This window comes from Caulobacter sp. CCUG 60055, assembly GCF_022750545.1.
In the GTDB taxonomy this organism is placed as follows: Bacteria; Pseudomonadota; Alphaproteobacteria; order Caulobacterales; family Caulobacteraceae; genus PUIC01.
In genome coordinates this window covers 56,633-112,858 of the sequence record NZ_PUIC01000007.1, presented here as the reverse complement: position 1 = coordinate 112,858, position 56,226 = coordinate 56,633, and the positions used below count along the sequence as shown (strand labels likewise).

Annotated in this window: 50 protein-coding genes, 3 tRNA genes and 1 pseudogene (1 of these 54 running past the window's edge); 22 read left to right on the top strand and 32 right to left on the bottom strand. The window is 70.4% G+C overall.

Translation table 11 applies throughout. From position 1 onward, the window contains the following. Both C5708_RS11995 and C5708_RS11990 read left to right on the top strand, forming a co-directional pair. On the top strand, nt 1–79 hold the end of the coding sequence (locus C5708_RS11995) for an efflux transporter outer membrane subunit (RefSeq protein ID WP_242921400.1). The gene continues 1,343 nt to the left of window position 1, outside the view; the window shows 79 of its 1,422 coding nt (coding positions 1,344–1,422); the start codon falls outside the window, past its left edge; its stop codon occupies nt 77–79. 3 nt (nt 80–82) lie between these two features. After that, nucleotides 83–394 carry a DUF2239 family protein gene (locus C5708_RS11990; protein ID WP_242921398.1) on the top strand — a complete coding sequence of 104 codons (312 nt, stop codon included), beginning with the start codon at nt 83–85 and terminating at the stop codon, nt 392–394. Here C5708_RS11990 and C5708_RS11985 read toward each other — a convergent pair. Continuing rightward, complete coding sequence (locus C5708_RS11985; protein WP_242921396.1) at nt 378–1,151, bottom strand: SDR family oxidoreductase; 774 nt, start codon at nt 1,149–1,151, stop codon at nt 378–380. The genes C5708_RS11990 and C5708_RS11985 overlap by 17 nt on opposite strands. Before the next feature lie 150 nt (nt 1,152–1,301). Between C5708_RS11985 and C5708_RS11980 the strand changes: the two genes are divergently transcribed. Continuing rightward, nucleotides 1,302–2,471 carry a patatin-like phospholipase family protein gene (locus tag C5708_RS11980; protein ID WP_242921394.1) on the top strand — a complete coding sequence of 390 codons (1,170 nt, stop codon included), beginning with the start codon at nt 1,302–1,304 and terminating at the stop codon, nt 2,469–2,471. 25 nt (nt 2,472–2,496) lie between these two features. Here C5708_RS11980 and C5708_RS11975 read toward each other — a convergent pair whose 3' ends face one another. After that, on the bottom strand, nt 2,497–3,999 hold the full coding sequence (locus C5708_RS11975) for an NAD(P)/FAD-dependent oxidoreductase (protein ID WP_242921392.1): 1,503 nt from the start codon (nt 3,997–3,999) through the stop codon (nt 2,497–2,499). A 235-nt stretch (nt 4,000–4,234) separates the two neighbouring features. On the opposite strand from C5708_RS11975, the gene C5708_RS11970 reads away from it, so the two are divergent. Next, nucleotides 4,235–4,606: a hypothetical protein gene (locus tag C5708_RS11970; RefSeq protein WP_242921390.1), complete on the top strand. Its 372-nt coding sequence runs from the start codon at nt 4,235–4,237 to the stop codon at nt 4,604–4,606. A 28-nt stretch (nt 4,607–4,634) separates the two neighbouring features. On the opposite strand, the gene C5708_RS11965 is transcribed toward C5708_RS11970, so the two are convergent. Together C5708_RS11965 and C5708_RS11960 are read right to left on the bottom strand one after the other, a co-directional pair. Further along, a complete protein-coding gene (locus C5708_RS11965; RefSeq protein ID WP_242921388.1) occupies nt 4,635–5,081 on the bottom strand; it encodes a hypothetical protein in 447 nt (148 codons plus the stop codon). A 127-nt stretch (nt 5,082–5,208) separates the two neighbouring features. Continuing rightward, a tRNA-His gene (locus C5708_RS11960) sits at nt 5,209–5,285 on the bottom strand. 162 nt (nt 5,286–5,447) lie between these two features. On the opposite strand from C5708_RS11960, the gene C5708_RS11955 reads away from it, so the two are divergent. After that, nucleotides 5,448–6,329: an alpha/beta fold hydrolase gene (locus tag C5708_RS11955; protein ID WP_242921386.1), complete on the top strand. Its 882-nt coding sequence runs from the start codon at nt 5,448–5,450 to the stop codon at nt 6,327–6,329. Between the two features lie 85 nt (nt 6,330–6,414). Here the strand turns inward: C5708_RS11955 and C5708_RS11950 are convergent, their stop codons facing one another. The 9 genes from C5708_RS11950 to C5708_RS11910 all read right to left on the bottom strand — a co-directional run bounded on the left by C5708_RS11950 (nt 6,415) and on the right by C5708_RS11910 (nt 12,172). After that, a complete protein-coding gene (locus C5708_RS11950) occupies nt 6,415–7,140 on the bottom strand; it encodes an energy transducer TonB (protein WP_242921384.1) in 726 nt (241 codons plus the stop codon). Nucleotides 7,141–7,151: 11 nt separating this feature from the next. Next, nucleotides 7,152–7,586 (bottom strand): biopolymer transporter ExbD, encoded by a 435-nt coding sequence (locus tag C5708_RS11945; protein WP_242921382.1) that lies wholly within the window; start codon nt 7,584–7,586, stop codon nt 7,152–7,154. Nucleotides 7,587–7,592: 6 nt separating this feature from the next. Further along, nucleotides 7,593–8,492 carry a MotA/TolQ/ExbB proton channel family protein gene (locus C5708_RS11940; protein ID WP_242921380.1) on the bottom strand — a complete coding sequence of 300 codons (900 nt, stop codon included), beginning with the start codon at nt 8,490–8,492 and terminating at the stop codon, nt 7,593–7,595. Nucleotides 8,493–8,976: 484 nt separating this feature from the next. Then, a tRNA-Phe gene (locus C5708_RS11935) sits at nt 8,977–9,052 on the bottom strand. A 118-nt stretch (nt 9,053–9,170) separates the two neighbouring features. Continuing rightward, nucleotides 9,171–9,344, bottom strand: coding sequence for a DNA gyrase inhibitor YacG (gene yacG / locus C5708_RS11930; protein WP_242921378.1), 174 nt, complete (start codon nt 9,342–9,344; stop codon nt 9,171–9,173). After that, the gene (locus tag C5708_RS11925) at nt 9,341–10,390 is read right to left on the bottom strand and encodes a ribonuclease E/G (protein ID WP_242921376.1); all 1,050 of its coding nucleotides are present in this window, start codon (nt 10,388–10,390) and stop codon (nt 9,341–9,343) included. Before C5708_RS11925 ends, yacG begins: the two co-directional genes overlap by 4 nt. Then, complete coding sequence (locus tag C5708_RS11920; protein WP_242921373.1) at nt 10,387–11,010, bottom strand: Maf family nucleotide pyrophosphatase; 624 nt, start codon at nt 11,008–11,010, stop codon at nt 10,387–10,389. The genes C5708_RS11925 and C5708_RS11920 overlap by 4 nt, the downstream gene beginning before the upstream one ends. Nucleotides 11,011–11,074: 64 nt before the next feature. Then, on the bottom strand, nt 11,075–11,293 hold the full coding sequence (infA, locus tag C5708_RS11915) for a translation initiation factor IF-1 (protein WP_004617696.1): 219 nt from the start codon (nt 11,291–11,293) through the stop codon (nt 11,075–11,077). Between the two features lie 159 nt (nt 11,294–11,452). Next, nucleotides 11,453–12,172, bottom strand: coding sequence for an SDR family oxidoreductase (locus tag C5708_RS11910; RefSeq protein ID WP_242921371.1), 720 nt, complete (start codon nt 12,170–12,172; stop codon nt 11,453–11,455). Nucleotides 12,173–12,291: 119 nt separating this feature from the next. On the opposite strand from C5708_RS11910, the gene C5708_RS11905 reads away from it, so the two are divergent. Beyond that, the gene (locus tag C5708_RS11905) at nt 12,292–13,236 is read left to right on the top strand and encodes a LysR family transcriptional regulator (protein WP_242921369.1); all 945 of its coding nucleotides are present in this window, start codon (nt 12,292–12,294) and stop codon (nt 13,234–13,236) included. A gap of 1 nt (nt 13,237) precedes the next feature. Here C5708_RS11905 and C5708_RS11900 read toward each other — a convergent pair whose 3' ends face one another. Genes C5708_RS11900 through murA form a run of 6 tightly spaced genes read right to left on the bottom strand, consistent with a single transcriptional unit; the run spans nt 13,238 to nt 18,475 of the window. Beyond that, nucleotides 13,238–13,690: a low molecular weight phosphatase family protein gene (locus tag C5708_RS11900; RefSeq protein ID WP_242921367.1), complete on the bottom strand. Its 453-nt coding sequence runs from the start codon at nt 13,688–13,690 to the stop codon at nt 13,238–13,240. A gap of 2 nt (nt 13,691–13,692) precedes the next feature. Continuing rightward, nucleotides 13,693–14,169 carry a UPF0262 family protein gene (locus C5708_RS11895; protein ID WP_242921365.1) on the bottom strand — a complete coding sequence of 159 codons (477 nt, stop codon included), beginning with the start codon at nt 14,167–14,169 and terminating at the stop codon, nt 13,693–13,695. Continuing rightward, nucleotides 14,162–15,445 (bottom strand): histidinol dehydrogenase, encoded by a 1,284-nt coding sequence (gene hisD / locus C5708_RS11890; RefSeq protein WP_242921363.1) that lies wholly within the window; start codon nt 15,443–15,445, stop codon nt 14,162–14,164. The genes C5708_RS11895 and hisD overlap by 8 nt, the downstream gene beginning before the upstream one ends. A gap of 59 nt (nt 15,446–15,504) precedes the next feature. Beyond that, nucleotides 15,505–16,716 (bottom strand): chromate efflux transporter, encoded by a 1,212-nt coding sequence (gene chrA, locus C5708_RS11885; protein WP_242921361.1) that lies wholly within the window; start codon nt 16,714–16,716, stop codon nt 15,505–15,507. Between the two features lie 21 nt (nt 16,717–16,737). Next, nucleotides 16,738–17,178, bottom strand: coding sequence for a DUF2948 family protein (locus C5708_RS11880; protein ID WP_242921359.1), 441 nt, complete (start codon nt 17,176–17,178; stop codon nt 16,738–16,740). 7 nt (nt 17,179–17,185) lie between these two features. Next, nucleotides 17,186–18,475, bottom strand: a complete 1,290-nt coding sequence (gene murA / locus C5708_RS11875; protein WP_242921357.1) for a UDP-N-acetylglucosamine 1-carboxyvinyltransferase — start codon at nt 18,473–18,475, stop codon at nt 17,186–17,188. A 357-nt stretch (nt 18,476–18,832) separates the two neighbouring features. Here murA and C5708_RS11870 point away from each other — a divergent pair. After that, nucleotides 18,833–18,907: transfer RNA gene (locus tag C5708_RS11870), tRNA-Thr, on the top strand. Nucleotides 18,908–19,123: 216 nt separating this feature from the next. Here the strand turns inward: C5708_RS11870 and C5708_RS11865 are convergent. The 4 genes from C5708_RS11865 to C5708_RS11850 form a co-directional block, all read right to left on the bottom strand. Then, complete coding sequence (locus tag C5708_RS11865) at nt 19,124–19,570, bottom strand: hypothetical protein (RefSeq protein ID WP_242921355.1); 447 nt, start codon at nt 19,568–19,570, stop codon at nt 19,124–19,126. Between the two features lie 138 nt (nt 19,571–19,708). Next, nucleotides 19,709–21,811, bottom strand: a complete 2,103-nt coding sequence (locus tag C5708_RS11860; RefSeq protein WP_242921353.1) for a TonB-dependent siderophore receptor — start codon at nt 21,809–21,811, stop codon at nt 19,709–19,711. Nucleotides 21,812–21,951: 140 nt separating this feature from the next. Further along, nucleotides 21,952–23,256 (bottom strand): amidohydrolase, encoded by a 1,305-nt coding sequence (locus C5708_RS11855; protein ID WP_242921351.1) that lies wholly within the window; start codon nt 23,254–23,256, stop codon nt 21,952–21,954. Beyond that, nucleotides 23,253–25,310 carry a M13 family metallopeptidase gene (locus C5708_RS11850; protein ID WP_242921349.1) on the bottom strand — a complete coding sequence of 686 codons (2,058 nt, stop codon included), beginning with the start codon at nt 25,308–25,310 and terminating at the stop codon, nt 23,253–23,255. Before C5708_RS11850 ends, C5708_RS11855 begins: the two co-directional genes overlap by 4 nt. Nucleotides 25,311–25,741: 431 nt before the next feature. Between C5708_RS11850 and C5708_RS11845 the strand changes: the two genes are divergently transcribed. The 4 genes from C5708_RS11845 to C5708_RS11830 are packed head-to-tail and all read left to right on the top strand — an operon-like array spanning nt 25,742 to nt 32,663. Further along, the gene (locus C5708_RS11845) at nt 25,742–27,937 is read left to right on the top strand and encodes a TonB-dependent receptor (protein ID WP_242921347.1); all 2,196 of its coding nucleotides are present in this window, start codon (nt 25,742–25,744) and stop codon (nt 27,935–27,937) included. A gap of 14 nt (nt 27,938–27,951) precedes the next feature. Next, the gene (locus C5708_RS11840) at nt 27,952–29,496 is read left to right on the top strand and encodes a hypothetical protein (protein ID WP_242921345.1); all 1,545 of its coding nucleotides are present in this window, start codon (nt 27,952–27,954) and stop codon (nt 29,494–29,496) included. Then, on the top strand, nt 29,493–31,433 hold the full coding sequence (locus C5708_RS11835) for a serine hydrolase domain-containing protein (RefSeq protein ID WP_242921343.1): 1,941 nt from the start codon (nt 29,493–29,495) through the stop codon (nt 31,431–31,433). The genes C5708_RS11840 and C5708_RS11835 overlap by 4 nt, the downstream gene beginning before the upstream one ends. Nucleotides 31,434–31,481: 48 nt before the next feature. Next, the gene (locus C5708_RS11830; protein ID WP_242921341.1) at nt 31,482–32,663 is read left to right on the top strand and encodes a cystathionine gamma-synthase family protein; all 1,182 of its coding nucleotides are present in this window, start codon (nt 31,482–31,484) and stop codon (nt 32,661–32,663) included. On the opposite strand, the gene C5708_RS11825 is transcribed toward C5708_RS11830, so the two are convergent. Then, nucleotides 32,664–33,185: an Lrp/AsnC family transcriptional regulator gene (locus tag C5708_RS11825; RefSeq protein ID WP_242921339.1), complete on the bottom strand. Its 522-nt coding sequence runs from the start codon at nt 33,183–33,185 to the stop codon at nt 32,664–32,666. It abuts the gene before it with no gap. 334 nt (nt 33,186–33,519) lie between these two features. Here C5708_RS11825 and C5708_RS11820 point away from each other — a divergent pair, with 334 nt between their 5' ends. Then, nucleotides 33,520–33,984 (top strand): hypothetical protein, encoded by a 465-nt coding sequence (locus C5708_RS11820; protein WP_242921337.1) that lies wholly within the window; start codon nt 33,520–33,522, stop codon nt 33,982–33,984. Nucleotides 33,985–34,018: 34 nt separating this feature from the next. On the opposite strand, the gene C5708_RS11815 is transcribed toward C5708_RS11820, so the two are convergent. Next, nucleotides 34,019–35,218 carry a hypothetical protein gene (locus C5708_RS11815; protein ID WP_242921323.1) on the bottom strand — a complete coding sequence of 400 codons (1,200 nt, stop codon included), beginning with the start codon at nt 35,216–35,218 and terminating at the stop codon, nt 34,019–34,021. A gap of 218 nt (nt 35,219–35,436) precedes the next feature. Between C5708_RS11815 and C5708_RS11810 the strand changes: the two genes are divergently transcribed. Both C5708_RS11810 and C5708_RS11805 read left to right on the top strand, forming a co-directional pair. Then, a complete protein-coding gene (locus tag C5708_RS11810; RefSeq protein WP_242921316.1) occupies nt 35,437–36,447 on the top strand; it encodes a S1 family peptidase in 1,011 nt (336 codons plus the stop codon). Nucleotides 36,448–36,471: 24 nt separating this feature from the next. After that, nucleotides 36,472–36,690, top strand: coding sequence for a hypothetical protein (locus C5708_RS11805; protein WP_242921314.1), 219 nt, complete (start codon nt 36,472–36,474; stop codon nt 36,688–36,690). Nucleotides 36,691–36,845: 155 nt separating this feature from the next. On the opposite strand, the gene C5708_RS11800 is transcribed toward C5708_RS11805, so the two are convergent. Continuing rightward, nucleotides 36,846–37,094 carry a hypothetical protein gene (locus C5708_RS11800; protein ID WP_242921312.1) on the bottom strand — a complete coding sequence of 83 codons (249 nt, stop codon included), beginning with the start codon at nt 37,092–37,094 and terminating at the stop codon, nt 36,846–36,848. Between the two features lie 195 nt (nt 37,095–37,289). Here C5708_RS11800 and C5708_RS11795 point away from each other — a divergent pair, with 195 nt between their 5' ends. Then, on the top strand, nt 37,290–37,946 hold the full coding sequence (locus C5708_RS11795; RefSeq protein WP_242921310.1) for a phosphatase PAP2 family protein: 657 nt from the start codon (nt 37,290–37,292) through the stop codon (nt 37,944–37,946). 66 nt (nt 37,947–38,012) lie between these two features. Here the strand turns inward: C5708_RS11795 and C5708_RS11790 are convergent, their stop codons facing one another. Both C5708_RS11790 and C5708_RS11785 read right to left on the bottom strand, forming a co-directional pair. Continuing rightward, nucleotides 38,013–40,346, bottom strand: coding sequence for a TonB-dependent receptor (locus tag C5708_RS11790; RefSeq protein ID WP_242921308.1), 2,334 nt, complete (start codon nt 40,344–40,346; stop codon nt 38,013–38,015). 125 nt (nt 40,347–40,471) lie between these two features. After that, the gene (locus C5708_RS11785) at nt 40,472–43,042 is read right to left on the bottom strand and encodes a TonB-dependent receptor (protein ID WP_242921306.1); all 2,571 of its coding nucleotides are present in this window, start codon (nt 43,040–43,042) and stop codon (nt 40,472–40,474) included. A gap of 284 nt (nt 43,043–43,326) precedes the next feature. Here C5708_RS11785 and C5708_RS11780 point away from each other — a divergent pair, with 284 nt between their 5' ends. From C5708_RS11780 to C5708_RS11760, 5 genes and pseudogenes are all read left to right on the top strand, one after another. Then, a complete protein-coding gene (locus C5708_RS11780; protein WP_242921304.1) occupies nt 43,327–43,902 on the top strand; it encodes a sigma-70 family RNA polymerase sigma factor in 576 nt (191 codons plus the stop codon). Continuing rightward, nucleotides 43,856–44,896: a FecR domain-containing protein gene (locus C5708_RS11775; protein ID WP_242921302.1), complete on the top strand. Its 1,041-nt coding sequence runs from the start codon at nt 43,856–43,858 to the stop codon at nt 44,894–44,896. The genes C5708_RS11780 and C5708_RS11775 overlap by 47 nt, the downstream gene beginning before the upstream one ends. Before the next feature lie 108 nt (nt 44,897–45,004). After that, nucleotides 45,005–47,827, top strand: a complete 2,823-nt coding sequence (locus C5708_RS11770) for a M14 metallopeptidase family protein (protein WP_242921300.1) — start codon at nt 45,005–45,007, stop codon at nt 47,825–47,827. A 166-nt stretch (nt 47,828–47,993) separates the two neighbouring features. Next, entirely contained in the window at nt 47,994–49,487 is a 1,494-nt protein-coding gene (locus C5708_RS11765; protein WP_242921298.1) for an amidohydrolase, read from the top strand. A 95-nt stretch (nt 49,488–49,582) separates the two neighbouring features. Next, a pseudogene (locus tag C5708_RS11760) lies at nt 49,583–49,756 on the top strand (hypothetical protein); the annotation flags it as partial. 341 nt (nt 49,757–50,097) lie between these two features. Here the strand turns inward: C5708_RS11760 and C5708_RS11755 are convergent. The 3 genes from C5708_RS11755 to C5708_RS11745 all read right to left on the bottom strand — a co-directional run bounded on the left by C5708_RS11755 (nt 50,098) and on the right by C5708_RS11745 (nt 52,610). Next, the gene (locus tag C5708_RS11755; RefSeq protein ID WP_242921296.1) at nt 50,098–51,039 is read right to left on the bottom strand and encodes a phytanoyl-CoA dioxygenase family protein; all 942 of its coding nucleotides are present in this window, start codon (nt 51,037–51,039) and stop codon (nt 50,098–50,100) included. Beyond that, nucleotides 51,039–51,779, bottom strand: a complete 741-nt coding sequence (locus C5708_RS11750) for an acyl-homoserine-lactone synthase (RefSeq protein WP_242921288.1) — start codon at nt 51,777–51,779, stop codon at nt 51,039–51,041. The genes C5708_RS11755 and C5708_RS11750 overlap by 1 nt, the downstream gene beginning before the upstream one ends. A 78-nt stretch (nt 51,780–51,857) precedes the next feature. Further along, entirely contained in the window at nt 51,858–52,610 is a 753-nt protein-coding gene (locus tag C5708_RS11745; RefSeq protein ID WP_242921280.1) for a LuxR family transcriptional regulator, read from the bottom strand. Nucleotides 52,611–52,812: 202 nt separating this feature from the next. Here C5708_RS11745 and C5708_RS11740 point away from each other — a divergent pair, with 202 nt between their 5' ends. Both C5708_RS11740 and C5708_RS11735 read left to right on the top strand, forming a co-directional pair. Continuing rightward, a complete protein-coding gene (locus C5708_RS11740; RefSeq protein WP_242921273.1) occupies nt 52,813–54,387 on the top strand; it encodes a peptidase S10 in 1,575 nt (524 codons plus the stop codon). Between the two features lie 355 nt (nt 54,388–54,742). Continuing rightward, nucleotides 54,743–55,171 carry an NUDIX hydrolase gene (locus C5708_RS11735; RefSeq protein WP_242921271.1) on the top strand — a complete coding sequence of 143 codons (429 nt, stop codon included), beginning with the start codon at nt 54,743–54,745 and terminating at the stop codon, nt 55,169–55,171. A 13-nt stretch (nt 55,172–55,184) separates the two neighbouring features. Here the strand turns inward: C5708_RS11735 and C5708_RS11730 are convergent, their stop codons facing one another. Continuing rightward, nucleotides 55,185–56,192, bottom strand: a complete 1,008-nt coding sequence (locus C5708_RS11730; protein WP_242921413.1) for a nitronate monooxygenase family protein — start codon at nt 56,190–56,192, stop codon at nt 55,185–55,187. Nucleotides 56,193–56,226 lie beyond the last annotated feature (34 nt).

Here is a 56,226-nt window from a genome sequence, read left to right as displayed (position 1 = left end):
GGAGACCCGCCGCCTGCAGGCCAGCGTCGATCTCGTCCGCGCCCTCGGGGGCGGTTGGCGCGACGTCGAAGGCGCCTGAGCCATGTCCGGGCCGCCGACCGCGCCCACGCGTCCGGCCGAGCGGACGCTGAGCCTGTCGGCGGCGGACTGGGCGTGGCTGGACGCCCGGCCGCAGGGCGCGGAGGCGGCCTTGCGCGGCCTGGTCGCCGAGGCCCGCCTCGCGGACGAACGCGCGGACGAACAGGCCCGGATCGACGAGGCCGCGGCGGCCTATGTCGCGGCCATGGCCGAGGACAGGGCCGCGCCCGCGCCGCTTCCGCCGACGCCGGATTCACGAACGGCGGACCTCGCCCGCGCCTGGCCGGGCGCCGCCGGGCCTAGCGGGCGTAGGTGACGCCGCCGTCGACGATCAGGGTCGAGCCCACCACATAGTCGCCGGCGCGCGAGGCCAGATAGATCGCCGCGCCCGCCATGTCCTCGGGCCGGCCGATCCGCCGGGCCGGAACGCGCGCGGCCACCTCGGCCTCCTGGTCGCGGGCTGCGGTGTTCATCTCCGACGGGAACGCCCCCGGCGCGATGGCCGTCACCACGATGTTGTCCTCGATCAGGCGCAGGGCCATCCGCTTGGTCATGTGGATCAGGCCGCCCTTGCTGGCGGCGTAGGAATAGGTCTCCATCGGGTTGACCGAGACGCCGTCGATCGAGGCGATGTTGATCACCTTGGCCGGACGGTCGGCCGAGGCCGCCGCGCGCAGCGGCCCGGCCAGGGCCTGGGTCAGGAAGAACGGCGTCTTGAGGTTCAGGTCGACCACCTTGTCCCAGCCCTTTTCGGGGAAGGTGTCGAACGCCTCCAGCCAGGCCGCGCCGGCGTTGTTGACCAGGATGTCGAGCCGGCTCTCGCGGGCGGCGATCTCGTCGGCCAGCCGGCGCACGCCTTCCTGGGTCGAGATGTCGACCGGCAGGGCGATGCAGACGCCGCCGCCCGCCGACAGCTCCGCCGCCGCCGCTTCGCAGGCGGCCGCCTTGCGGGCGGTGATGTAGACCTTGGCCCCCTGGGCGAGGAAACCCTCGGCGATCATCCGGCCGATGCCGCGCGAGCCGCCGGTGACCAGGGCCACGCGCCCATGCAAGGAAAACAGATCGAGCGCCATCGTCGCCTCCGCGTAAAATCAAACGGATGTTTGACGGTCCCGACGCCGGGGTCAAGGCGATATGCGGTCGCCAGGAGCCGGCGGAGCGATTAGAGGTTGCGCGGACGGCCGCCGGCCGGAACCACGCCGCGTTTCAGGAGCTTCGGGTCTATGACGGACAGCGTCTCCGAAAGGCCGCAAAGGCTCCGCGTCAACGGCAAGCGGCTGCCGGCCCCGCCGGTGGGCGCGGCCGTCGAACTGGCCGGGTTCGCGGGCGTGCGCCTGACCGCCGGCCAGGCCGACGCCGCCCTGCGCGAGGCCGCCGACCGGCTGACGCCGCCGCGCCCGCTGCTCGCCCGCAACGACCTCAACATCCTGGCCCTGTCCGGCGGCGCCGCCGGCGGCGCGTTCGGCGCCGGGGCCCTGGTCGGCCTGAGCCGCAGCGGCCGGCGGCCCGATTTCGCCATCGTCACCGGCGTCAGCACCGGGGCCCTGATCGCGCCCCTGGCCTTCCTCGGCCCGGACTGGGACGACCAGTTGATCGAGGCCTATACCGGCGGCCGGGCCTCGACCCTGCTCAGCCTGCGCCGCTTCGCCGCCGGCCTGGGCGCGGGGGTTTTCCGGGGAGAATCGCTCGAGGAGCTGGTTTCGCCTTTCGTGAACCAGGCGCTGGTCGACGCCGTCGCCCGCGAGCACGCCAAGGGGCGGCGGCTGCTGGTGGCCACCACCAACCTCGACGCCCAGAGGACCTGCGTGTGGGACATGGGGGCCATCGCCAGCCACGGGGACGAGGCGGCGGTGCGGCTGTTCCGCGACGTGCTGATCGCCTCGGCCACCCTGCCGGGCCTGTTCCCGCCCAAGCTGTTCGAGGTCGAGAGCGACGGCGTGCCCTATCACGAGATGCATGTGGACGGCGGCGCCTCGGCCCCCCTGTTCGTCATGCCCGAGGCCCTGCTGCGCTGGCGCGACCTGGGCGCGCGGGTTCGCGGGGGGCAGGTCTACATCATCGTCAACACCGTGCTGGAGCCATCGCCCCGCGCCACGCCGTCGGGCCTGCCTTCGGTGCTGGCGCGCAGCTTCGACACCATGCTGCGGCTGTCCTACCGCCAGGCGCTGGACGTGGCGCGGGGGTTTTGCGCGCGCCACAACCTGCCCCTGGCCGTGGCCTCGATCCCGCACAGCCTCGACGGGGTCAACATGCTCAGCTTCGAGACCGCCAATATGCGGATGATCTTCGACGCCGGCGAATCGCTGGCTCGGGCCGGCGACCTCTGGCCCGACGGCAAGATGCGCCAGCCGCCCGCCCGCCGGCGGCTGTTCGCGCCGCTCCAGCGCGGCTGAGCCAGGCCGGGACGGCCGCGGCGCCCTAGGCGGCCGCGCGCTCGGGATCCGCTGCGGCGGCCAGACCGGCCTTGTTCGGGGCGTCGAACTGCATCACCCCGTCGTCGACGGAGCCGAACCGCAGCGCCACCAGATCGAGGGCGTAGTTCTGATGGAGCTTCCAGGGCTTGACCAGGCCCTGGCGGGGGAACTGGTCGATCGAGCGCTGGATGTAGCCCGACGAGAAATCCAGCCACGGCGCCTCGGCGACCGAGGCGTCCGGCTTGGGCGCGCATCGCGTCCAGCCGCGCTGGTCCATGTAGTTGAGCAGGCGGCAGATGTACTCGCAGGTCAGGTCGCACTTCAGCGTCCAGGAGGCGTTGGTGTAGCCGAAGGCCGAGGCCAGGTTCGGCACGCCGCTGTACATCATGCCCTTGTAGCTCATGGTCTTGGACAGATCGACGCGCTCGCCGTCGACGCTGACCTCCAGGCCGCTGAGCAGTTGCATCTTGAGCCCGGTGGCCGTGACGACGATGTCGGCCTCCAGCTCCTGGCCGGACTTCAGTTTCAGCCCCTTGGGCGTGAACGTCTCGATGTGGTCGGTGACCACCGAAGCCGAGCCCGCCTTGATGGCGTCGAACAGGTCCGCGTCCGGCACCAGGCAGAGCCGCTGGTCCCAGGGATTGTAGCGAGGGGTGAAGTGGGTGGCGACGTCGTAGTCCGGCCCCAGGTGCTCGCGCACCAGGCCCAGCAAGCGCTCCTTGGTCTTCTCCGGCCGCTTGCGGGCCATGTTGAAGAAGAACATGCCCAGCAGCACGTTGCGCCAGCGGATGATGTCGTAGGCCAGCTTGGCCGGCAGGCGGCGGCGCAGGCTGTTGGCCAGGGCGTCTTCGGCCGGCCGCGACACCACATAGGTCGGCGACCGCTGCAGCATGACCACGTGCGCGGCGGTCTTGGCCATTTCCGGCACCAACGTCACCGCCGTGGCGCCGCTGCCGATCACCACCACCCGCTTGCCGGCGTAGTCGTAGTTGTCGGGCCATTTCTGAGGGTGCAGGACGTCGCCCTCGAACTGGTCGATCCCGGCGAAGTCGGGCGTGTAGCCGCCGGCGTAGTCGTAATAGCCGCTGCACATGAACAGGAAGCCGCAGGTGAAGCGGACGATCTCCTTGTCCGGCCCCCGCTCGGCCTCGACGGTCCAGCGCGAGTCGGCCGACGACCAGGCGGCGCGCTTGACGTGATGGCGAAAGCGGATGTGACGGTCGACGCCGTGCTCGGCGGCCGTTTCGCGAACATATCTCAGGATCGACGGCCCGTCGGCGATGGCCTTGGCCTCGCGCCACGGCTTGAAGGCGTAGCCGAGGGTGTACATGTCCGAATCCGAGCGGATGCCGGGATAGCGGAACAGGTCCCAGGTGCCGCCGATGGCCTCGCGGCCTTCCAGGATGGCGTAGGTCTTGTTCGGGCAATTGGTCTGCAGGTGATAGCCCGCGCCGACGCCCGAAAGCCCCGCCCCGACAATCAGAACGTCAAAATGCTCGACCGTCACCGCCAGCTCCTCCGTCCCGGCCTTCTGTCGAGGCCGTCAAACAATCGTTCGCAGCATGGGGCAAGGATCGCCGCCCGCCAACAACTAAATGCAGATAAGTTACGCCGGTTCATCTCGGCAAGCCCTTGCCGACCCTACGTCCGCGCGGCGAAACGCCCCTGAGCGGCCGGCCTGGCGCATTGACCCGCCGGGCCGGCTGTAGTCGCATGGCGCCTGCAAACCCTGGGGGAAACGCATGGCTCGTCTCACCATCCTGACGCTCGCCCTGGCGGCGACGGCCCTGGCCGGCTGCGGCGAAAAACACAGCTATCGGCTGGCCACGCGCACGCCCGCGCCGGTCTATTGGGGCTGGAGCCAGAAGATGCCGGGCGCGGCCTGCGAACCGGGCGAGGCCATGGTGTCGTGCAGCCTCGCCGGCTATGGCGTGGCCGGCGCCGCCGGCGCGGTTCCCCTGCCCTTCGCCATCGCCGAGACGACGTCCGGCGGCCAGAAGACCCAGACCTGCAGCGTCAGCCCGCCCGCCGCGCCCTACGAGCCGCCCGTCAAGGCCACGGGGGTCCTCGCCCGCGTGGTTTGCTCCACGTTGGTCGAAGCGGCCGCGCCTTAGGACGAACCGCGCCCTTCGCCGGTCATCTTCAGGGAATCACCTGCACGCCCGGCGCGGTCACCGAGCCGACGGCCGGACAATTCCCCGGATTGAGCGGCCCGGTGAAGCTGGCCTGGTGGCTGGTGTTGTTCCAGGCCGCCGTCAGGTCGCCCGGACCGCATACGCCGAGGATGGAGCTTTGCAGGCGGACCCCGTGGAAGACGACGCTCGTCGTCGATACGGCCTGCATGGTCCAGGGCAGGTTCTGCGCGGCCACGGCCGAGCAGACGCCGGGCGCGAAGGCCACGCTGGTGATCGAGGCGGTCCCGGCGGCGGGGTTGAAGGTTCCGCCGAGGGTCAGGGGGCAGTTGTTGACGACGCCCGATCCCGTGAAGGTGGTCGCCCCCGCCGTCACCGGCTGGACCTGGGCGGCGTCGGCGGCCTGCGCGCCGCCGACGCACAGGGCCGCTCCCGCGCCGATCATCCACAATCTCATGACATGTCCTCCGCAAGACGGCGGGCGCTGGGCCCTCTCGCGGATAGACGCGGCCGGAAACGACGCGGGGGGACGCGGCGGCGCGCCGGCGTCTGCCCAATGTCGTTCTTCATGTGGGATTTCGAGATGGTACCGCCTTCCCGGATCGAACGGGAGACCTCCAGAGCCACAATCTGGCGCTCTAACCAACTGAGCTAAGGCGGCGCGCTGAAACAGCGAGCGGCTGTAATAGTCGGACCCAGCCCGCGGATCAAGCCGAAGCTGAAGCCGACCGCGTCGCCTCGCGCGGCGGGCGGGCCGGCGGGACGGGTTGTCCGGCGACGGCGCGGCGGCCATGCTGGACGGAAACCTCCGGGGAGCCGCCGCATGGACGCGATACGCCAGGGCCGAATCGTCGCGAACGGCCTGTCGTTCGCGACCGACGAGATGGGCGACGGCGAGGATGTCGCCCTTTTCCTGCATGGGTTTCCCGAGAGCCGCCGCTCATGGCGGCGTCAATTGCCGCTGCTGGCCGAACGAGGATGGCGGGCCGTGGCCCCGGACCTGCGCGGCTATGGCGACAGCGACCGGCCGCTCGGACGCTCGGCCTATCGAATCGAGACCCTGGTCGCCGACGTCGCCGGCATGTTCGAGGCGCTCGGCGCGCGCCGGCGCCTGCTGATCGCCCACGACTGGGGCGCGCTGATCGCCTGGGCCCTGGCCATCGAGAAGGCCGCCCCCCTGGACGGCCTGGTGATCATGAACGTGCCGCACCCGGCGGTCTATGTCCGGGCCATGCGGTCTGGCTTCGGCCAATGGCGGCGCAGCTGGTACGTGTTCTTCTTTCAGACGCCCTGGTTGCCGGAGGCGGCGCTCACCGCTCGCGGCGCGCGGGCGGTGGGCCGGGCCTTCCTGGACATGGCTGTCGACAAGAGCCGCTTTCCGCCCGAGGTCCTCGACCACTATCGCAGCAACGCCCTGCGCCCGGGAGCGATGACGGCGATGATCAACTACTATCGCGCCAACTTCACGCGCCTCGGCCGCTGGCGGCCGGGAGACACGCCGCCGATCAAAGGCACGCCGGTCCTGATGATCTGGGGCGAGGAGGACGCCGCGCTGGGCCTGGAGCTGACCGAGGGCTACGGCCCCTATGTCGAGGACTTCACCCTCGAACGCCTGCCCGGCGTGTCGCACTGGGTGCAGCAGGAAGCCCCGGAAGAGGTCAACCGCCGACTGGCCGCGTGGCTGGACCTCAAGGGCCTGACCTAGGCCGCTTCGGCCGACGACGGCCCGGAAATGCAAAACACCCCGGAGGTTTCCCTCCGGGGTGCAGAAACGTCTGAGGCGACGGATCTTATTGCGGGACGACGAACCGGAGCGGGATCCGCACCGTGCCGCCCTCGACGGGGGCGCCATCCTCCGTCTTCGGCTTCATCTTGAACAGACGCGACAGCTTGAGAGCCGCCTCGCCGAAGCCGAAATCGGCCGGTTCTTCCGAAACCACCGAGCAGGCGGTCACGGTGCCCTTGGCGGTGACCGTACACTGGATGGTCGCCGAACCGCCCTTCTCCATGCGCTGAGCGCGCTCGGGGTAGTAGCGGGCCATGTCGTCCCCGGTCGGCTTACGTTCCCAGGTCGGGTTCGTAATGATCGAGGCGCGCGGCGGAGCCGGCGGAGCCGGCGGAGCCGTGGCGACGACCGGCGGAGGAGCCGGACGCGGCGTCTCAACCGGCGGGACCGGCAGCGGCGGCGGCGCAGGCACGTCGAGCGGCACGGGGGCCGGAGGACGGGGCTGCAGCGCCGGCGGCGGCGGCGGCTGGTTGGCCGGCGGCGGAGGCGGCGGAGGCGGCGGCGGAGGCGGCGGCGGCGGAGCCACCAGTTCGACCTTCGTCGCTTCGTCCGAGTACTCCTTGTAGTGAACCTCGAACTTCACCTTCCACAGGTAGAAGAAGAGGCCCACGTGCGCCAGGATCGCAATGGCCACGCCAATGTACACGCCGGGGTTCTTACGGCGGCGCGGGCGATGGTCGGCGGTGAGCGGATCATAGTGATGCTCGTGGGTTTGCTGTGCTTCAGCCATGTCCGCGAGCCCTACTTGTTATGATCTTCGCCGATCAGCGCCACGCTATAGAAACCCGCGTCCTGGAGCGCGTTCATCACACCCATGAAGTCGCCGTAGAGCGTCTCCTTGTCTGCGCGGATGAAGATACGCTCTTTGGCTGGGTCGCGTTTGCCGATGTTCGTTTTCAGATCCGCACCCAACGTATCCACAGAGGTCGAGCTGTCGCCGATGAAGACTTCGCCCGACTTCTGGATCGAGATGTAGACCGGTTTGGGCGGGTTCGGTGAGGCTTTCGCCACCGCCGGCGGTAGATCGACTTTCACCGACACGGAGGCCAAAGGCGCGGCCACCATGAAGATGATCAGGAGAACCAGCATCACGTCCACGAAAGGCGTGACATTGATTTCGCTGTTTTGCTCGATTTGGTTACTACCGCCCCCAGACCCTGCGAGTTTGGCGGCCATTGTGTGTTAGGCCCCCTTGTCGAGCTGCCGCGAGATGGCGTTCATCAGTTCCGCAACGAAGCCTTCCGAGCGCACGCCGTAGGCGGAGATGCGGGTCTGGAAGAAGTTGTAGAAGATAACCGACGGGATAGCGGCGAACAGACCGATGCCGGTGGCCAGCAGCGCTTCGGCGATGCCGGGGGCGACGACGGCCAGGTTGGTCGTGTTGGTGTTCGCGATGCCGATGAACGAGTTCATGATCCCGTAGACGGTGCCGAACAGACCGATGAACGGACCCGACGAACCGACCGAGGCCAGGAAGGTCATGCCGTTCGACAGGCGCTTGGCCAGGGTCGATTGAACCGCCGAAACCGCGGTCGAGGCGCGCAGGATGGTCGAGTCGCGGTGAGCGCCGGCCACTTGCAGGCCCGCCTGGCGGGACAGTTCCACTTCCGAGGCGGCCGCGGCGGCCATGTCGGCCAGCGGGTTGCCTTCGAATTCCTCCGACGAAGCGATCTTGCCCATTTCGGAGATCGACTTGGCGCCGCGGAAGGCTTCGAGGAACTTGTTCGATTCACGGTTCAGGCCGCCGAACTCGAACAGCTTGGTGATGAGCAGGGTCCACGAGAAGACCGAGGCCAGCAGCAGGCCGATCATGACCACCTTCACCACCGGGGTGGCGTTGAGGAACATTTCGACCGGGGTCAGCTTGCCGGCGCCCTTGATCTTGCCCGGGGCCTCGTCGGCGGCCGGAGCGGGGGCGGCGTCAGCGGCCGGAGCGGGAGCGGCGGCCGGAGCGGCGGCGGGGGCCGCGGCGGCGGCGGCCGGTTTTTGGTCGGCGTTCTGAGCGAAGGCCGGCGCGCTCGTCATCAGCGCGACGGCGCCGAGCAGAGCGATGAAAGGGGTCGTTCGTTTGTTGTCGAGCATCTGTCGCCAGTTCCTGATTGGTCTAGCACGTTTGGACCGAGGGTCGTCGCGCGAGAGCGTCTCCACCCTACTGAAATAAGCCCGGGGCCGAGGACCGACGGATCGGACCCAAAAACCCCGGAACCGCTATCGCTTTGCGACCCGTACCGCCGCCCCGCCCCTTGCGGACCAAGGCTGCGCTTCGAAGGCGCATGACGACTCCGCGAGCCGACGGACGAACCGCAGCAAGCGAAGTCTTACCGCAATGTTAGACTTGCGACGATGGTCCTTTGGCAATCCATTTTCGCACCGTCAAGAGCCTCCAAACGCAATTCTTTACCTCCCGGAAGCGCGGAACGGCGATCGTTTTGCAGTGCACAATGAGAAGTTAAGGGACCATGCGCATGTTTTTCGCGCTCAGGCTGAGAGCTGCGCTGCATCGCAACATGACGCGTTATCCGTAACGCGCCCGGGCTTGGCGTGAAGGAAGGCGACGACGGGGAAATGGTGCCTGGGGGCGGAATCGAACCACCGACACGCGGATTTTCAATCCGCTGCTCTACCAACTGAGCTACCCAGGCCCGTAAAGGGGACGGCCCGTGAAGGGGGCGTCCAGCCCGCGTGGACCGCGGAGGCGCCGTCTATAGGTGAGCCGTCAGACGCTGTCCAGCGCCCCTTTGCAGGTTCCAGCGCTTTTCGTCAGACGTCGTCGGAAACCCGCCGCTCCTCGCCGTCGTCGTCCCCCTCGACCGCCGGGATGGCGTAGCCGCCGGTCAACCAGCGCTGCAGGTCGACGTCGGCGCAACGCTTGCTGCAGAACGGCCGGTAGGCCGGGTCGGCGGGTTTGTCGCAAATCGGGCAGGCCTTGCTCATGCCGTGCTCACTTCCATGTCCTCGCGCGCCCGGCCCGCCTCTCCGACCAGGGCGAAGCGCGGGCCGATGCGGGCGGTCAGGCTGTCTATATAGGGTCGCGCCGCGGCCTCGACCTCGGTCGAGCAGCGCGCGCTCAGCCGCCCGCCGGGATCGGCCCGCCCCTCGCGCTCCAGCGCCCGCAGCAGCCGCAGGGCCGCCGTCGCCGCCGACAGACGCCCGTCGGGATCGCACAGCCGCTCGGCCGTCGGCCGCCCTGTGCGCGGCGCGACCAGCTCCAGCGCGCCGAAGCGGCTGATCGGGCCGATGACGACGCCCGCGCCGTCGGCGGCGAACGCCGCCTTGGCCTGGGCCGACATCGCCGCGCCGTCGTGGCCCTTGCCGGCCAGGTCGATGACGACCAGTCCGCCGAGCCCCTTGAGCCGCAACAGGCGTGCGGTCTCGGCGATGGCGGCGAGGTTGGCGGCCCGCGCCGCACGGCGGGCGTCGCCGCCGCGTCCGGCCCGCGCGCCGAGATCGACGTCGACCGCCGTCAGCGCCCGGGTGGGCTCGACGGCCAGGGAGCCGCCGCCGGGCAAGGGGTGGACGACGGCCAGGACGGCGGCCTCGGCGGCGTCGGCGGCGTCGCGGGCGACCGCGCCCTGCTCGATCGCCGCCCCGGGGGCGAAGGTCCTCAGCCGGTCGTTTAGGGACGGCGCCGGCGCCGTCAGCCGTTGGGGCCCGTCGGCATGGCCGACGAGACGCGCCGTCGCGCCCTTGCCGTGGCGGGCCTCGCCGGCGATCTCGATCTCGATCCAGGCGCCCTCGGTCACGTCGGCGGCGTCGCCCGCCAGGGCCAGGACCGCGTCCGGCCCCTCCCCCAGGTCGAGGAAGGCGCTCGCCATGGCCCGTTCGACCCGCCGGACGCGGGCGACGATGCGGGCGCCCAGCCGCTGCATGGGCGAATCGTCGGCGCGTTCGATCAACAGCCGCTCGGGCCGCCCGTCCAGCAGGACCACGCCGCGGGCCTCGCCCGGGCCGTCGTCGAGGAGCAGCCGCCGCCCGCTCACGGGCGCCGCCAGCCCAGCCCTTCCAGCAGGGTCGCGGTCTCGTAGAGCGGCAGGCCGACGACGGCGCTGTAGGAGCCTTGCAGGCTGATGACGAAGGCGCCGGCCCGGCCTTGGACGCCGTAGCCTCCGGCCTTGCCGCGCCATTCGCCGCCGGCGACATAGGCCTCGACCTCGTCGCGGGTCAGCCGCTTGAAGTGCAGACGGGTCTCGCTGAGCCGCACGACGCAACGCCCCTCGGGCGAGGCCACGGCCACGCCGGTGAGCACGCGGTGGGCCCGTCCCGACAGCAGCGACAGGCAATCGCGCGCCTCGGCCTCGGTTTCGGCCTTGGGCAGGATGCGCCGGCCCACCGCGACCACGGTGTCGGAGCCGATGACGAAGGCGCCGGCGTTGCGCGCCGCCGCGGCCTGGGCCTTGGCCTCGGCCAGGCGGACGGCGAGGCGGCGCGGAAGTTCGCCCGGATGCGGGGTCTCGTCGATGTCGGCCGGGTCGACGCGGTCGGGCTCGACGCCGATCTGCCGCAGCAGATCGAGCCGGCGCGGGCTGGCGCTGGCGAGAACCAGGGGCGCTGAGGCGGAAGCGGACGCCTTCCCGGCGTCCCTGTCGGCGGCGGCGCTCACGGCCGGCCCGCCATCGGGCGCCCGAGGACGCCCGTCGAGGTCGCAGGTCCAGTCAAGCCGGACCTTACTTGAAGCGGTAGGTGATGCGGCCCTTGGTCAGGTCGTAAGGGGTCATCTCGACCAGGACCTTGTCGCCCGCCAGCACGCGGATGCGGTTCTTGCGCATCTTGCCGGCGGTGTGGGCGATGATTTCGTGATCGTTCTCAAGTTTCACGCGGAACGTGGCGTTCGGCAGCAGTTCGCTGACCGTGCCAGGGAATTCCAACAGTTCTTCTTTCGCCATACGGCCTCTCTCGGGACAGCGCGCCGCGACGGTCGCCACGCGCAAATGCAAAGACGGCCCGCGCCGAATCAGGCCGCGAGCCGTGCTCTGTGACGGTCAGTATACCTCAGTCAAGTCAGCCGCGTCGATGGCGCTCGTCCCGACCGGGCCATGCGGGCTCTAGACCAGAACGCCGCCGCCGTCGACCACGACGGTCTGTCCGGTGCTGTAGCCCCCTTCCATCAGATAGAGATAGGCCTTGGCCAGGTCGTCGGCCTCGCCGACCCGGCCGACCGGCAAGCCGGCGCCGACATGGGCGAACACCGCCTCGCGCTCCTGCGCCGGCATCGGGTCCCACAACGGGGTGCGCACCAGGCCGGGCGCGACGGCGTTCACCCGCAGCGGCGCCAGCTCCAGCGCCAGCCCCCGCGCCAGGGATTCGATCGCCCCGCACACCCCGGCCGCCACCGCCCAGCCCTTCATCGGCCGGCGGCCGGCGACGCCGGTCGTCAACGTGACCGACCCGCCGGGCCGGATGTGCGGCGCGGCGTGCTTGGCCGCGGCGAGCGCGCCCCACACCCGCACGTCGTAGGCCGCCCGCGCCGCCGCCAGATCGGTCTCGCCGACCGCGCCGACCTGCAGGGCGTCGCCGGCGGTGAACACCAGATGGTCGAACGGCTCGGCCCTGGCGAACAGCGCGGCGGTCTGGGCCTCGTCCGCCAGGTCGGCCACATGCCCGTCAGCCCCGTCGGGCAGCACGGCCAGGGCCGCATCCAGGCGCTCCGGCCGGCGGGCGACGATGGTCACCGCCCCGCCCTCCCGCGCCGCCGCCTGGGCCACCGCCAGCCCGATGCCGGAGCCGCCGCCCAACACCCAGATTCTCTTGTCCGCGAATCGCATGATCCACACTCCAACGCCGTCGGCAGCCCTCGCGGCTGCGGACACACCATCGCGGCGAAGCGACCTTGACGCGAACGCATCTTTGTCAGCTCTATGATGCGTTCAGATCATGGTGACGCATGCCCTTCGACGGTCGCCTGCTCAGCGGAATCAGCGTCCTGGCGGCGGTGGTCGAGGCCGGCAGCTTCGTGCGCGCCGGCGAGAGCCTGGGCCTCAGCCAGTCCGGCGTCAGCCGCGCCGTCGCCCGCCTGGAGCAGCGCGTCGGGGTCAGGCTGCTCGACCGCACCCCGCGCGCCGTCGTCCTGACCGACGAGGGCCGGCGCTTCTATGAAGAGGTCGCGCCCCTGCTGCGGGGCCTGGAGGACGCGGCCATCCAGGCCGGCGGCGCCGTGGCCGAACCCAGGGGACGGCTGCGGGTCAAGGTCGACCCCTATTTCTCGCGCCTGGTCCTGGCCCCGCGCATCGGCGAGTTCCTGGCCGCCTTCCCCGACCTGTCCTTGGAGTTGTCGGCGTCGATCCATCCCGGCGACCTCGTGGCCGAAGGCTTCGACATCGGCGTGCGCATGGGCGAGCCGGAACCGTCGTCGCTGATCGCGCGCCTGCTGCTGCGCACGCGCATCCTGACCGTCGCCTCGCCCGGCTACATCGCCCGGCGCGGCCGGCCGGCGACGCCGCAGGCCCTGGCCGACGACGGCCACACCTGCATCCTGTTCCGCGCCCCCGCCACCGGCCGCCCTTTCGAGTGGGAGTTCCATCGCGACGGCCAGGTGCTCAAGGTCGAGGTCGACGGCCCCCTCCTGCTCGACGACGCCGCCACCGCCATCGGCGCCTGCATCGCCGGCCAGGGCGTGGCCCAGTTCACGGCGCTGGGCATGGGCGACTGGCTGGCCGACGGCCGGCTGGTCGAGCTGTTCCCCGACTGGAGCGAGGAGCTGTTCCCGATCTACGCCTACCACCCGTCGCGGCGCATGCCGCCGGCCAAGGTGCGGCGCTTCCTCGACTTCGTCGTCGCCATCTCGACCTCGGCCGACAAGGCCCGCTGCGTGGCGCTGCCGCCGGCGTGACCTAGCCGCCGAAGGTGGCCGGCCGGCCGAAGCGGCCGAGGATGCGGTCCTGCAGGCCGTCGCGGACCTGCCGATAGGCGTCGAGCATCTGTTCGCGCGAACCGGACGCCAGGGTCGGGTCGAGGGTCGGCCAGTACTCGATCTCGGCGGCGCGGCCGCGCGACAGCTCGACGGCGCGGTGGTGCGCCTCGGGGGTCAGCGAGATGACCAGGTCGAACGAGCCGTCCTCCAGGTCGTCGAAGGTCTTCGAGCGGTGCCGGGCCAGGTCGACGCCCACCTCGTCCAGGGCGGCCAGGACGAAGGGGTCGGCCTCGCCGCCGTCGCGCTTCAGGCCGCAGCTGTCGACGAAGACGCGGTCGCCGAACCGCAGCTTCATCATCGCCTCGGCCATCGGCGAGCGCACGCGATTGAAGTTGCAGGCGAACAGGACGGCGCCGGGGAGCTCGACCGCCAAGCCTACCCCCGCCAGTGCAGCGCGCAGATCAGGGTGAACAGGCGGCGGGCGGTGTCGAGGTCGGTCTTGACCTTGCCGTCCAGCCGCGCCCGCAGCAGGGACGAGCCTTCGTTGTGCAGGCCGCGCCGCCCCATGTCCAAGGCTTCGATCTGGGCGGGCGAAGCGTTGCGGATGGCGTCGTAATAGCTCTCGCAGACCAGGAAATAGTCCTTGATGACGCCGCGCAGGGGCGACAGCGACAACAGGTGGCCGCGCTCATAGCCAGGGCCGCGGATATCCAGCGACAGCCGATTGTCCACCAGGCCGACGGTCAGGTCGTACGGCCCGCCGGCGGAGCCGTCGGGTTCGAAATAGTTCTCCTCGAGCAGGTCGAAGATGGCGACCTGCCGCTCATGCTCCTGGTCGCGCGACGCCGAGGCCAGCGAGGCCTCGTCGATGACGACCGACTGCAGGTGATGCCGCGCGCGATCCTCAACCATGGCCCAGCCTGACGGCGGCGGAGCGGGCGTGGGCGGGCAGGCCCTCGGCGTCGGCCAGGGCCACGGTCGGCGGGCCGAGCCTGGCGAAGGCGGCGGCGTCGCACTTCACGATCGAGGTTCGCTTGATGAAGTCGTAGATCGACAGGCCCGACGAGAACCGCGCGGCGCGGCTGGTGGGCAGCACATGGTTCGAGCCGGCCACATAGTCGCCGATGGCCTCCGGCGTCAGCCGGCCCAGGAAGATCGCCCCGGCGTGACGCACGCGGTCGGCCAGGCGCTCGGGCTCGTCCACCGCGAACTCGACGTGCTCGGGCGCGATCAGGTCGACCAGGCGGGGCGAGGCGTCCAGCGGCGCGATGATCACCGCGCCGTGGTCGCGCCAGGACGCGGCGGCGTCCTGGCCGGTGGCCAGCACCGTCAGCTGGCGCGCGACGGCGGCCTCGACGGCGGCGGCGAAGGCCTCGTCGTCGGTGATGAGGATGGATTGGGCGGCCGGGTCGTGCTCGGCCTGGGACAACAGGTCGGCGGCGATCCATTCCGGGTCGTTGGCGGCGTCGGCCACCACCACGATCTCGGAGGGGCCGGCCAGGGCGTCGATGCCGACCACGCCATAGAGGCGGCGCTTGGCGGCGGTGACGTAGGCGTTGCCGGGACCGACGATCTTGTCCACCGGCGCGATGGGCCCGGCGCCATAGGCCAGGGCCGCCGCCGCATGGGCGCCGCCGACACGCCAGACCTCGGTGACGCCGGCCGCCTTGGCCGCCGCCAGCACCGCCGGCTGCAGCCGGCCCGGCGGCGTGACCATGGCGATGCGGTCGACCCCGGCGACCGCGGCGGGCACCGCGTTCATCAGCACCGTCGAGGGATAGGCCGCCCGGCCGCCCGGCACATAGACGCCCACGGCCTCCAGCGGCGTCCAGCGCCAGCCCAGCTCGACCCCCGCCTCGTCGACGAAGCGCTGGTCGGCCGGCCGCTGGCGCTCGTGATAGGCGCGGATGCGCTGGGCGGCGAAGGCGATGGCCTCGCGCACCTCGGCCGGGCACTCGGCCGCCCCGGCGTCGATCTCCTCGGGCGTGACGCGGATGGTGGCTTCGGTCAGGCGGACCTTGTCGAAACGCTCGGCGAACCGCAGCACAGCCGCCAGCCCCTCGGTCCGCACGGCGTCGAGGATCTCCGCCACCGCCGCGTCGACATCGGCCGGCGAGCCGCGCCGCTCGTCCAGGAAGGCCTGGAACGCAGCGTCGAAGGCGGGGTCTTGGACGTTAAAGCGGCGCATGCCGTCTTCATCCCGGTTCTGCGCCGAAGCGCAAGACCAAATAAGCGCGCCGGCCTCGGCTAGCCCGCCGTGATCGCGCCGGCCGCCGCGCAGAACAGGGTCACGACCCAGGGCGGCGCCCGGAAGGCCAGCAGCAACCCCGCCGCGACCGCCAGGACGGCGGCGTCCTTCGGCGCCTGGATGGCGCCGGTCCACAGGGGATCGTACAGCGCCGCCAGCAGAAGGCCCGTCACCGCCGCGTTGGCGCCGCGCAGCGCGCCCTGCGCCGCGGCGAACCGGCGCACGCGCTCCCAGAACGGCCAGGCGCCGAACACCAGCAAGAACGACGGCAGGAACATCGCCGCCAGACAGAGCAGCCCGCCGGCCACGCCGTTCGGCGCCGGGCGCATGGCCGCCCCCAGATAGGCCGCGAAGGTGAACAGCGGCCCAGGCGCGGCCTGGACCGCCCCATAGCCGGCGAGGAAGGCGTCCTGGTCGATCCAGCCCGGCCGGACGACCTCGGCCCGCAACAGGGGCAGGACCACGTGGCCGCCGCCGAACACCAGCGCGCCGGTCCTGAAGAAACGCGCGAACAGGTCGAGGCCGTGATCGCCGGTCAGGCCGGCCAGCAAGGGCCCGGCGACAAGCAGCGCCGCGAACAGCGCCAGCCACGCCGCGCCGACCCGCCGTCGCCCGGCGACGGACGGCGACCCCGACGCCCCGCCCTCGCCGACCGCGCGCAGCCGCATGGCCCCGACCGCCGCGCCCGCCGCCAGACAGGCGAACTGGCTCAGAGGCGAAGCCCACGCCAGGCTCAGCACGGCGGCGGCGACCATCAGGGCCGCCCGCGGCCGGTCCGGGGCCAGGATCCGGCCCATCGCCAGCACCGCCTGGGCCACCACGGCCACAGCGGCGATCTTCAGCCCGTGGACCCAGCCGCCGCCGATCCACCGCGAGGCCTGCGGCGCGACATAGGCGAACAGGATCATCAGGACCGCCGAGGGCGCCGTGAACCCCAGCCAGGCGGCGAAGGCTCCGCCGTAGCCGGCCCGCAGCCGCCCCAGCGCCAGGGCCGTCTGGCTGCTGGCCGGCCCAGGCAGGAACTGGCAGAGGGCGACGATGTCCCCGTAGGCCGCCTCGCTCAGCCATCCGCGCCGGACGACGAACGCTTCTCGGAAATAGCCCAGATGGGCGATCGGCCCGCCGAACGCGGTGAGGCCCAGGCCCAGGAAGGCCAGGAACACCTCGCCCCAGGATCCCTTGGCGGCGGCCGGGGCGCCGGTCGAAGTCATGCCCCGCCCCCCCGGACGCGCCTAGCCGTGCGCCGGCGCGTGCCTGGTCGGCCAGGGCGCCGAGAGGTCGGCCAGGGCCGCCTCGATGCATTCGACCTCGACCCGCAGGTCGCCGCCGCCGGCGAAGGCCAGGCTGACCACCCCGCCGGGCGCCTCGCCGGGAACGAAGGTCAGGGCCAGGAGCTCGACCACGGCGTTCTTGGGCTCGCGGCGCAGGTTGCGGGCCTGCACGCCCAGCACGCAGCCGAACTGCAGCCCGCAGCGGACCCGCTCGCCGGCCGCGGCGTCGCCGGCGGCCCCCGCCTCCCAGCGGAACCGGTTGAAGGTCAGGGTCAGCCGCCGCGCGGCGGCCTCGTAGGAGATGTCGCCGATCTTGGCCACGGCGTCCTGCAGCGCGGCCGACAGCACGCCGAGGTCTTCCTCGTCCTGCGCGAGAAGCTGCAGCGGTCTGGCCGTCGACATCCTGTCCCTACTCCTCGTCGTCGCCGTCGCCCTTGATGCGGCGGATCTGCGCCCCGCAGGCGCTGAGCTTCTCTTCCAGCCGCTCGAAGCCGCGGTCGAGGTGATAGACCCGGTTGACCGTGGTCTCGCCCCGCGCCGCCAGCCCGGCGATCACCAGGCTGACCGAGGCGCGCAGGTCGGTGGCCATCACCGGCGCGCCCTCCAGCCGCTCGACCCCGCGCACCCGCGCCTCGCGGCCGGACACGGCGATGTCGGCGCCCAGCCGCGCCAGCTCGGGCACGTGCATGAAACGATTCTCGAACACCGTCTCGCGGATCACGCTCTCGCCGTCGGCCATGGTCATCAGGGCCATGAACTGGGCCTGGAGGTCGGTGGCGAAGCCCGGGAAGGGATCGGTCTCGACGTCCACCGCGCGCAGCCGCGCGCCGTTGCGCTTGATGATCACGCCGTCGTTGGTGTGGGCGACGTCGGCGCCCGCCTCCTCGATCTTGTCGAGCAGGGTCTGGATGAAGTCGCTGCGGGTGCGGGTCAGGCGCACCTCGCCGCCGGCCATCGCCGCCGCCACGGCGTAGGTGCCGGTCTCGATGCGGTCGGGGATCACCGAGTGGGTGACGCCTTTCAGCCGGGCGACGCCGGTGATGGTCAGGGTCGCGGTGTCGACGCCCTCGATGCGGGCGCCCATGGCGTTGAGGCAGTTGGCCAGGTCGCCGATCTCCGGCTCGCAGGCGGCGTTCTTCAGCACGGTCACGCCATGCGCCAGCACGGCGGCCAGCATGGCGTGCTCGGTCGCGCCCACCGAGACGAAGGGGAACTCGATCTCCGCCCCGGTCAGGCCGCGCGGCGCCTGGGCGTAGACATAGCCTTCGTGCAGATCGATGTGGGCGCCCAGCGCCCTCAGCGCGTCCAGGTGCAGGTCGACGGGCCGCGCGCCGATGGTGCAGCCGCCGGGCAGCGAGACCTTGGCGTGGCCGGTGCGGGCGATCAGCGGGCCGAGCACGTTGAACGAGGCGCGCATCTGGCGCACCAGATCGTAGGGAGCGAAGGCGCTGGTCACCTCCGGCGCGTGCAGCACCGTCTCGGGGCCGTCGGGGCCGTCGCGCTCGACCACCTCGACGCCGAGGCGGCGCAGCAGCATCCCCAGGAAGCGGGTGTCCGCCAGCCTGGGCATGTTGGTCAGGCGCACGGGCTCGTCGGTCAGCAGGCTGGCGGCCATCAACTTGATGGCGGAGTTCTTGGCGCCGCTGATCGGGATCTCCCCGTGCAGCCGCGCGCCGCCGGAGATGGCGATGCGGTCCATTAAATCAGCGTCCTCGAACAGCCCGGGCCGTCTGCCCCGGCCACGGCACATGTGAGGGCGGGGTTCTACAGAACGCAAGAGCGGGCGCAACTCTACTCGTCAGTCGGCGGAGTCACAGAATCGCGATCCGCCTCCGGAACATTGTCCGGAGCGGCCTTGCGGCGGCGCAGATTGGCGCGCAGCGCCTGGGCCAGGCGCGCCTCCCGTCCCTGGCCGGAGCCGGGCGGGGCCTTTGCGGGGGGATTTTCCGGGCGTCGGCTCATGCGTCCCGAGGTGAAACCGCCGATCTCTCCGGTCAAGTCGATTTTGGGCTTCACCTTCGCTGCGGCATTCGCTATAGCCCCCACCTCTTCAGTCGCCGCCGTAGCTCAGTGGTAGAGCGCATCCTTGGTAAGGCTGAGGTCGGCAGTTCAATCCTGCCCGGCGGCACCATCTCCCATAAGATTTTGATGAATTCCCCCTTTGGGGGTAGCGCGCATTATGCGCGCACTTGGCGCCGCCAAGCCATCGGGCTGGCCCCGTTCTTCGCAAGGTGTAACGCGGCCGGATCCGCCGGCGCCGCTCCGCGCTTCGGCGAGTGCGGGCGATCTCGTTCCTTGCGCGCGGCCTGCGCCGGACGGGCGGGCGCCCGCTCGGCTCGCCGTCGGATTACGGCAGCGTCTGCGGAGGGCCTGCGTTCAGCACGCCGTTGTACATGCAGCTGAGCGGCAAGAACGTGTTGTTGAAATGGAGGCGCCCGGGCGCGGTGTTGTCCCAGTAGAGATTCACGGTTCCGGGGCCGCAGTTGGGGACGATCACCGAGTTTATGGTCATTCCCGATATGGTCACCGACACCGGCGACGACGACGAGATGCTCCACGGAAGGTTCGACGCCGTGAACGCCGGACAATTGAAGGCTCCGCGACTGATCTTCACGTCCGTTATCTGGTCGCCCTTGACCTTCATGGTGAAGATGCAGCCAAGGACGCCGGCGCCGCCGAGATCACGGTTGAGCACCCCCGTCAGCACAAACGCTCCGCCCGGCGTGAACGCCTTGGCGGAATCGACAAAGCCAAAAGACGCAAGCAAAGCGACCAAGACAGCAAATCCGCGCATTTGACGCCTCCCGTCCGGATCGCGCCGCACCTCGCGACGCAATGAGGAAGACGCCCCTTGCGAGCATTTGGGGGGATTGCGCGCCTTGAGACACGCTGCGGGCGTGTTCGCCGGAACCGCCGCCCCGACAGGAGGCGGCTACCAATAGACCTTCACGCCAAGGGCGCCGTTGACGCCCTCGCCGACATTGGTCAGGTCCCAGTACTTCTCGTTGAACAGGTTGTTGACGTTGCCGGTGAAGGCCGTGCGCCGGCCGCCGACCAGCGTCTCGTAGCGGAAGCCGACATTGACCAGCGTCCTGCCCGGCAGGAACAGGCTGTTGTCGTCGGTGGTCGGCGTCGCACCGAAGTAGCGGACCGAGCCGTGCAGGCTGAGCCCCTCCACCGCCGGCACGGCGTATTCGGCGTTGGCCACGTACTGGCGGCGCGGCGCCCCCGACGGGACGTTCCCCTTCAGGGCCTCCTGCCCCGCCGACACGTCCTCGATGCTCGGCGAAAGGAACAGCGCGCCGAGGCCGACGCGCAGCGCCTGGCTCAAGCGGTAGGCGCCGCTGAACTCCAGGCCGTCATAACGCGTGAGACCGTCCTGGCGCAGGTAGAGCTTGTCTCCGACGGTCTGCTCGATGTTCGCGCCGCGCTCGATGCGGAAGCCGGCCCCGGCGAAGCTCAACCCGCCATGCTCGTACTTCAGGCCCAGTTCGTACTGCTTGCTCACCGTCGCCCCCAGCACCTCGCCGGCGTTGGCGTAGCGGCCGGCGACGCGCGTGCCGCCCTCCAGCGATTCGGCGTAGCTGCCGTAGATCGAGACATGCTCCGCCGGCTTGTAGATCAGCGCCACGGTCGGGGTGACGGCGGTGGTCCGATAGCCGGGAGCGGCGACCGGGCCGCTGTCCAGCTCGTAGCGGGTATGGCGCAGGCCCAGGATCGCCTGCCAGTTGGCCCCGAGACGCACCGTGTCGCTGATGAACGCCGCCGTCTGGCGCTCCTCCGACGGGCCGCCCTCGGTGCGGTAGTCGACGGCGCGGGAGGCGCGGAACGGCTGCCGCCGATAGATGTTCCCGTTGAAGTCGTTGCTCCAGTACGAGTTGTCGCCGAAGTCGGACGGGCTGTTCAGATTGGACACGCCCGCGACGATCGTATGCCGCAGCGGCCCGGTGCGGAACTCGCCCTCGACCATCGCCTGGACGAAGGTGTTCTGGTCGGTCTCGGCGAAATTGTAGACATAGCCCCGGTAGTCGCCCGCCGCGTTGAGGAGGTTGGCGAACATCTTGTTCGAGCGGTGCTTCTTGCGGGTGTAGCCGTAGGTGAGGTCGGCGCTCCAGCCCTGGGCGAAACGCCAGTTCAGCCCAGTCGAGAAGGCCAGGGTGTCGGACCTGTAGTTGGCGTTGTCGACCAGCAGGTTGTCGTAGTCGTAGGTGACCCGAGGCGGCCGGGCGCCGGCATAGGCGGACCAATAGAACTGCAGCGGCTCATGCTTGAGGTCGCTGGTCTCGGAGGTGAGGCTCGCCCGCCACTGCAGGTCGGGCGTGACCGCGTAGTCGAGCGCCAGCGCGCCGACCAGCCGGTCGATCCCCGCGCCGTTATAGGCGTCGCCGTTCTCGACGGCGAGGTTCGCCCGATAGCCGAGCCGCCCCTCCGGGCCGAGCCGGCCGCCGGCGTCGACGTGGCCGCGCAGCACCGAGTCGTTGCGGTAGCCGATCTCGGTGGAGAGCAAGCGCTCGGCGGTGGGCCGCTTGGTCTTGTAGGCGATGACGCCGCCGGGGGCGCCGAAGCCGTACATGAAGCCGGTCAGGCCCTTGAGCGCCTGGACGCTTTCGACGCCCTCCAGCGGGAAGTCGCCGCCCCAGTAGAGCAGCAGCGGCACGTTATCGATGTAGTAGTTGCGCACTCCCAGGCCGCGTATCTGCGTGCCCCACCAGTTCACCGTCCCCGAGGGCGCGGAGGAGAACACCGCCGGGTCGTTCATGAACACCTGGCCGATCGAGTTCGCCTGCCGCTTCTCGATGTCGTCGGCGTTGACCACCGTGATCGAATAGGGCGTGTCCAGCAGCGAGCGGGCGCCCAGCGCGCCGCTGTCGGTGACCTGGAGCTGCGGGCTCTTAGCGGCGCGCGCGGTGACCACCACGCCGGCGACCGTGTTGCGCCCGTCGGCCTCGTCGTCGAGCTCGGCCGCCGACGCCCTGTCCCAACAAGCCGACGCCGACGCGAACACGCCCGCCAGCAGCACCATCCTCAACGCCATGTCCGCCCCCGATAAGCCCGGCTTCAAGGGGTGCTTCTTGGCCGTATATGAGAATGATTGTCAAATTCATTATCATATACATTCGACAGTTCAGCGCGACGCAGCCCCGTCGCGAACAGCGAGCGCCCTGCGCCGGCGTCTCACCGGCGCAGGAGGTCGAGCGCCAGCCGCGTCATCGCCTCGACGCCGGTGCGGATGGTCGGCTCGGGCGTGGGGGCGAAAAGGGGCGAGTGGTTGCCGGGAACCGGCGCGCCGCCGGCCGCAGCCGCCGCGACCCGCGCCGGGTCCGCCCCGCCGATGGTGAAATAGAACGAGCGCACGCCCGCCTTGCCATACTCCGAGAAGTCCTCGCTGCCGGTGATCGGCGGGTTCACCGACACCCGGTCGCCGAAGGCCGCCGTCAGCACGCCGGCCAACCGCGTCGTCAGAGCGACGTCGTTGACCACCGGGCCCAGGCCGTCGCGGACCGTCACCTGCGGGGCCTGGGCGCCGGCCATATCGGCGCTGGCCCTGGCCGTGCGCTCGACGCCGCGGATCAGGACGTCGCGGACGGCCGGGCTGTAGCTGCGGACCGTTCCGACCAGGCTCACCGTGTCGGGAATGATGTTGCCGGCCGAGCCGCCATGGATCGCGCCGATGCTGATCACGCCGAACTCGCTGGGGTCCTTCTCGCGGCCGAGCACCGCCTGCAAGTCGACCACGAAGCGGGCGGCGACCATGATCGGGTCTATGGTCAGCTGCGGCGCCGCGCCATGGCCGCCCCGCCCGTGGAAGACGATCTCCAAGGTGTCGGACGCCGCCATGGCCGGCCCGGCCCGATATCCGATCGTCCCGTAGGCCGCCGGCGTCACGTGCAGGGCCAGGGCGTAGTCCGGCTTGGGAAAACGGGTGAACAGGCCGTCGGCCAGCATGGCGCGGGCGCCGCGGTCGCCCTCCTCGTCCGGCTGGGCCACGAACACCAGGACGCCGCTCCACTGGTCCTTGCGCGCCACAAGGGCCTGGGCCGCGCCGACCCAGGCGGCCATATGGATGTCGTGCCCGCAGGCGTGGGCGACCGGCGTCCTGACGCCGTCCACCGTCGCCACCGCCTTGCTGGCGTAGGCCAGGCCGGTCTTCTCGGCCATCGGCAGCCCGTCGAGCTCCGTCCGGACCATGACCGCCGGGCCCGGGCCGTTGCGATAGACCGCCACCACGCCGGTCCCGCCGAGGTGCTCGGTCACCTCGAAGCCCAGGGCGCGCATCTCCCGCGCCAGCCGGGCGGCGGTGCGGGTCTCCTGGAACCCGGTCTCGGGATTGCGGTGCATGTCCTCGTACAGCGCCTGGAGGCGCGGATAGTCGGCCGCCAGCACCGTCCCGGCCGCCGGCGCGGCGGCGTGGGCCGGGACGGCGAGCAGGGCCAGGACCAGCGAGGCGGCCGGCGGCAGGCGCCGCATGACCGCGCTCACCAGATCCTCACGCGCTGTTCCGGCGCAAGGTAGAGGGCGTCCCCCGGCTTGACGCCGAAGGCTTCGTAGAAGCCGGGGATGTTGCGCACCACCCCGTTGACGCGGAACCGCGCCGGGGCGTGCGGATCGGTGGCGGCCTCCTGGCGCTCGGCCTCCGGGCGGATCTTGGTCATGAACACCTGGGCCCAGCCCATGAAGAAGCGCTGGTCACCGGTCAGGCCGTCGATCACCGGCGCGGGCCGGCCGTCGAGCGAGGCGCGATAGGCCCGGTAGGCGATCCCCACCCCGCCGAGGTCGCCGATGTTCTCGCCCAGCGTGAAACCGCCGTTGACGTGCAGGCCGTCGGCGATGGTGAAGCCGTCGTACTGGCGGACCAGCGCCTGGGTCCGCTTCTCGAACTCGGCCCTGTCCTTGTCGGTCCACCATTCGGCCACGGCGCCGTCGCCGTCGAAATGGTTGCCCTCGTCGTCGAAGGCGTGGCCGATCTCGTGGCCGATCACCGCCCCGACGCCGCCGTAGATCGCCGCGTCGTCGGCCGCGCCGTCATAGAACGGGGGCTGCAGGATGCCCGCCGGGAACACGATGGCGTTGGTCAGCGGATCGTATTCGGCGTCGACGATCTGCGGAGGGACCTCCCAGGCGGTCTTGTCGACCGGGCGGCCCAGCTTGCCGACCAGGACGTCGTGATTGAACTGCGCCGCCCGCTTGAGGTTTCCGAACAGGTCGTCGGGACGGATCGTCAGGGCGGCGTAGGAGCGCCAGCGGTCGGGATAGCCGATCTTCACGGTCATCTTCGACAGTTTCTCCCGCGCCCGCAGGCGGGTCTGCGGCGTCATCCAGTCGAGGTCGTCGAAGCTCTGGTCGTAGGCCTTGAGCAGGCGGCGGACGATCTCCTGCATGCGCGCCTTGGCCTGCGGCGGAAACCGCCGCTCGACATAGAACCGGCCGGCCAGTTCGCCGGTCGAATCGCTGACCGCCGCCACCGCGCGCCGCCACAGCGGCGGCGGCTCCTGCGTTCCCTGCAGCACCGCGCCGTAGAAGGCGAACTTGCCCCGGTCCAGGTCCTCGGTCAGCCGGTCGGCCGTGCTGTTGAGCACGCACCACTTCAGATAGGCCTTCCAGTCGTCCAGGCTGACCTCGTTCAGCGCCTTGGCCAGGGCCGTCAGATAGCTGGGCTGGATCACCACCAGGTGCGCCTGGCGTCCGATCGCCGCGCCGCGCTCATAGGCCCGCCAGTCGAACCCGGGGGTCAGGGCGCTCAGCTCGGCGTCGTCGAGACGGTTGATGATCTTGCTGATGTCGCGGCTGTCCTCCTTGGACCACTGGCCCTCGGCCAGCCGGGTCTCGACCGCCAGCACCGCGTCGGCCGCGCGGGCCGGATCGGCCGCCCCCGCCTTGGCGAACATCTGCGCGACATAGTCGCGGTACTGCTTGCGGAGCCCCTGGGCCTCGGCGTCCTGCTGCAGGTAGTAGGCGCGGTCCGGCAACCCCAGTCCCGACTGCCACATGAAGATCGCGTACTGGCTGGGCGCGGCCGGGTCGGCGCGGACCTCCAGCCGGAACGGCGCGGCGTAGCCCGCCCGGATCGCATAGCCCAGGCGCCCGGCGATCGCCGACCGGTCGGCGATGGCGTCGATCCGCGCGAACTCCTCGCGCAGGGGCGTTAGTCCCCGGGCGGCCCGGCCCGGCAGGTCCAGATAGGACGAGTAGAGGTCGCCGATCTTCTGCTGATCGGAGTTCTGCGTGGTGCGGGCGGCGGCGGCGGCCTGCTCGAAGATCGCCTTCATGTCGTCCTGAACCCGGTCGGCCACGATCTCGGCCGCGCCGTACGAGGCCTTGTTGTCCGGAACCTTGGTCGCCTTGAGCCAGGTCCCGTTGACGTAGCCGAAGAGGTCGTTTCCGGGACGAACCGAGGGATCGATGTTGGCGCGCTCGATCCCCGACCGCAGAACCTGGCCGGCGCCCGTCTCGGCGCGGGCGCCCGTAGGCAAGCCCCCCGCCATCGCATTCGAGATCATCGCCGCGCCGACGAGCAGTCCGGAGAGTTTCTTCACGCTCTTTTCCCCCCAATGCGGCCCATGGCGGGCGCCTCGACTGGACGCGCCGGCCAGCGTCATGCGTCCGGCCCGACTTCTATGGCCGACGGTCAAGCTAGCCGGGCGGCGCCCGAATGGGTTTCCGAACAGGACCGGGCGCGCGGTGGTTGCTTCCGCCGGCGACCAGCCAGAGGGAGGAATCTTCGGCCCCGATCGCGCCGCATCCCGCCTCGGAACGGGCGGCGGCGCGCCCGGGCCGACGCCGGCCGGCCCGTCCGCCGGTCCGCGCCGCCGCCCGTTTCGGCGCTGCGACCGCCTGATCGAACATCTTTCCCCCGGAGCTGCGAAGAACGGAAGATCGTTCCCCCGCCGCCAGCCACTTCGCCGGAATCCTCCGGGCGTTCCCGTCATCCTCTTCCCACGAACAAAAAACCTCAGGGGGGATGACCATGGGACCGATCATGACGGGGCGCGTGCGCCGCGCCGCCAGGCTGGGCGTCTGCGCGGCGGCGCTGCTCGCCTGCAGCGCGCCGCTCTCGCCGGCCCTGGCCCAATCGGCGCCTTCGCCGGCGGGCGAGGCCGACGCGCAGGACAAGGCGCGGGCCGAGACCCACACGGTCGACGAGATCGTCGTCACCGCCACCCGCCGCGAGACCCTGCTGCAGGATACGCCGCTGTCCATCACCGCCCTCGGCGCGCGGCAGCTCGACGCCATGGGCGCTGACGGTTTCGCGGGCTTCTCCCGGACGGTTCCCGGCCTCGTTCTCAACCAGGGCGACCCCGGCCGGGGCTCGTTCTCGATCCGCGGCGTCAGCACCGGCCTGGGCATCGGCGACAACCAGGCGCCGGTGGCGCTCTATGTCGACGAGCTGCCCACCGACGATTCCCGGGGCGCCCGCTCGATCGCCGACCTCAGCCTGTTCGACGTCAAGCGGGTGGAGATCCTGCGCGGCCCGCAAGGCACCCTGTTCGGGTCGGGCGCCCTGGGCGGGGCCATCCGCGTGCTCACCAACGGGCCGGACCTGAACCGCCTCGAGGGCCGCGTCCTCGGCGACTACTGGCTGACCGAGGGCGGGGCGGCCAGCGGGACCGTCAAGGGCATGGTCAACGCGCCGCTGATCGCCGACCGGCTCGCCGTGCGCGCCGTGGGCTATTATCGAGACGTCGGCGGCTATGTGGACAACCTCGGAACCGGCCGCTCGAACGTCAATGGCGACACGTCCTACGGCGGCCGTATCTCCGCCAAGCTGGCGGTCACCGACCGGCTCACCGCCACCGCCACGGCCATCTTCCAGAAGGGCGACGCCGACGAGTCGGCGGCCCTGGACACCCAGGTCGACGGCCGGTGGGTGCGCGACAACCACCAGCCCAATTTCCTGAAGACCCAGCTGCAGACCTACAACCTCAAGGCCGACTACGACCTGGGCTGGGCCAGCCTGATGTCGTCCACCACCGTCTCGCGGAAATCGACCAATCTCCAGCAGGGCTCGGACATGGGCTTTTCCGGCCTGCCGGTGCAGATCGGCGGGCCGGATCACGGCGACGGCTTCGCCCAGGAGCTTCGCCTGAGCTCGCAGGGCGCGGGCCGGTTCAGCTGGGTGGTCGGCGCCTTCTATTTCGAACGCAAGCGCACCGCCTTCACACGGCTGAACGTGCCGGGGGCGGCGGACCTGCTGGGCCTCGACAGCGACCTGCTCCAGGCCACCGAGATTCATCTGCGCGACACCGAGGCGGCCCTTTACGGCGAGGGCTCATACCAGATCACGCCGCGGCTGCAGGCCACCGTCGGGCTGCGCTGGTTCCGGGACGCCTCGACCTATTCGGACGTCCAGTCGGGGCCGCTGGCCGGCGGCGACAACATCGCGACCGGCCCCCTGAAGAGCGACGAGAGCAAGGTCACGCCCAAGTTCGTGCTGTCCTACAAGCCCGGCCGGGACGTGATGCTCTACGTCTCTGCGGCCCAGGGCTACCGCATCGGCGGGACCAACATCCCCAACGCCATCGACCCGGCCGTCCCGCACAGCTATCGCCCCGATTCCCTGTGGAACTACGAGCTGGGCGCCAAGACCGCCTGGCTCGACGGCCGGCTCACCCTGAACGGCGCGCTCTACTACATCGACTGGTCGGACATCCAGATCGAGCGCACCGGCCTCAACAACATCGGCTATCAGGACAACGGCGGCGCGGCCCATTCGGTCGGCGCCGAGCTGGAGGCGGTCTTCCGGCCGACCCAGGGCCTGACGCTGTCCTCGGCGATCTCGCTGAGCCAGGCCCGGTCGGACGAGACCGTGCCCGGCACCAACATCCTCAAGGGCGACCACCTGCCGGGCGCGCGGGATTTCACCCTCTCCAACAGCATCGAATACCAGCGCCCGCTGCGCGACGGCCTGGCGCTGTTCGTCCGCGCCGACCATCAGTACCAGAGCCGCGCCTATGCCGACTTCAGCAACGCCGCCGCGACGGTCCTGCCGTCCTACGCCCTGGTCAATCTGCGGATCGGCGTCACGCGCGGGCCGTGGAAGGCGACGCTGTTCAGCGACAACCTGTTCAACGACCAGCGCGTCATGGTCACCTCGACGGACGGCTCGCAGAGATACCGCCTCAAGCCCCGCACCGTGGGCGTATCGCTCGAAGCGGCGTTCTAGGGCGGCGCGCGGCCATGCTGGGAACGCCGCCGCTTGATTGGGCCCTGACGGCGCTGCTGGCGGCGACCCTGGCCGTGGTCGCCCTGCGTCCGGGCCGCTGGCGCGCCTGGGCGGCGGGCGGGCTCGCCGCCGCCGGCCTGGCGCTCGCGGCCTCCGTCCTGACCCTGGGGCCGCGCTGGCAGATGACCCCGGCCTATCTGGCCTGGCTGGCGCTCGCCGCCCTGCTGGCCGGCTCCCGCCTTCGCGGCCCGCGCGACGTCCTTCGTCGGCGCGGGATCCTGCGCTGGGTCGGCGGGGCCGGCCTCGCCTCGCTGCTCGTCCTGTCGACCGCCGCTTCGTGCCTGTTTCCGATGTTCGACCTGCCCGCGCCGGACGGTCCGTTCGGCGTCGGCGGGACCCGCCTCAAGCTCGAAGACCTCAAGCGCCCCGAGGTCCACACCGCCAACCCGCTCGACCATCGCGAGCTGATGATCCAGGTCTGGTACCCGGCCGACGCGGGCGCGACGGGGCCCGTCCAGCCGGTGTTCCAGCACGTCGACCGCCTGCGCGACGAGATGAACCGCCACGGCTGGCCGCTGGGCTGGATGGTCACCCATCTGGGCCAGATCCACACCCACACCGTGGCCGCCGCCCCGCTGGCCCGCGGCCGGGAGGCCTTTCCGGTCATCGTCTTCTCGCACGGCCTGGGCAGCGCCGGAGTGCAGAACACCGTGCTGTGCGAGGCCCTGGCCAGCCATGGCTATGTCGTGGTCTCGATCGAGCACAGCTATGACGGGGCCGCGACGGTGTTCCCCGACGGCCGCGTCGCCGGCTTCATGGGCGAGGCCTACGACTATCCCGAGCGCCCCTATCCCAAGGACTTCGAGGCCCGGGCTGTCGCCGAGATGCAGAGCGAGGACCCCAAGGCGCTCGACGCCCTGGGCCGGGCCCTTGTGCGGCTCCAGCCCGAGGAGACGGCCTCGACCCGGTTCTGGAACGACCAGTGGTCGCAGGACCAGCGGTTCGTCATCGACGAGATCGAACGCATGCAGGCGGGCGCCCTGCCCAGCCCCTTCGCCGGCCGGCTCGACCTGTCGCGGCTGGGGGTGATGGGCATGTCCATGGGCGGCCAGACCGCCCAGGTCACCTGCGTCGGCGACCCGCGTTGCCGCGCCGGCGTCAATCTGGACGGCTACCGCGCGGTCCTGAGCGAGCTGCCCGGCCAGAAGGCGCCGTTCCTCTATTTCAACAACGGCCGCCTGAGCGTGCATCGCCAGTTCCTCGCCCGCGACCATCAGCGCAGCTACTGGGTCAAGGTCACGGACGCCGAGCACTACGACTTCACCGACCTGCCGAGGCTCTCGCCGTTGCTCAAGACCATCGGGCTGAGCGGCGCGGCGAGCCCGGCCCGGATGCAGGCGATCGTCGACGGCTACGTGCTGGCCTTCTTCGACCGCCACCTGCGCGGCCGCCCCGCGCCGCTGCTGGACCAGGCCCGGCCGCCCTGGCCGGACGTGAAGTTCGCCGTCGGCGGCATGGCCGAAAGCGCGCCGCCCTCAGACCTCGGGAAGACGCCATGACGCGTTTGAGATCGCTGATCGCCGGCCTGGGCTGCGCCGGCCTGGTCGCGCTGGCTCCGCCGCCCGGGGCCGCCGCCCCGACGCAGCCGCCTGCGGCCCCAGCCTCCGCGCCCGGCCCCGCCGCCTCCGCCTCCGCCGACGGCGAGATAGCGGCGTTCATCGACGGCCTGATGTCGGCCTACATGCGCGACAACGACCTGCAGAACGCGGTGGTGGCCGTGGTCCGCGACGGCCGCGTCGTGTTCGCCCGCGGCTATGGCGAGGCCGACCGGGCCGCGCACAGGCCCGTCGATCCGGCCGCCAGCCTGTTCCGCATCGGCTCGACCTCAAAGCTGTTCACCTGGACCGCGGTGATGCAGCTGGTCGAGCGCGGCCAGGTGGATCTCGACGCCGACGTGAACACCTATCTGAAGGGCGTCCGCATCCCGCAGGCCTTCGGGCGGCCGGTCACGCTGCGCGCCCTGATGACCCACACCGCCGGCTTCGAGGACGGCGCGGCGGGATACCTGTCCACATTCGATCCGCACCCGGACAGGTCGATCGCCCACGCCATGGCCGCCCACATGCCGCGGCGCGTCCGGCCGCCGGCCACGATCCCGGCCTATTCCAACTACGGCGCGGCGCTGGCCGGGCTGATCGTCGAGCAGGTCAGCGGGGCGCCGTTCGACGACTATGTCCGCCGCAACATCTTCGATCCGCTGGGCATGCGGAACACCACCTTCGAGGAGCCCCTGCCGCCCCGGCTGGCCGCCCTCCAGACCCTGCCCTACGTCCGCGAGGACGGCTTGCTGACGCCCAAGCCGATCGAGACCATCGCCGGCTTCCGGCCGGCCGGGTCGGTCGCCGCGTCCGGCCTGGACATGACCCGCTTCATGCTCGCCTGCCTGCAGGACGGCGAGCTCGACGGCGCCCGCATCCTCAAGCCCGAGACCGCGCGGCTGATGCGCAGAACCGCGTTTCAGACCGACCCGCGCCTGCCGGGCATGGCGCTCGGCTTCTACGAGAGCCGCATCAACGGCGTGCGCCTGGTCGGCCACGGCGGGGCGACGGACGCCTTCCTCACCAGCCTGATGCTGGCGCCCGACCAACGTCTGGGCGTGTTCATCTCCTATGCGGGAAGCGACTCGGCCATCCACCGCCGCTTCATCAAGAGCTTCTTCGACCGCTTCTATCCCGCCGCCCCGCCGCCGATTCCGCCCGCCCCGCGCGAGGCCGTCGCGCAGATGGACGCCTATCCCGGGGCCTATCGCTCCAGCCGGCGCAGCACGACCAAGATCGACAAGTTCCTCGACGTCTTCTCCCAGTACGAGGTGACGCGGACGGGCCCGGACCGGCTGCTGGTCAAGGGGCTGGGCCCGGTTCTCGAACTCTACGCCCCGCTGGGCGAGGGCCTGTTCCAGCAGGTCGACGGCGATCGCCAGATCGTCTTCAAGGGCGCGCGCGGCGGGAAGGCGACCTTCTTCGCCACCAGCGCCGCCCCCTACTGGGTCGCCGAGCGCACCCCATGGAACGAAAACGTCGGCCTTTGGTGGCTGGTGCTGGCCGCCTCGGCCCTGGTCCTGCTGAGCGCCCCGATCGACGCCTACGCCCATCGCGCGCGCCTGCGGGCGCTGGCCAAGGGCGAGCGGGCCGTCCTCGCCCTGTCGCGGGCGGTGTCGGGCCTCGGCCTCGCCGCCATACTCGCCGTCGGCGTCGCCCTGGCGGCGAGCGCCGACCATCTGGAGCAGACCATCCCGACGGTCCTCAAAGGCGCCCTGCTGCTGCCGCCGGCCCTGGCCGTGGTCACGGCGGCGGCGGCGATCGTCACCGCGACGGCCTGGCGGCGCGCCACGTTCGGCGCCGGCCGCCGGACCTATCTGATCCTGGTGCTGGCGGCCGGCGCCGGCGTCGCGCTGTTCTTCCAGCAATGGAACCTGATGGGCTGGCGCTTCGGCTGACCGCCGACCGCCCCCGCCCGCCCCCTCAAGACAATGAAGGCCAATCCCATGGAACTGAAGGATCGACGCCCAGAGACCATCGCCGTCTGGGCCGGCGAAGAACGGCCGGTGGCGGCGGGCGCGGCCCAGACGCCGATCGTGCACAGCGCCACGTTCAGCTATCCCGACGTCGACAGCTGGCTGGCCGCCGCCCTGGGCGAGGGCCCCGGCCACATCTACAGCCGCAACACCAACCCCACAGTCGCCGTGTTCGAGGAGAAGGTGCGCCTGCTGGAAGGCGCGCAGGCCGCGACCAGCTTCGCCACCGGCATGGCGGCGATCTCCAACACCCTGTTCGCGCTGCTGAACACCGGCGACCGCGTGGTGTCGATCACCGACAGCTATGGCGGGACCAGCAAGATCTTCCTCGAGATCCTGCCGCGCATGGGCGTCGAGGTCGAGCTGGTCAGGACGGACGACCTCGACGCGCTGGACGCGGCGATCGGCGAGGGATGCCGTCTGGTCTATCTGGAGACCCCGACCAATCCCACCTTGAAAGTCGTCGATCTGGCGCGGGCGGCGGCGGCGGCCAGGGCGGTCGGCGCGATCACCGTCGTCGACAACACCTTCGCCACCCCGATCAACCAGCAGCCGCTGGCGCTCGGCGCCGACCTGGTGGTCCACAGCGCCACCAAGTTCCTGGGCGGCCACGACGACGCCATGGGCGGGGTGCTGGCCGGCCGGGCCGACCTGATCCGCCAGGTGTTCCACTATCGCGAGATCACCGGGGCCAGCCTCGACGCCTTCTCAGCCTATCTGCTGCTGCGCGGCCTGAAGACCCTGGACCTGCGGGTGCGCCGCCAGAGCGAGACCGCCCTCGCCGTGGCCTCCTGGCTGAGCCGCCATCCCCGCGTCGAGACGGTCTGCTATCCCGGCCTGGCCCAGCACCCCAACCACGACGTGGCGGCCCGGCAGATGCGCGGGTTCGGCGGCGTGCTGAGCTTCGCCGTCAAGGGCGACTTCGACGCGGCCAAGCGCGTGCTCGGCCGCCTGAAGCTGGCGCACCGGGCGGCCAGCCTGGGCTCGGTCAACACCCTGGCCGGGCCGCCGGCCGCCACCAGCCACGTCGAATGCACGCCGGAACAGCGGGCGCGGCTGGGCATTCCCGAGGCCCTGATCCGCTATTCCTGCGGCGTCGAGGCGGCCGAAGACCTGATCCAGGACCTCGACCAGGCCCTGGCCGGCGCCTGATCACCGGTCGGGATCGTCTTGCCCGGCGGCGAGAAGGACGGCGATCGGCGAAGAGTTGGAAGCCTTCACGGTCTTGTAGATGGAGGAGGTGACGAACTCGAAGTCGACGCCGCATTGCAGCAGTATGCGGTCCATCACCGACTGGAAGGACTCGGTGTCCGGCGCGGCGACCATCAGGACGTAGTCGTAGTTGCCCAGGGTCGCGTGTCCCGACAGAACGGCGTCCTCGTTCCTGACGCAGCGTTCGAACATCTGCGCCTTGGCGGGGGCGGTGTTCGAGAGCCGGACATGGGCCTGGTAGAGCGACAGCTTGGCCAGCCGCCGCAGGTCGATGTCGGCGTGATAGCCGCGGATGACGCCGGTCCGCTCCAGGCGCTTGACCCGCTCCCAGCAACGGGTGGCCGACAGGCCCACCTGCTCGCTCATCCGGGTGTTGGTGATGCGGCCGTCCCGCTGCAGCGCCGCCAGGATCTTGTGGTCGATCCGGTCGGTCTTCGGGCGAGGATCTAACGCGTCGGTCATCGGCGGGCCTTACATCGGGTCACACGGACCGATGGCGAACTCTTCGCATCACGCCACGCCTGGCGGGGCTGTGGTTGAACGCCGGCTCGTCTGATCGACCCTTTCACGGCGAATACGCTAGCGGCCCGTAACCGCCGAAAAACCGCAATGAAGCGCCATCGATTGCGGAATTTGTGAATGAACCACGGCCCTTATGCGAAAATTCGGCGACAGCGCGCGCCATGGGGAACGGTCCGCCGGCCTTGCATCCCCCCGCCCGGGGCGCCCGGCCGTCTAACCGGGTGAGCATTGACACGCGGCGCATTCCCGCGACGCCGTTCCCGAAAGGACCGTCATGAACCTGTGCGCCTGCGCGGCCGCCGCCCTCGCGATGGTCGCGGCCCTGTCGTCCCCGGCCAAGGCCGACAGCTTCAGCCCGACGAACATCACCTGGACGATGAAGGGCAAGGTGGTCGTCAACCAGCTGGTGAACTTCCAGTGCAACTGGACGCTGTCGGGGATCGTCGACGCCGCCGGCGTCGGCCACGTGACGGGTTCGACCTTCACCTCCGGCACGCCGACCTGCGGCATGATCGTCTCAACCAACCTGCCGTGGACGTTCACGGCCGGACCGGGAGCGTCGTTGGGCGTGATCCGGGCCGTGACCATAACCACCCCCGTGGGAACGTGCGGCCCCGGCGACGTCCCGGTGTCGATCGGCCCGGCCGGCGCCGTGTCCATCAACGCCGTGATGCTGCCGCCGAACTGCAAGCTGTCGGCGACGCTGACCATCACGCCGGCCATCGTGATCGTCCCCTAGGGGCCACCCCGATCGCGGCGGCCCCCGGGCGTTTTCAACGCGGCCTGGCCGCATTGACGATCTCGGCCGCCTTGGACGCCTGAACGTAACCGCCATGCACCGGCGTGACGCCGGCCGCCAGCACGTCGCCCTGCCGCCCAGCGACCAGGACGTACGAGGCCACGACGCCGGCGGCGACGTAGAACGGCTCGCCGCCGAACACCGACAGGATGTTTTTCCTGACATAGTAGCCGCCGACGCTGGCGTCGGCCTTGACGAACAGCACGAGGTCCGTGCCGCCCAAGGCGTCGGCCAGCCGCTTCTCGGCCGCCACCCTGGCCGCCGGCAGAGCGCCGCCGGCGTCCGGCGTGGTCAGTCCGGTCAAGAGGGCGTCGTAGCCGCCGGCCACGGCCTGCCAGGCGGCGACGGCCTGGTCGCAGGCGCCGGCCGCCTCGATCAGCTTGGGGTCCTTGGCCTTGACGTCGGCCCGCACCGCCTTGGCCCGCTCCTGCAGGTAGGCGATGCGCGCCTGGGCGTGGGCGCCCTGTTCGGCCAACGGCTTGATCAGATCGAAGATGTCCGGGTCGGCCGTTCCCGTCGACCGGCCGGCCAGATAGACCGCCGTCGGCGCCGGACCGGCGGCGCGCAAGGCTCCGGCCACCGCCAGGGCCAGTTGCGCGTCGTCGTGCTCCACGGCCACGCCGCCGACCTCGTAGTCGGTCTGGAACAGTCCGAGGATTTTGGTGAGGGTGGCCGCGCCCAGGGCGACGGCGGCCAGGGGCGCGGCCTCGGCCTTGGCGTGCGGCGTCGCGCCCAGCTTGATCTCGGCCAAGGCGGCCTGGGCGCGGCGGTCCAGGTCGTCGGCCTTGGGAGCCAGGGCCGAAGCGAGCACGCGCTGGCGAAGGTCGAAGCCGGTCCAGCGGTCGGTCGTCGGCCGGTCGGCGCCGGCGTAGACGTGGACCGAGCGGCCGGCGGCCTTGTCCTTGACCGCCTCGACAATCTGGGCGGCGGCGATGTTGGTCGCCCGGCCGGCCAGCAGCGCGGCCTCGGCTTTGCCGCCGTCGGTCTTGACGTCGACCTTCCCCGAATTGCCGGAGTCCGGGAACGTTCCCAACTGGGCCTGCAGCGAGGCGTTCTGCGCGCCGATGGCGGCGGTCTTGGCCTCGGCGGCGGCCTTCTTGGCGTTTTCCCGGGCCGCGTCCTGCTCGGCCGCGAGGATGACGGGGTCGGTCGGCGTCGCGGCGTCCTGCGACATGGCGAGTTCTCCGTTGGCGATCGAGGTCAGGCCGACCGCGAGGACCGCGATCGCGAAATGACTGCGGGACGCACGACGAAAGCCCCCTCCCCGCGCGATGCGGCCTTCGTTCGGCGCGACGGCCGACGGCGCTGAACCATGCCGACGTTCCCCCCGGGACGCGCTGGACTATGCCGGAACCCTGGCTATCATCAACCACAGATAGCGGGAAGACGCACGTGGAAATTGAATCCGTCCGTGCACTGAAGCAACAGGCCCTGGAGACCCTGGTCGCCCCGGCTCTGGATGAAGCGGCCCGCGTGCGCGCCTTCTCGGCGCCCGCCGCCTCGATCCACCGCAACACCGGCGCGGTGGCCGGCGTCGCCCTCGGCGTCTCGGGCCACGGCGGTCCGTTCGACTACCGCCTGGCGGTGCGCGTGCAGGGCGGCCTGCTGCTCAACAGCGGCGAACTCTACGAGCGCCTGCACAAGCTGGCCGAGGGCGAGGCCGAGTTCCGCTACATCGGTCGGGCCGCCAAGCAACAGGCCCCGTGGCACGCCTCGCGCCAGCGCCCTCTGCTGATCGGCGCCAGCGTCGGGCATTTCGGCGTCACCGCCGGCTCGACCGGGGCCTTCCCGACCCACCGCAAGTCCGGCAAGCGCGTGCTGCTGTCCAACAACCACGTCCTGGCTAACGAGAACCAGGGACGGCCGGGCGACGCCGTCCTGCAGGCGGGCGTCCTCGACGGCGGCCGCCGGGCCGGCGACTCCATCGGAACCCTGCTGGACTTCACGCCGCTGAAGACCGCCGGCGCGAACCATTTCGACGCCGCCGTCGCCGCCCTCGACGACGGCGTCCCCTTCGACCCGCTCACGCTCACCGGCGCGCCGGCCCCGGCGCTCAAGGGCGCGCGCCAGACCACGTTCGAGATCGGCGAGCCGGTGTTCAAGCTCGGCCGCACCACCGGCCTGACGCGCGGGCGGGTGTCGGCGATCGAGGTCGACGACGTGGTGGTCGATTACGAGATGGGCAGCCTGACGTTCGACCGGCAGACCGAGATCGAGGGCGACGGCGACCAGCCGTTCAGCCAGGGCGGCGACAGCGGGGCCCTGGTCCTCGACGCCGGGGGCTTCGCGGTCGGGCTGCTGTTCGCCGGCACCGACCAGGGTGGAAGCAACGGACGCGGCCTAAGCTACGTCAGCGACCTGGGACCGATTCTGGCGGCCCTGGACTTGTCGCTGGATGTTTGAAGGGCGCGCGCCTATATTTTCACCATGGCTGACGCATCCCTAGAGGCGGCGCGGCGGGTGAAGACGCTGGCCCGCGAAATGGTCTCCCGCACCAGGACGGTGACGGGCGTGGGCTTGGCGCAGCTCAACGGCGCCTACGCGGTCAAGGTCAATCTGCTCGACGGCGAGGCGGCGGGCCTGCCCAGGCAGATCGAGGGCGTTCCCGTCATCTATGAAAGAACCGGGCGGGTCAGGGCCCGCTGAGGTCTCGACGGCCCCGCCTCGCCCTGATTCGGCGAGCCCCGCATAACCTCGGGCGGATAGGGCGAACCCCGGCGGCCCCACGCGCATGAAGCTGCGGGCGGCCGGGAGCGCGGACGACGGCCTGCGCCGCCCGCCCCCCTCGAGCCGTAGGCGTCCTACTTCGGCGCCGGGGCCGGGGCCGGAGCGGCCTCGGCCGGCTTGGCCGCGCCCTTCATTCCCTTGTGGCCCTTGTGGCCCTTGTGATGGTGGCCCTTGTGGTGGCCCTTGTGCCCCTTCTTATGGGCGTGGGAAGCCGCGTGGGGCTTTTCCGGCGGATTGGGAATGGGCTGCATCTGCGCCGCCGCCGTACCGGCGGTAAGGGCCAAGGCGGCGACGGCCGCCAGGGCGAACGAAACAGGTTTCATCCGTTGTCCTCCATCTGGGCCCCGACATGGAGGCCTCTCGACGCAGGGAGGTTAGCGCCAAATCCGAGGACAGGGAGAGAAAAATAGCGATCTACGCGCGCGAAGACTGTATTCGACGCCCTTCCCCCGCCCCGCTCGACAGGATTCGAGCCGCCGCACGCCTTGGGAGGTGATGGCCGAATGCTCTGGAGACGCTTGAAAGCCGTCGAAACCCGCGCCCTTCTGGCCTGGATGTCGGTCGCCGCCGCGGCCTGGGCGTTCGTCAAGCTGGCCGGAGAGGTCGGCGAGGGCGAAACCGCCGCGCTCGACCGCCGGCTGCTCCTGGCCCTGCGCACGCCGGGCCATCCCGCGGACCCGATCGGGCCGCGCTGGTTCGAGGAGGCGATGCGCGACCTCACCGCCCTGGGCGGCTTCACCGTCGTCACCCTGCTGGTGGCGGTGGGGGTGACGGCCCTGGTCCTGCACCGCAAGCGTCTGCAGGCGGCGGTGTTCGCCGCCGCCGTGCTCCTGGCCCAGGTCTCGACCGAGCTCCTGAAGTCGTTCTACGACCGGGCCCGTCCCGATCTCGTGCCGCACGGGTCGATCGTCTATTCGCAAAGCTTCCCCAGCGGTCATTCCACGGTCTCCGCCGCGGCCTACCTGACCCTGGCCATGGTGATCTCCAGCCTGGAGACCCGGGCGGCGACCAAGCTGCTCGCCTTCGCCGCGGCCGGGGCGGTGGTGCTGCTGGTCGGCGTCAGCCGGGTCTATCTCGGCGTCCACTGGCCCACCGACGTGCTGGCCGGCTGGACCCTGGGCGCGGCCTGGGCCCTGGCGGCGTGGATCGCCCTGGACAGCTTCGCCCGCCGTTGAACGCGAAAGCGCGCCCCGACGAATCGGGGCGCGCCGCCGAAAGGCCCGGAAGGCCGGTGGGAAGGCCTAGAAGCGCTTGCGCAGCGTCACGCCCACCGTGCGGGGGCTCAGGCTGGTGACCGAACGCTTGTTGTTCAGCGACGAGGTCACCGTCGCCAGCCCGACCTCGTTGAAGACGTTGTTGACGAACAGGAACGCGCCCCAGTCCTCGCCCTCGACGCCGCCGCGCAGGTTGACGTTCGAGAAGTCGCCTTGCGTTTCATAGTAGACGTAGGTGGGACGGAACTGCGAGGCCGACTTGCCGGCGTAGCTGTAGTCGATCCGCGCCAGGCCGTTCAGCGAGCCGGTGATCGGCCAGGTGTATTCGGCGCTGGCCGAGCCGCTGACCTTGGGCACGTTGGGGAACTCGTCGCCGGCCAGGCCGGTCGAGCCGGTGATCAGGATGTTCGAGTTGGTCTGGTCCTGGGTCAGCTCGGCGTTGACGAAGCCCCAGCCGGTGGACAGGGTCAGCCCCCGGATCGGCCGCAGCACGCCCTCGATCTCGATCCCGCGGATGCGGGCCTTGCCGGCGTTGGTCAGGAAGCTGAAGGCGCCGTTGGCGCTGGTGGCCGAGACCTGCAGGTTGTCCCAGTCGATCTGGTAGACCGAGGCGTTCAGGGTCAGGCGACGGTCGAGCCACTGGCTCTTCACGCCGGCCTCGTAGTTCCACAGGCTGTCGGGCTCATAGGCCAGCAGCGTCGTGGCCAGGCCCGGCACGTTGTTGGCGCCGCCGGGGCGGAAGCCCTTGGCCGCCAGGGCGTAGACCATGACGTCGGAATTGATCTGGTAGCTGGCGTTGAACTTGCTGACCCAGCCCTCGGCGCTGGCGTCGACCGTCTGGGGATCGCCCTTGTAGGACTGGGTGATGAAGTTGCTGATCAGCACCTGTCCGGAAACGGTCTTGTCGTAGTTGAACCGGCGCAGGCCGACGGTCAGCGTCAGCTTGTCGATCGGCTTGTAGGCGACCTCGCCGAAGAAGGCCGTCTGCTTGACGTCGGTGGCGACGTGGCGCCAGGCGGTGAGGTCCAGCGGCTGGATGACCTGGCCGGTCGCCGGGTCGGCGCGGGCCACCTGGCTTTCGATGAAGTCCGAGCGGTCCTCGTAATAGACGCCCAGGGTCCAGTCGACCTTCTCCGAGAACAGCGAGCCGTTGGCGCGCAGCTCATGGTTCCACGAGGTCACGCCCATCGGCTGGTACAGCGCGCCCGGCGTGCGGCTGTCGGCATAGGCCGTGTACTGCGCCATCTGGGCGGCGGTGCAGGCGGGGTTGGCGGGCGCGCCGATCGCCGGCGCGCCGCCAGCGAAGTAGTTCCGGCACGAGGTGGCGTTGGCGCGGTTGGCCGACAGGGTCGGCGAGTAGTCGGCGTTCCGCAGCAGGTTCCATTTGTAGTAAGAACTGGTCGCCGTCAGCGTCGCGAAGTCGAGCTTCCACTTGGCCGTGACGTTGTAGAGCGTCAGGGTGTCGCTGGTCGGCGCGATCACCCGGGCGTTGGTCTGGTACTTGCCCACCGCCGGATACCAGGTGCTCTGACCGTCCAGCTCGGTCTTCTGGTAGAGCGCCTCGCCGGTGATGGTCAGGTTGTCGGTCGGGGTGAAGCCGACCATCAGCCGTCCGCCATAGGCGTGCAGGCTGTTGATGTCCTTCTTGTTCAGCAGGACGTCGTCGACATAGCCGCCCTGCTCGGTCTTGTAGAGCACCGCCCGCGCGGCCAGCTTGTCCTCGACCAGCGGCAGGTTGACCATGCCCTTGACCGAGTAGCCGGGCTTGCCGCCGTCCAGCGCGGTGTACTGCCCCTCGGCCGAACCTTCGTAGCGGTGGCTGTTGGGCTTGTTGAAGATCACCCGCAGGGTGCCGCCCATCGAGCCCGAGCCGTACAGCGTGCCCTGCGGGCCGCGCAGCACCTCGACGCGCTCGACATCGTACAGGTTGATGTCGGGGCTGGTCGAGCTGGCGTCGGCGGTGGTGCCGGCCGGCCCGGTCAGCGGGGTTTCGTCATAGTAAAGGCCGACCGTGGCCTCGCCCGCGGCCTGGACGCCGCGCAGGGTGATCCGCCGCGAGGTCGGCGAGCTGCCGGTGACCTGCAGGTTGGGAACGGTGCGGAAATAGTCCTGGATGCTCGACGCCCCGAGATTGGTCAGCGACTTCTCGGTGACGGCGCTGATGCTGATCGGCGTGGTCTGGACGGTGGTCGAACGCTTCAGCGCGGTGACCACCACTTCCTCGACGGCGCCCGGATCGGGTCTGGCCGGCGCCTTGCCGGCCGACGGCGCGGCCTCCTGCGCCCAGGCCTGGCCGGCGGCCAGGATGGCGAGCGCCGAGGCGCCGAAGGCGAGCGCCTTCATGCGGTGGTGATATGGCAACTTGAGTCTCCCCTCTCATTGACCCTCGCTTTCACGCGGGGCCTGAACAGGGAGACGCAGGCGCGACCGCGCCCCTCATCCGGACGAACGAGCGGCGTCATCCAAACGCGCGTTCCAGTTCAAATTCAGAAATAGCGCCCAAGGGTTAGGCGAAGGGTGCGCGGATTTGGGCCAAACACCTCGATCGGCCCGTTGGCGTTGCGCTGCGCCTGGGCCCGCCCGGCCCGGTTGAACAGGTTGTCGACCGACAGGTCGGCCTGCCAGGCCCGCGAGCGCAGGCCCAGCGAGGCGTTGAACACCGCATAGTCCCCGATCTTGAGATAGTCGGAGACGCCGGCGTTGAACGAGGAGCGCGCCGGACCGGCGTAGGCGACGTCCAGCCGGGCCACGCCGCGCAGGTCCGCCGTCAGATAGCGCTGATGCTGGAGGTAGGCCGAGGCGGTGTAGCGCGGCACCACCGGCAGCCGGTCGCCCTTGCGCCCCTGCCCTACGGCCAGCTCCGTCAACTGGTCGGCGGTCAGGCGGGCGTCGGTGACGGTCGCGCTGAGGCCGCCCTCCCAGCCGGCGGCCGGGCGCGCCACCAGCTCGGCCTCGGCCCCGCGGATGCGCGTCGAGCCGATATTGGTCTGGAACGAGAAGGCCCGGTTGGCGGTCTGGGCGCTGTACTGCATGTCGGACCAGTCGATCTGGTAGACGGCGGCGTTGAGGGTCAGCCGCCGCTCCAGCCACTGGGATTTCAGGCCGGCCTCGTAGTTCCACAGGCTGTCGGCCCGATAGGAGGCCAGGGCCGCCGGCAGGCCGGGCACGATGTTGGCCCCGCCCGGCCGGAACCCCTGCGAGGCCTGGACATAGACCAGCACGTCGCGCCGCAGCTGCTGGCTGGCCAGCGCCTTCAGGCTCCAGCCCTCCTCCTCCTTCGAGACGTCGATGTCGTAGTCGGCCATGGTGCCCGAGATGACGTTGGGCACCTGCACCGAGCCGCGGTCGCGCTTGCGGTAGTTGAACTGGCGGGCGCCCAGCGTCAGGGTCGCGCCGGGGGCGGGATGATAGGACGCCTCGCCGAACACCGCGCTCTGGCTCAGGAAGTTGTTGATGTCGCGCCGGCCGATGAAGTCGGTGGCGGCCACCGGCCGCCCCGTGGCGGGGTCGGCGTGCACGACCTGGCTGTCGATGCGGTCGCGCCGCTCCTCGTTGTAGAGACCGACGGTCCAGTCGAAGCGGCCGCCGCCCTCGGAATTGGCCCGCACCTCGTTGATCCAGGACGACAGCGCGATGGGCTGGTTCAGCAGGGCCGGATAGACCGTGCCGACATAGGCGACATAGGCCGCCTTCTGGTCGGCGGTGCAGGCGACGCCGGTCAGGTTCATGTACCGCTCGCAGCCGGTCGGCCGCAGCATCTCGCCGCGCAGGATGCCGCTGTAGTCCGACCGCCGCGTCAGGTCCCAGCGGTAATAGGACGAGGTGGCGGTGACCGAGACCCGGTCCGAACGCCAGCGAAAGACGCCGCTGGCCATGTCGATCCGGCCGCTGAAGGCGGCGCGGGCGTCGTGCAGGGTCCGCCAGGGCCCGGCCTCGACATGCCAGGCCGAGATGTCGTCCAGGCGCGTCGACTGCGTGGCGCCGGAAAGGTTGAGGGACGCCCGGTCGGTGATGTTCCACAGCACGCCCGCCCGCAGGCCGCGGATGCGCGAGGCGTCGACGTCCTTGATCCCCAGCGAGACGTTGTCGATCGAGCCGGGTTCGCCGTAGTCGTAGACCACCGCCCGCACGGCGAGCCGGTCGCGGACGATCGGGGCGTTGACCACGCCGACGGCGCCCGTCGCCGAACCGCCCTGACCGGAGGCCGCGAACGCGCCGGTCGCCGAGGCCTGGAAACGGGAGGGGTCGGGCTTGTTGAACAGCACCCGCAACGCCCCGCCCATGGCGCCGGCGCCGTAGAGCGTTCCCTGCGGGCCGCGCAGCAGCTCCAGGCGGTCGACGTCGACGAACAGCAGTTCGGGGGTCATCACGCCGGGATCGGCGGTGGTGCCGACCGGCCCGGTCACCGGGGTCTCGTCGTAATAGAGGCCGGTGGTCGCCTCGCCGGCGCCATAGACGCCCCGCAGGGTCAGGCGGCGGCCGAAGGCGCTGCTCATCAGCTTGAGGCCCGACAGCAGGGGCGCGGCCTGCTCCAGGTCGACCACGCCGAGCTGGCGCAGGGTCTCGCCGCTGACCACGGTCAGGCTGATCGGGGTGTCCTGGGCCAGGGTCGGGCGCTTGAGGGCGGTCACCACCACCCCGTCGATGTCCGAGGGCTCCAGCGGCCTGGCGGCGGCGGCCGCTGTCGCCGGGCCGGCGGCGGCGATCTCCAGGCGGCCGCGGGGCTGGACGGCGGCCGGGGCCGGCTGGATGAAGAAGCTCTGGCCGTCGACCCGATAGGCCAGTTCGGCGTCGCGCAGCAGCCGCGTCAACGCCTCCTCGGGCGAATAGACGCCGTGCAGCCCGCCGCTGCGCCGGCCGGCGGTCAGGCTGGGCGAGAACAGGATCTGGCGGTTGCTCTGCACGGCGAGCTGGTTGAGCGCCGCGCCGAGCGGTTGGGCGGCGATGTCGAACCGCACCGCCGGGCCGGCGGCGAAGGCGCGCCCGGAGGCCAGGCCGAGCCCGAGAACCAGCGCCAGGCAGGCGGCCAGCCGGACCGGCGACGGCCGGCCGATCACGACGCCTTGACGCCGCGTCGACGCGTATCGGCGCTGCAAGGCCTGCACGACGACTAGATCCCCCTCGAAGCGCGCCTGCGCTCCATCACGCTGCGCCGACATAGTGACGACGCTTTCCCGAAGCGTTGACGCTTCTTGTGATTTTCGCCGCGCAAGATCGTCGGCGCCTGACGATTAGGCAAGTCACTATGGGTGGCGTTTCACCCCGGCGACACGCGACGCTCGTATTGACTTCGTGGAAACGGGGTTGTCATGGTCCAGATAAAATTAATGAGGGGAAGGCCATGGGGCGTTGGGGAAACGCATCCGCGCCCGCGGACGGCGACAGTCCGCTGAGCGAAATCGGTTCGAGCTACATGCCCGCCCTCCGCGCGTTCTTCTCGCGGCGCGCGCCGTCGTCGGACGTCGAGGACCTGGTCCAGGAGGTCCTGCTCCGCATCCAGAAGCGCCGCCCGGCCCCGGTGGTGCGCAATGTCGAGGGCTATCTGTTCGAGGTCGCCGCCAACGTGCTGGTCGATCGCGGACGCCGCGACAGGACCCGCCGCCGGTCCGATCACTGCGAGCTGACGGAAATTCATCACCCCGTTGATGAATTGTCTCCCGAGCGCGTCTTACAGGCACGAGAGCAGATGGCCATGGCCATCGCGGCGCTGAATGAATTGCCGGAACGGACCCGTCAGGTTTTCGTTCTCGTCCGGTTCGAGGAGATGAGCTACAAGCTCGTCGCGAGGCATTTCGGCATTTCGGTAAGCGCCGTAGAGAAGCATGTGATGAAGGCGCTTCGCTGCTTGGAGCAGCGTCTGCGGGAACAGGATGAAGCCGACTACGCCGAAGGACATCGAACGACTCGACGCCCCTGACGTCGCCGCCGCCGCGTGGTTCGCGCGGTTGCAGGCCGACGACGTCACGGCCGGCGAACGAGCCGCGTTCGACGCCTGGCTCCAGCGGTCGGAGGTCCACGCCGACGCCTGGGCGCGGGTCGGCGGAACCTGGTCCTCGCTCGACCGCATCGAGAACGACCCCAGCATCGAGGCCATGCGCCGGCAGGCCCTGGCCGCGGGCGCGGCGCGGCGCGGCGGCGTCGACCGGCGCGGCTTCGCCCTGGCGGCCGCCTCCAGCGCGGCGGCGGTCATCGGCGCCGGGCTGTTCGGCGGCGCCTATCTGTGGCGTTCCCGGCGCGGCGGCGAACGCGACGAGGCCGACACCGCCAGCCCCACCTTCACCACCGCCGTCGGCCAGCAGGCCTCGTTCCGCCTCGCCGACGGGTCGGTGGTCACGCTCAACACCGACTCGGCCGTCCATGTCGGCCGCTGGACCGGCGAGCGTCGCCTGACCCTGGTGCGCGGCCAGGCCTTCTTCAAGGTCGCCAAGGACCCCGAGCGCCCGTTCATCGTCACCGCCGACGACACCCAGGTCACCGCCGTGGGCACGGCCTTCGACGTCCGCCTCGACCCCTCGCGCCTGTCGGTGACCCTGGTCGAGGGCCGCATCCGCGTGGCCGGCCCCAACGCCCGCAGCGGCGCCAGCCAGACCGTGGAGATGGACGCCGGATCGCAACTCGTCGCCCATCGCGGCGCCGACTGGCGCATCGCCCAGATCGATGCGGCCAAGGAATCGAGCTGGCTGCAGGGCCAGCTGGTGTTCGACGGCGAACCGCTGGCGACGGTGGCCGCCGAGATGAACCGCTTCTCCACGCGCAAGCTGCGCCTGGCCGACCCCGCGCTCAACGCCACGCCGGTCAGCGGCGTGTTCAAGACCGGCCAGGTGGACGCCTTCGCCCGCGCGCTGCAGTCCTACGGCCTGGCCCGCATCAGCGCCTCCGACGACCAGTCGGTCGACCTCGTCCGCCCCTGATCCGCAGCCGCCGGGCGGCGGGCGCTGAGGATATCGCGCCACGCGCCGTCTAACGGTCGGGAGGGGGAGGCTTGGCTCTCCGCCCCAAAAAGGGAGGGAGGGCTTCACATGAAGAAAGCTCTATTCGCGGCCGCCGTCATCGCGGCCGCATGGCAGCCGTCGTTCGCCGGCGCGCAGGGCCGCATCACCACGCCGCGCGAGGCCCTGGGCCACGACATCGGCGAGGACTATTTCCTGGCCAACTACACCCAGCTCGAAACCTACTGGAAGAAGCTGGCGACCGAGACCGACCGGGCGAAGATGGTCGACATCGGCGAGACCTCCGAAGGCCGCCGCCAGTACATGATGATCGTCTCCTCGCCGGAGAACCTGGCCAAGCTCGACCGCTATCGCGACATCGCCAAGCGCCTGGCGAGCGCCGAGGGCCTCACCGACGACCAGGCCCGCGCCCTCGCCGCCGAAGGCAAGGCGGTGGTGTGGATCGACGGCGGCATGCACGCCAACGAGGTCGAGCACGCCCAGGCCCTGATCCAGGGCGTCTACGACATGATCGCCAGCGACGATCCCGAGGCCAAGCGCATCCGCGACAACGTCGTCATCCTGTTCGGCCAGGCCAACCCCGACGGCCAGGAGCTGCTGGCCGACTGGTACATGCGCAACCCCGATCCCAAGAAGCGCGACACCGGCGGCTTCGGCGGGGCCGGCGCGCCGCCCGTGCTGTTCCAGAAGTACGTCGGCCACGACAACAACCGCGACTCCTACATGTCGGCCATGAAGGAGACCACGAACCTCAACCGGATCTTCTTCCGCGAGTGGTTCCCGCAGATCATCTACAACCACCACCAGACCGGCCCGCTGGGCGCGGTGGTGTTCATTCCGCCGTTCCGCGACCCGTTCAACTACAACTACGATCCGCTGATCATGAGCCAGCTCAGCGAGGTCGGCGCGGCGATGCACAGCCGGCTGATCTCGGAGGGCAAGGGCGGATCGGCCATGCGCTCGGCCGCGTCCTATTCGACGTGGAACAACGGCATGGAGCGCACGGTCGCCTATTTCCACAACGCCGTCGGCATCCTGACCGAGATCATCGGCAACCCGACGCCGATGCCCCTGCCGCTGGTGCCGGACAACCAGTTGCCGCGCAACGACCTGCCCCTGCCGATCAAGCCGCAGACCTGGCACCTGAAGCAGTCGATCGACTATTCGATGTCGATGAACCGCGCGGTGCTGACCTACGCGGCCGACAACCGCGAGAAGGTGCTGTTCAACATCTACCGCATGGGCGCCAATTCGATCGCCCGCGGCGATACGGACAACTGGACCGTCACCGCCAGCCGCATCGACGCCCTCAAGGCCGCCGACAAGGCCGAGCCGGAAGCGGCCCGCAAGGCGGCGATGGAGAACACCGGCCTGCCGCCGTCCTGGGTCAAGGGCGTCGCCGATCCGGCCCTCTACGACACCGTGCTGCACGACCCGGCCAAGCGCGACGCGCGGGCCTATGTCATCCCCGCCGACCAGGCCGACTTCCCCACCGCGGTCAAGTTCCTGAACGCGCTGATGAAGGCGGGCGTCAAGGTCGAGCGCGCCACCCAGGGCTTCACCGCCGGCGGCAAGACCTATCCGGCCGGCTCCTATGTGGTGCAGGCCGCCCAGGCCTATCGTCCGCACCTGCGCGACATGTTCGAACCGCAGGACCACCCGAACGACTTCGCCTATCCGGGCGGCCCGCCCGTGCCGCCCTATGACGCCACCGGCTACACCCTGGCCATGCAGATGGGGGTCAAGTACGACCGCGTTCAGGACGCCCTGACCGGGCCGTTCCAGCCGGTGACCGAGGACCTGATCAAGCCGACGCCCGGCCATATCGTCGGCGACGGCAAGGCCGGCTTCCTGATCAGCCACGAGATCAACGACGCGGTCATACTGACCAACCGCCTGCTCAAGGCCGGCCAGCCGGTGTTCTGGCTCAAGGACAAGGCTTCGGCCGGCGGCAAGGACTTCGCGCCCGGGGCCATCTGGGTTCCGGCCTCGGCCCAGTCCCGCGCCATCCTCGACAAGGGCGCCGCCCAGCTCGGGATCGACGTCTACGCCGTCGGGGACAAGCCGGCCGGCGACACCATCAAGCTCAAGCCGATCCGCGTCGGCGTGGTCGACGTCTATGGCGGCCTGATGAGCGGCGGCTGGATCCAGTGGACGCTCGAACAGTTCGAGACGCCCTACAAGGTGGTCTATCCGCAGCGTCTTGACGCCGGGAACCTGAACAAGGACTTCGACGTCCTGCTGTTCCCGGATTCGGCGATCTCGGAAGGGGCGTTCAGCGACGGCATGTTCCGGGGCGCGGCCAACATGTCGGGCCGCCAGCCCAAGCCCGAGGACATCCCGGCCCAGTACCGTTCGTGGCTCGGCGAGATCAGCGGCGACAAGACCCTGCCGCAGGTCGACAAGTTCGTCCGCCAGGGCGGCTCGGTGGTCGCCATCGGCAGCTCGACCGGGCTGGCTTCGTTCATGAAGCTGCCGGTGACCCGTGGCCCGGCCGAGATGGTCGACGGCAAGGCCAAGCCGCTGCCCAAGACCAAGTACTACGTCCCCGGCTCGCTGCTGGAGGCCAAGGTCGACAACACCGCCCCGCTGGCGTTCGGCGTGCCGTCGTCGGTCGACATGTTCTTCGACCACAGCCCGGTGTTCAAACTGAACGAAGGGGCCAAGGACGTGAAGTCGGTGGCCTGGTTCTCCGGCCAGCACGTGCTGCGCAGCGGCTGGGCCTGGGGGCAGCAGTATCTGGATGGGACCACCGCCGTAGTCGACGCCACCGCCGGCAAGGGCAAGGTGTTCCTGATGGGCCCGGAGGTCGCCATGCGCGCCCAGCCGCACGGCACCTTCAAGTTCATGTTCAACGCCCTCTATTACGGCCCGGCGACCGCCGGAAAGTAACGATCGGCCACCCCGACCTGCCGTAACGGAACGGGCCGTCCCCAAAACGCATGGGGGCGGCCCGTTTTTCGTTTCTGACGAGTGAGGCTTCGCGCCCTGCTTGCGTCTTATGTTTCGGCCGTCGAGCGGCGGTCAGCCAAGACATAATCAAGGGGGCGAGACCGTAATGAGGATTTCTACTTTCAGCCGCAGCCTGTTGGCCGGCGGCGCGCTGGCCGCGGCCCTGATCGCCGCCTCGGGCGCGCAAGCCAAGGGCCTGACCGACGCCGACCGGGCTGAAATCCTCAAGAACGTCGACGCCGACGCCGCGCAAATCTCCGACGCCGCCATGAAGATCTGGGGCTTCGCCGAGGTCGGCTACCAGGAGACCAAGAGCACGGCCGTGCTGCAGGAGCAGCTCCGCGCCGCCGGCTTCGACGTCAAGGCCGGCGTCGCCGGCATGCCGACCGCCTTCGTCGCCAGCTACAAGAACGGCGCCGGCCCCGTGGTCGCCGTCCTGGCCGAGTTCGACGCCCTGCCCGGCCTGGCCCAGAAGGCCGAGCCGACCCGCAGCCCCATCGCCGGCCAGGCCGCCGGCCACGGCTGCGGCCACAACCTGTTCGGCGCCGCCTCGGTGGGCGCGGCCGTCTCGCTGAAGCAGTGGATGGTCAAGCACAACGTCAAGGGCGAGCTGCGCGTCTACGGCGCGCCGGCCGAGGAAGGCGGCTCGGGCAAGGTCTATCTGGTCCGCGAAGGGCTGTTCAACGACGTCGACGTCGCCCTGCACTGGCACCCCGGCAACGCCAACAGCGCCTCGCAAGGCGTGTCGATGTCGAACATCAGCGGCAAGTTCCGCTTCCACGGCGCCTCGGCCCACGCCGCCGGCGCGCCCTGGAAGGGCCGCTCGGCCCTCGACGGCGTCGAGATCATGGACGTCGCCACCAACTTCCTGCGCGAGCACGTGCCGGACAAGACCCGCATCCACTACGTCATCACCAGCGGCGGCAGCGCGCCGAACGTGGTGCCCGACTTCGCCGAGGTCTATTACTATGTCCGCCACACCGATCCGCAGATCGTCCGCGACGTCTGGCAACGGGTGAGCAAGGCCGCCGACGGCGCGGCGATGGCCACCGGCACTTCCGTCGAGGTCGAGATCACCGGCGGCGTCTACAACATGCTGCCCAACGACACCCTCGGCCGGGTGATGGATTCCAACCTGCGCCGGGTCGGCGGCATCACCTGGACAGCCGAGGAGACCGCCTTCGCCCAGAAGCTGGCGACCAGCCTCACGCCCGGCGCGCCGCCCCTGGACAGCGTCAAGCAGGTGCAGCCCTACGGCGTCGACGGCGACGGCGGCGGCTCGACCGACGTGGCCGACATCAGCTGGGTGGTGCCGACCGTCGGCCTCAGCACGGCGACCTTCGTGCCCGGCTCGGCCGGCCACAGCTGGCAGAACGTCGCGGCGGCCGGCTCGACCATCGGCGTCAAGGGCGCGGTCAACGCCGCCAAGACCCTGTCGCTGACCGGCGCCGACCTGTTCTCGAACCCCGACCTCATCAAGCAGGCCAAGGCCGAGCTGGACAAGAAACGGGGTCCGAACTTCAGCTACAAAGCCATGCTCGGCGACCGCAAGCCGCCGCTCGACTACCGCAAGCCGCACGGCGGCCAGGCGGGCGAATAGCGGGACGGACCTTCATCCGAAGGCCCGTCCCGCCGGCCGACGCGGTTTCCTGCCCGCGTCGGCCTCCCCTTTTCCTCCCCGGAGACCCAAACCGCATGGCCGAGGTCGTTTCCATCACTCCCGCCGATTTCGAACTGCTCAAGCGGGAGCTGCCGGCGATCACGCGCGAGCAACTGTTCAAGGTCTACGCCATCAGCGAGACCACCTGGCGCAAGCTGCGCGAAGGCCGTCCGGTCAAGCGTTCCACCCTGGAGCGGATGCTGTCGCGCTACCGTCGGCTGCTGGAGCAGCGGGCGGCGCAGGACAGCGATCTAGGACAGGCGTTCCGTTCCGCGCATGATCAGCATCACGCGCTCGATCATCGCCTCCGCGACGTCTTCCCCGCCTTCGTCTTCGATCTCCATAACCCGCCGGACGATCTCCAGCACCAGGCGGCGGTCGCGCGCGCCTAGCGCCTCGAAGCGGCCCACCACCGTCCTCTCGTCCGACGACAGGGGCGGTCCGTCATAGCCCACCGGCCGACGCGGCGGGGAGGAATAGCCCTCCCCCTCGTGCCGCACGTCCTCGTCCAGGCCGGCGGCGTCGAACAACATGCGCAGCATCGATGTGGTCATGACAGGTATCCTGCGAAGGCGGCCGGGTCGCGCTCTACGGCGTCCAACAGGGCCACGTGTTGGTCGGAAAGGTTGTCGTGCACTTCAGCCAGCTGGCCGATCTCGCCCCGCAGCCAGCGGATGGGGTCCTGCCCCTCCACCCAGCCGAGGTTGGGTCGATGGAGCTGGTAGCCCAGCAGGCGCTGGAGCCGTTCCGGCAGGTGGCGGGCCACCTCCGGCGGCGTCGAGAGCAGCAGCCGCTCCCCGCCCGTCAGCCAGGCCAGCTTGTAGCTCATCACCACCCCCCGGCGGATCGCCGCCGAGCGGTTGGCCCCGCCGGCGTGCAACACGCCGCCGAGCCACAGCACCACCGAGCCCTTGGGGGCCTCGGCGGTCAGCGCCTCGCCCGGCAGGGGCTCGCGATCGCGCGGCCAGCGGTGGCTGCCGGGGATCAGGCGGGTGGCGCCGTTCTCCTCGGTGAAGTCGTCCAGCATCCACATCGCATTGGCCATCACCTCGAAACTGCGGGCGAACGGCCAAAGTTCTTCGTCGCGGTGCAGGAACTGGGCCCCCTCGCCCGGCTCGATGCCGATGGCCTGGGTCAGGTTCAGTTCGATGGAGTCGCAGACCGGCGCCTCGGCTGGCCCCTTCAACACCGTCTCCATCACCTCCAGCACCAGGGGGTGCAAGGCCAGGCCCGCGCAGGCCGGCGCCTTGGCGAACAGGCCGCCGAACCGCCGGGTCTGGCGGCCGAAGAACGGGCCCGCGCCGTGCCGCGCCGCCTCGAACCAGGGCTCCAGCCCCTCGTCGACCGCGTGGCGGTCGCGGACGGCCAGGGCGTTTTCGATCACCAGCACGCCGTGTTCCTGAAGCAGGGCCGTCGCCTCGGCCGCCCCCGCCCCGACCGGCAGCCGGGGCAGGAAGCTGCCCAGCGCCGTCGATCCGTTGTCGACGCCCATCACGCCCTCCCCTGCACGATCATGGCTTCCAGAGGCGTCGGGCCGACCTCCGAGAGCCCGCCGACGGGGGCGTCGCCGAAGATGCGCTGCTCCAGCGCGATCGGGTCCCACGAACGGCCCTCGTCAAAGCAGGCCGGCGCCTCGAAGGCGGTGGTGTCCTGCATGCGGAACAGACGCCGCGCGGCCGACAGGTGGTCGCGCCGCACCGTCCAGCGCACCGCCACCGCCGATCCCTGGTCGAACGACCGCGGCAGGCCCAGCGGCTCGGGCGCCCAGCCCAGCTCGACGAGCTGGGGCAGGAACTTGGTCTCGCAGAAGGTCAGATAGGTCTCGACCCCGCGCGAGCGGGCGAACTCCAGCGCCCCGACGATCAGCGCGGCCCGCGCCTTGATCAGCGCGCGGGGGCGGCGGGTTGTGCCGGGACACCAGCGCGTCCATTCCCAGACGCCGCCGCCCGCCTCGACCGGGGCCATGTCGGCCCACTGCGGGAAGCGCTCGGTGATCATGCAGCGCTTCCAGGTCGGCAGCAGCCGCAGGCTGCCCTGCACCCGGCCGTCGTCGATCGCCGCCAGATAGACGGCGTGCTCGTCGTCGAAGTCGTCGCGCTCGACGCCTTCGGCCGACCATAGGTCGGTCCAGCCCAGCTCCTCGACGAAGATTTCGTGCCGCAGCCGATGCATCTGCTCGAGCTCGCGGCCGTAGACAGCGCGATTGGCGCTTGTAATGATGTGGACCTTCATTATCCGCCTCCACCGGACTAAAGCGTCCAACGGATAGCGGGGCCGGGGTCCGACCGCCCTACGGTAACCTTACCCTATTTACAGGGTGATGATCCCCCGAAGCGAGGCCTCGACCACGGCTTGGGCCCGCGTGCGCACGCCCAGCCGGTTGCACGCGTCGGCGAGGTAGTGCTCGACGGTTCGGGACGACAGGCCCATCAAATCGCCGATGTCGGTCGAACTCTTGCCGTGGCGGACCCACTTCAGGCATTCGAGCTGGCGCGGGGTGAGCTTGACCGGCGTCAGGGTGCGCAGCTCGTCGCGGCGGCGCAGGCGCGTGCCGATCGAGCCGTAGTACAGCGACATCAGATGGGCGGCGGCGCGGATGTCCGGATCGTGGGAATCGGCGTGCTCGCCGATCAGCAGCACCGCCGACAACGAACCGTCCAGTCCGTGGATCGGGGTCATGAACCCCTCGTGCAGCCCGTGCTCGGCGGCTTCGTTGTAGATTCTGAGTTCGTCGATGTCCAAGGGCCGCTTGGAGGTGACGTCGCTCCAGAACAGCGGATCGAGGCCGCTGATGATCTCGCGCAGCACCGCGTCGTGGGCGGAATAGTTGTTGGCGGCGTAGTGCGCCTCCCAGGCGTCGTGGGTCGCGCCGAAGATGACCTGATGGTTGGCGCGGCCGCCGGGATCGAGGACGTTGACGCCGACATAGGTGTCGAAGCCCAGCTCGGAGATCCGCTTGCCGAGCACATGGTTCAGCTCGACGAACGAGTCCGCGCGCTGCGCCTGCGCGATCGCGTCAAAGGCGCGGCGGGCCACGTCCGAATTGGTCAGCGGGTGCGTCAAGCAACCTCCCCCTCCGATATCAGGGGAACACCACACCTGCCCCGGCTGCAAGCGCGGGAAACGCGAGTATTGAAAAATATTCTACAAAACAAACGGATGTTTGTTGAGGTTCTGAGCACTTGGCCCCAGCTTCCATAAACACTAACACGGATGACACGACGCCGTCCTCATAACGGACGGCTCCAGTTTCGGGGAGAGAAGATTGCGTAAGATCATGTACGCCGCCGTCGCGGCGACCCTGCTCGCCGCGCCCTTCGGCGCCTTCGCCGCAGAGCCGCCCGGAGAGGCCAAGGCCGAGGCGGCGGCCAAGGGCAGGAAGGAAAGCCTCGCCGAGAAGATCGAGGCCGCCACCGCCCAGGCCCCGGTGGCCGAGACCGCCAAGACCACCGCCCATTCGATCACCGCCGGCGGCAAGACCATCCGCTATCAGGCCACCGCCGGCACGCTGACCATCCGCGCCGCCGACGGCAAGCCCTCGGCCAGCGTGTTCTATGTCGCCTATGTCGCCGACGCCCCCAAGGGCGGCAAGCGGCCGGTGACGTTCCTCTATAACGGCGGTCCCGGCTCGGCGAGCCTGTGGCTGCACATGGGCTCGGTCGGCCCCGTGCGGGTGCGCACCGGATCGCCCGCCAACACCGCCCCGGCGCCCTATGTGGTGGAGCCGAACGAGCACACCCTGCTCGACCGCTCCGACCTGGTGTTCATCGACGCGGTCGGCGCCGGCTATTCGCGTCCCCTCGGCGACGCCAAGGGCAAGGATTTCTACGGCGTCGACCAGGACGTCGACGCCTTCGCCAAGGCCATCGAACGCTGGGTCGAGATCAACCGCCGCTGGAACTCGCCCAAGTTCCTGCTGGGAGAGTCCTACGGCACCACCCGCTCGGGCGCGCTGGCCAACCGCCTGCAGAACGACGGCCTCGACCTCAGCGGCGTCGTGCTGTTGTCCTCGATCATGAACTACGGCGTGCGCCAGCCGGGCTTCGACCGCATCTATGTCACCTACCTGCCCAGCTTCGCGGCCACCGCCTGGTACCATAACCGCCTGGCCGACCGGCCGGCCGACCTGCCGACCTTCCTCCAGCAGGTGCGCGCCTGGGCGGAGGGCCCCTACGAGGCGGCGCTGGCCAAGGGCCACAACGTGCCCGACGCCGAAAAGGACGCCGTCGCCCGCCAGCTCGCCGCCTATACCGGCCTGCCCGTCGATTTCGTGAAATCGGCCAATCTGCGGGTCGACCTGTCGCGCTTCCGCAAGGAGCTGCTGCGCGACCAGCGCAAGACCCTGGGCCGGTTCGACTCGCGCTTCACCGGCGTCGACGCCGACGCGGCCGGCGAGGACCCGGAATTCGACCCGTCCTCGACGGCGATCACCTCGGCCTATCTGAGCAGCTTCCACGACTATGTCGTCGGCGAGCTGGGCTATCAGACCGACCTGGAATATCGCCGCAGCGCCGACGGCGCCAACGCCAGCTGGGACTGGACCCACAAGGGCCCGAACGGCGGGCGGATGCTGGCCCCCAACACCGCGGTCGACCTGGGCCGCGCGCTGCGCGAGAACCCGCATCTGAAGGTGCTGTCGATGAACGGCTGGTACGACATGGCCACGCCGTTCTTCGGCACCGAGTTCGACCTCTCCCACATGCAGCTCGAACCCGAGCAGCGCCAGAACGTCGCCTTCACCTACTATCCGTCCGGCCACATGGCCTATCTCAGCGTCGACGTGCTGAAGCAGATGCGCGCCGACCTGGAGCGGTTCTACGACCAGGCCGCCCCGCGATGAGAGCTCTCCGGGCCCGCCTTCGGGCGGGCCCGGACCGGCCGCCGGAAGCGACGGCTATATAATCCGAATACAGATCAATTCACTTGCGCCGCGAGATGGCGTAGGACCAGGGCGCGACGACGCGCCGCGCGCGGAAGGCGATGGGGATCGCCGCCGTTTTGCTCTAGGCTCGCGCCGCCGCGAAAGATGAGTTCCGGCGCCGACGCGGACAGCGCCCCACGCCGGGGCCGCCCCGGTCGTCGACGCCCCATTCGAGAGGCCGGCGGATCGTGAGAACCCGGATCGTCAAGACCGCAGAAGCGAACGCCGCGTCCACGCGGGCGCGCTGATGCCTGGGCCGCACCGGGACCTCAGGGTGTTTCGCGGGGAGCGCCGGCTGCAGATCGCCGCCCTGCCCTTCCGGCGGGAGGACGGCGAGGTGCGGGTGCTGCTGATCTCGTCGCGCGGCACCAAGCGATGGGTGGTGCCCAAGGGCTGGCCGATGCGCGGACGCCTGCCGCATCACGCCGCGGCCCTCGAGGCCCTGGAGGAGGCCGGGCTGGTCGGCCGCATCGCCGTCGCGCCGATCGGGTTCTACACCTATCCCAAGCGGCTGAAGACCGGGGCGATCCAGCCGTGCGAGGTCGACGTCTACCCGCTGGAAGTCGCCAAGGAACGCAAGGTCTGGCCCGAGAAAGGCCAAAGGACCCGCCGCTGGTTCAGCGTCGCCGACGCCGCGGCGGCGGTGGCCGAGCCGGAGCTCAGCCGCCTGATCGCCGCCCTGGCCGAGCCCAGCTCTCCCTGAAGGGTTGGCGCGCCTATTCGGCCGCCAGGGCCATCCTGGCCCCCGAGGTCAGGGCGGTCTTGGCCGCCAGGGCCGCCTTGGCGTCCTCGTACTCCTCGGACAGGCGGGCGATCATCTCGGCGGCGCTGGGGGCCGACTTGACCGCGCCGATGCCCTGGCCGCAGCCCCAGATGTCGCGCCAGGCCTTGGCGTCCTGATTGCCGCCCGAACCGAAGTTCATCTTCGACGGATCGCTGACCGGCAGGTTGTCCGGGTCGAGACCGGCGGCGGCGATCGACGGCTTCAGGTAGTTGCCGTGCACGCCGGTGAACAGGTTCGAATAGACGATGTCGTCGGCGACGCTGTCGACGATCATCTGCTTGTAGCCCTCGGGGGCGTTGGCCTCCTGGGTGGCGATGAAGGCCGAGCCGATATAGGCGACGTCCGCGCCCATGGCCTGGGCCGCCAGGATGGCGCGGCCGTTGGCGATGGAGCCGGACAGGGCCACCGGCCCGTCGAACCACTCGCGGACCTCCTGGGTCAGGGCGAAGGGCGACAGGGTTCCGGCATGGCCGCCGGCGCCGGCGGCGACCAGGATCAGGCCGTCGGCGCCCTTCTCGACCGCCTTGCGGGCGAACCGGTTGGTGATGACGTCGTGCAGGGTGATCCCGCCGTAGGAATGGATGGCGGCGTTGAGGTCCTCGCGCGCGCCCAGCGAGGTGATCACCACCGGGACCTTCCACTTGACGCACAGTTCGAGGTCCTGCTCGAGCCGGTTGTTGGTCTTGTGGACGATCTGGTTGACGGCGAACGGCGCGGACGGCGCCTCGGGGTGGGCCTTGTCCCAGGCGGCCAGCTCCTCGGTGATGCGGTGCAGCCACTCGTCCAGCAGCGACACCGGCCGGGCGTTCAGCGACGGGAACGAGCCGACGACGCCGGCCTTGCACTGGGCGATCACCAGATCGGGATTGGAGATGATGAACAGCGGCGAGCCGATCACGGGCAGGCGCAGGCGGTCGCGAAGGATCGGCGGCAAGGCCATGAAATCGTCTCCCGACAGGTCGCCCACCTGGGCG

Bases quoted from the DNA above. Each gene is read 5' to 3' on its own strand.
- C5708_RS11990 (WP_242921398.1), top strand. From the start codon at position 83: ATGTCCGGGCCGCCGACCGCGCCCACGCGTCCGGCCGAGCGGACGCTG.
- C5708_RS11985 (WP_242921396.1), bottom strand. From the start codon at position 1,151: ATGGCGCTCGATCTGTTTTCCTTGCATGGGCGCGTGGCCCTGGTCACC.
- C5708_RS11980 (WP_242921394.1), top strand. From the start codon at position 1,302: ATGACGGACAGCGTCTCCGAAAGGCCGCAAAGGCTCCGCGTCAACGGC.
- C5708_RS11970 (WP_242921390.1), top strand. From the start codon at position 4,235: ATGGCTCGTCTCACCATCCTGACGCTCGCCCTGGCGGCGACGGCCCTG.
- C5708_RS11965 (WP_242921388.1), bottom strand. From the start codon at position 5,081: ATGAGATTGTGGATGATCGGCGCGGGAGCGGCCCTGTGCGTCGGCGGC.
- C5708_RS11955 (WP_242921386.1), top strand. From the start codon at position 5,448: ATGGACGCGATACGCCAGGGCCGAATCGTCGCGAACGGCCTGTCGTTC.
- C5708_RS11950 (WP_242921384.1), bottom strand. From the start codon at position 7,140: ATGGCTGAAGCACAGCAAACCCACGAGCATCACTATGATCCGCTCACC.
- C5708_RS11945 (WP_242921382.1), bottom strand. From the start codon at position 7,586: ATGGCCGCCAAACTCGCAGGGTCTGGGGGCGGTAGTAACCAAATCGAG.
- C5708_RS11940 (WP_242921380.1), bottom strand. From the start codon at position 8,492: ATGCTCGACAACAAACGAACGACCCCTTTCATCGCTCTGCTCGGCGCC.
- yacG (WP_242921378.1), bottom strand. From the start codon at position 9,344: ATGAGCAAGGCCTGCCCGATTTGCGACAAACCCGCCGACCCGGCCTAC.
- infA (WP_004617696.1), bottom strand. From the start codon at position 11,293: ATGGCGAAAGAAGAACTGTTGGAATTCCCTGGCACGGTCAGCGAACTG.
- C5708_RS11910 (WP_242921371.1), bottom strand. From the start codon at position 12,172: ATGCGATTCGCGGACAAGAGAATCTGGGTGTTGGGCGGCGGCTCCGGC.
- C5708_RS11905 (WP_242921369.1), top strand. From the start codon at position 12,292: ATGCCCTTCGACGGTCGCCTGCTCAGCGGAATCAGCGTCCTGGCGGCG.
- C5708_RS11895 (WP_242921365.1), bottom strand. From the start codon at position 14,169: ATGGTTGAGGATCGCGCGCGGCATCACCTGCAGTCGGTCGTCATCGAC.
- hisD (WP_242921363.1), bottom strand. From the start codon at position 15,445: ATGCGCCGCTTTAACGTCCAAGACCCCGCCTTCGACGCTGCGTTCCAG.
- chrA (WP_242921361.1), bottom strand. From the start codon at position 16,716: ATGACTTCGACCGGCGCCCCGGCCGCCGCCAAGGGATCCTGGGGCGAG.
- C5708_RS11880 (WP_242921359.1), bottom strand. From the start codon at position 17,178: ATGTCGACGGCCAGACCGCTGCAGCTTCTCGCGCAGGACGAGGAAGAC.
- murA (WP_242921357.1), bottom strand. From the start codon at position 18,475: ATGGACCGCATCGCCATCTCCGGCGGCGCGCGGCTGCACGGGGAGATC.
- C5708_RS11865 (WP_242921355.1), bottom strand. From the start codon at position 19,570: ATGCGCGGATTTGCTGTCTTGGTCGCTTTGCTTGCGTCTTTTGGCTTT.
- C5708_RS11860 (WP_242921353.1), bottom strand. From the start codon at position 21,811: ATGGCGTTGAGGATGGTGCTGCTGGCGGGCGTGTTCGCGTCGGCGTCG.
- C5708_RS11845 (WP_242921347.1), top strand. From the start codon at position 25,742: ATGGGACCGATCATGACGGGGCGCGTGCGCCGCGCCGCCAGGCTGGGC.
- C5708_RS11840 (WP_242921345.1), top strand. From the start codon at position 27,952: ATGCTGGGAACGCCGCCGCTTGATTGGGCCCTGACGGCGCTGCTGGCG.
- C5708_RS11835 (WP_242921343.1), top strand. From the start codon at position 29,493: ATGACGCGTTTGAGATCGCTGATCGCCGGCCTGGGCTGCGCCGGCCTG.
- C5708_RS11830 (WP_242921341.1), top strand. From the start codon at position 31,482: ATGGAACTGAAGGATCGACGCCCAGAGACCATCGCCGTCTGGGCCGGC.
- C5708_RS11825 (WP_242921339.1), bottom strand. From the start codon at position 33,185: ATGACCGACGCGTTAGATCCTCGCCCGAAGACCGACCGGATCGACCAC.
- C5708_RS11820 (WP_242921337.1), top strand. From the start codon at position 33,520: ATGAACCTGTGCGCCTGCGCGGCCGCCGCCCTCGCGATGGTCGCGGCC.
- C5708_RS11815 (WP_242921323.1), bottom strand. From the start codon at position 35,218: ATGTCGCAGGACGCCGCGACGCCGACCGACCCCGTCATCCTCGCGGCC.
- C5708_RS11805 (WP_242921314.1), top strand. From the start codon at position 36,472: ATGGCTGACGCATCCCTAGAGGCGGCGCGGCGGGTGAAGACGCTGGCC.
- C5708_RS11800 (WP_242921312.1), bottom strand. From the start codon at position 37,094: ATGAAACCTGTTTCGTTCGCCCTGGCGGCCGTCGCCGCCTTGGCCCTT.
- C5708_RS11780 (WP_242921304.1), top strand. From the start codon at position 43,327: ATGGGGCGTTGGGGAAACGCATCCGCGCCCGCGGACGGCGACAGTCCG.
- C5708_RS11775 (WP_242921302.1), top strand. From the start codon at position 43,856: ATGAAGCCGACTACGCCGAAGGACATCGAACGACTCGACGCCCCTGAC.
- C5708_RS11770 (WP_242921300.1), top strand. From the start codon at position 45,005: ATGAAGAAAGCTCTATTCGCGGCCGCCGTCATCGCGGCCGCATGGCAG.
- C5708_RS11765 (WP_242921298.1), top strand. From the start codon at position 47,994: ATGAGGATTTCTACTTTCAGCCGCAGCCTGTTGGCCGGCGGCGCGCTG.
- C5708_RS11755 (WP_242921296.1), bottom strand. From the start codon at position 51,039: ATGGGCGTCGACAACGGATCGACGGCGCTGGGCAGCTTCCTGCCCCGG.
- C5708_RS11750 (WP_242921288.1), bottom strand. From the start codon at position 51,779: ATGAAGGTCCACATCATTACAAGCGCCAATCGCGCTGTCTACGGCCGC.
- C5708_RS11730 (WP_242921413.1), bottom strand. From the start codon at position 56,192: ATGGCCTTGCCGCCGATCCTTCGCGACCGCCTGCGCCTGCCCGTGATC.